General features: G+C 46.7%; 51 protein-coding genes and 1 pseudogene (2 of these 52 cut by a window edge). 34 read left to right on the forward strand and 18 right to left on the reverse strand.

Annotation, left to right across the window (positions count from 1 at the left end):
* The 5 genes from DF182_RS29660 to DF182_RS29680 all read left to right on the forward strand — a co-directional run.
* On the forward strand, positions 1–833 hold the 3' portion of the coding sequence (locus tag DF182_RS29660) for a glycerophosphodiester phosphodiesterase family protein (RefSeq protein ID WP_211327242.1). Its footprint begins 100 nt before the window's first position; the window shows 833 of its 933 coding nt (coding positions 101–933); its start codon lies beyond the left edge, outside the window; it ends in the stop codon at positions 831–833.
* Between the two features lie 36 nt (positions 834–869).
* The gene (locus tag DF182_RS29665; RefSeq protein WP_113619383.1) at positions 870–3941 is read left to right on the forward strand and encodes a SusC/RagA family TonB-linked outer membrane protein; all 3072 of its coding nucleotides are present in this window, start codon (positions 870–872) and stop codon (positions 3939–3941) included.
* A gap of 21 nt (positions 3942–3962) precedes the next feature.
* A complete protein-coding gene (locus DF182_RS29670) occupies positions 3963–5540 on the forward strand; it encodes a RagB/SusD family nutrient uptake outer membrane protein (protein WP_211327243.1) in 1578 nt (525 codons plus the stop codon).
* A 131-nt stretch (positions 5541–5671) separates the two neighbouring features.
* Positions 5672–7300, forward strand: coding sequence for an alkaline phosphatase PafA (gene pafA / locus DF182_RS29675; protein ID WP_113619385.1), 1629 nt, complete (start codon positions 5672–5674; stop codon positions 7298–7300).
* Between the two features lie 108 nt (positions 7301–7408).
* On the forward strand, positions 7409–8035 hold the full coding sequence (locus DF182_RS29680) for a HEAT repeat domain-containing protein (RefSeq protein ID WP_113619386.1): 627 nt from the start codon (positions 7409–7411) through the stop codon (positions 8033–8035).
* Positions 8036–8043: 8 nt separating this feature from the next.
* Here DF182_RS29680 and DF182_RS29685 read toward each other — a convergent pair whose 3' ends face one another.
* Together DF182_RS29685 and DF182_RS29690 are read right to left on the reverse strand one after the other, a co-directional pair.
* Entirely contained in the window at positions 8044–10227 is a 2184-nt protein-coding gene (locus DF182_RS29685) for an ATP-binding response regulator (protein ID WP_113619387.1), read from the reverse strand.
* A gap of 204 nt (positions 10228–10431) precedes the next feature.
* Complete coding sequence (locus DF182_RS29690; RefSeq protein ID WP_113619388.1) at positions 10432–11415, reverse strand: ABC transporter ATP-binding protein; 984 nt, start codon at positions 11413–11415, stop codon at positions 10432–10434.
* Positions 11416–11756: 341 nt separating this feature from the next.
* Between DF182_RS29690 and DF182_RS29695 the strand changes: the two genes are divergently transcribed.
* Positions 11757–12740 (forward strand): GlxA family transcriptional regulator, encoded by a 984-nt coding sequence (locus DF182_RS29695; RefSeq protein WP_113619389.1) that lies wholly within the window; start codon positions 11757–11759, stop codon positions 12738–12740.
* 113 nt (positions 12741–12853) lie between these two features.
* Here DF182_RS29695 and DF182_RS29700 read toward each other — a convergent pair whose 3' ends face one another.
* Together DF182_RS29700 and DF182_RS29705 are read right to left on the reverse strand one after the other, a co-directional pair.
* Positions 12854–13759: an EamA family transporter gene (locus tag DF182_RS29700; protein ID WP_113619390.1), complete on the reverse strand. Its 906-nt coding sequence runs from the start codon at positions 13757–13759 to the stop codon at positions 12854–12856.
* A 315-nt stretch (positions 13760–14074) separates the two neighbouring features.
* The gene (locus DF182_RS29705) at positions 14075–14470 is read right to left on the reverse strand and encodes a VOC family protein (protein ID WP_113619391.1); all 396 of its coding nucleotides are present in this window, start codon (positions 14468–14470) and stop codon (positions 14075–14077) included.
* 505 nt (positions 14471–14975) lie between these two features.
* Between DF182_RS29705 and DF182_RS29710 the strand changes: the two genes are divergently transcribed.
* The 3 genes from DF182_RS29710 to DF182_RS29720 all read left to right on the forward strand — a co-directional run bounded on the left by DF182_RS29710 (position 14976) and on the right by DF182_RS29720 (position 17316).
* Positions 14976–16241 (forward strand): erythromycin esterase family protein, encoded by a 1266-nt coding sequence (locus DF182_RS29710; RefSeq protein WP_161964314.1) that lies wholly within the window; start codon positions 14976–14978, stop codon positions 16239–16241.
* A gap of 217 nt (positions 16242–16458) precedes the next feature.
* On the forward strand, positions 16459–16788 hold the full coding sequence (locus DF182_RS29715) for a hypothetical protein (protein WP_113619393.1): 330 nt from the start codon (positions 16459–16461) through the stop codon (positions 16786–16788).
* A gap of 138 nt (positions 16789–16926) precedes the next feature.
* A complete protein-coding gene (locus DF182_RS29720) occupies positions 16927–17316 on the forward strand; it encodes a DoxX family protein (protein WP_113619394.1) in 390 nt (129 codons plus the stop codon).
* 99 nt (positions 17317–17415) lie between these two features.
* Here the strand turns inward: DF182_RS29720 and DF182_RS29725 are convergent, their stop codons facing one another.
* Entirely contained in the window at positions 17416–17841 is a 426-nt protein-coding gene (locus DF182_RS29725) for a GNAT family N-acetyltransferase (protein ID WP_170148846.1), read from the reverse strand.
* A 69-nt stretch (positions 17842–17910) separates the two neighbouring features.
* Between DF182_RS29725 and DF182_RS29730 the strand changes: the two genes are divergently transcribed.
* Complete coding sequence (locus DF182_RS29730; RefSeq protein ID WP_245957601.1) at positions 17911–19350, forward strand: aminotransferase-like domain-containing protein; 1440 nt, start codon at positions 17911–17913, stop codon at positions 19348–19350.
* 2 nt (positions 19351–19352) lie between these two features.
* On the opposite strand, the gene DF182_RS29735 is transcribed toward DF182_RS29730, so the two are convergent.
* Entirely contained in the window at positions 19353–19997 is a 645-nt protein-coding gene (locus DF182_RS29735; RefSeq protein ID WP_147243589.1) for a hypothetical protein, read from the reverse strand.
* A 93-nt stretch (positions 19998–20090) separates the two neighbouring features.
* On the opposite strand from DF182_RS29735, the gene DF182_RS29740 reads away from it, so the two are divergent.
* The 13 genes from DF182_RS29740 (at position 20091) to DF182_RS29800 (ending at position 32973) form a co-directional block, all read left to right on the forward strand.
* Positions 20091–21770: a hypothetical protein gene (locus DF182_RS29740; protein ID WP_113619396.1), complete on the forward strand. Its 1680-nt coding sequence runs from the start codon at positions 20091–20093 to the stop codon at positions 21768–21770.
* Between the two features lie 20 nt (positions 21771–21790).
* Positions 21791–22381, forward strand: a complete 591-nt coding sequence (locus tag DF182_RS29745) for a Crp/Fnr family transcriptional regulator (protein ID WP_113619771.1) — start codon at positions 21791–21793, stop codon at positions 22379–22381.
* 73 nt (positions 22382–22454) lie between these two features.
* Positions 22455–23249, forward strand: coding sequence for an SDR family NAD(P)-dependent oxidoreductase (locus DF182_RS29750; RefSeq protein WP_113619397.1), 795 nt, complete (start codon positions 22455–22457; stop codon positions 23247–23249).
* A gap of 54 nt (positions 23250–23303) precedes the next feature.
* Positions 23304–23984: an NAD-dependent epimerase/dehydratase family protein gene (locus tag DF182_RS29755; RefSeq protein ID WP_113619398.1), complete on the forward strand. Its 681-nt coding sequence runs from the start codon at positions 23304–23306 to the stop codon at positions 23982–23984.
* Between the two features lie 31 nt (positions 23985–24015).
* The gene (locus DF182_RS29760; protein WP_113619399.1) at positions 24016–24627 is read left to right on the forward strand and encodes a Crp/Fnr family transcriptional regulator; all 612 of its coding nucleotides are present in this window, start codon (positions 24016–24018) and stop codon (positions 24625–24627) included.
* A gap of 48 nt (positions 24628–24675) precedes the next feature.
* Complete coding sequence (locus DF182_RS29765) at positions 24676–25383, forward strand: alpha/beta fold hydrolase (RefSeq protein ID WP_113619400.1); 708 nt, start codon at positions 24676–24678, stop codon at positions 25381–25383.
* A 418-nt stretch (positions 25384–25801) separates the two neighbouring features.
* Positions 25802–26266, forward strand: coding sequence for a GbsR/MarR family transcriptional regulator (locus tag DF182_RS29770; RefSeq protein ID WP_147243590.1), 465 nt, complete (start codon positions 25802–25804; stop codon positions 26264–26266).
* A 61-nt stretch (positions 26267–26327) separates the two neighbouring features.
* Positions 26328–27659 carry a TolC family protein gene (locus DF182_RS29775; RefSeq protein WP_161964315.1) on the forward strand — a complete coding sequence of 444 codons (1332 nt, stop codon included), beginning with the start codon at positions 26328–26330 and terminating at the stop codon, positions 27657–27659.
* Between the two features lie 9 nt (positions 27660–27668).
* Positions 27669–28760 (forward strand): efflux RND transporter periplasmic adaptor subunit, encoded by a 1092-nt coding sequence (locus tag DF182_RS29780; RefSeq protein WP_113619403.1) that lies wholly within the window; start codon positions 27669–27671, stop codon positions 28758–28760.
* A gap of 3 nt (positions 28761–28763) precedes the next feature.
* Positions 28764–30026, forward strand: coding sequence for an ABC transporter permease (locus DF182_RS29785; protein ID WP_211327244.1), 1263 nt, complete (start codon positions 28764–28766; stop codon positions 30024–30026).
* 1 nt (position 30027) lies between these two features.
* Positions 30028–30699, forward strand: coding sequence for an ABC transporter ATP-binding protein (locus DF182_RS29790; RefSeq protein ID WP_113619404.1), 672 nt, complete (start codon positions 30028–30030; stop codon positions 30697–30699).
* A 156-nt stretch (positions 30700–30855) separates the two neighbouring features.
* Positions 30856–31755 carry a LysR family transcriptional regulator gene (locus DF182_RS29795; RefSeq protein ID WP_113619405.1) on the forward strand — a complete coding sequence of 300 codons (900 nt, stop codon included), beginning with the start codon at positions 30856–30858 and terminating at the stop codon, positions 31753–31755.
* 60 nt (positions 31756–31815) lie between these two features.
* Entirely contained in the window at positions 31816–32973 is a 1158-nt protein-coding gene (locus DF182_RS29800; protein ID WP_113619406.1) for a threonine synthase, read from the forward strand.
* 92 nt (positions 32974–33065) lie between these two features.
* Here DF182_RS29800 and DF182_RS29805 read toward each other — a convergent pair whose 3' ends face one another.
* Together DF182_RS29805 and bluB are read right to left on the reverse strand one after the other, a co-directional pair.
* Complete coding sequence (locus DF182_RS29805) at positions 33066–33590, reverse strand: hypothetical protein (protein WP_113619407.1); 525 nt, start codon at positions 33588–33590, stop codon at positions 33066–33068.
* A 39-nt stretch (positions 33591–33629) separates the two neighbouring features.
* A complete protein-coding gene (gene bluB, locus DF182_RS29810; protein WP_113619773.1) occupies positions 33630–34283 on the reverse strand; it encodes a 5,6-dimethylbenzimidazole synthase in 654 nt (217 codons plus the stop codon).
* A gap of 240 nt (positions 34284–34523) precedes the next feature.
* Here bluB and DF182_RS29815 point away from each other — a divergent pair, with 240 nt between their 5' ends.
* On the forward strand, positions 34524–35039 hold the full coding sequence (locus DF182_RS29815; protein ID WP_113619408.1) for a VOC family protein: 516 nt from the start codon (positions 34524–34526) through the stop codon (positions 35037–35039).
* Here DF182_RS29815 and DF182_RS29820 read toward each other — a convergent pair.
* Positions 35018–37309 (reverse strand): ATP-binding cassette domain-containing protein, encoded by a 2292-nt coding sequence (locus tag DF182_RS29820; protein ID WP_113619409.1) that lies wholly within the window; start codon positions 37307–37309, stop codon positions 35018–35020. The two genes, DF182_RS29815 and DF182_RS29820, sit on opposite strands and share 22 nt — an antisense overlap.
* Positions 37310–37406: 97 nt before the next feature.
* Between DF182_RS29820 and DF182_RS29825 the strand changes: the two genes are divergently transcribed.
* Positions 37407–37838, forward strand: a complete 432-nt coding sequence (locus tag DF182_RS29825) for a MarR family winged helix-turn-helix transcriptional regulator (RefSeq protein WP_113619410.1) — start codon at positions 37407–37409, stop codon at positions 37836–37838.
* A 78-nt stretch (positions 37839–37916) separates the two neighbouring features.
* Here DF182_RS29825 and DF182_RS29830 read toward each other — a convergent pair whose 3' ends face one another.
* Positions 37917–38606 carry a GNAT family N-acetyltransferase gene (locus DF182_RS29830; RefSeq protein ID WP_113619411.1) on the reverse strand — a complete coding sequence of 230 codons (690 nt, stop codon included), beginning with the start codon at positions 38604–38606 and terminating at the stop codon, positions 37917–37919.
* A 449-nt stretch (positions 38607–39055) separates the two neighbouring features.
* Here DF182_RS29830 and DF182_RS29835 point away from each other — a divergent pair, with 449 nt between their 5' ends.
* The gene (locus DF182_RS29835; protein WP_113619412.1) at positions 39056–40828 is read left to right on the forward strand and encodes an ATP-binding response regulator; all 1773 of its coding nucleotides are present in this window, start codon (positions 39056–39058) and stop codon (positions 40826–40828) included.
* Between the two features lie 231 nt (positions 40829–41059).
* Positions 41060–42385 (forward strand): PQQ-dependent sugar dehydrogenase, encoded by a 1326-nt coding sequence (locus DF182_RS29840; RefSeq protein ID WP_113619413.1) that lies wholly within the window; start codon positions 41060–41062, stop codon positions 42383–42385.
* Between the two features lie 159 nt (positions 42386–42544).
* On the opposite strand, the gene DF182_RS29845 is transcribed toward DF182_RS29840, so the two are convergent.
* From DF182_RS29845 to DF182_RS29855, 3 genes are all read right to left on the reverse strand, one after another.
* Positions 42545–43525, reverse strand: a complete 981-nt coding sequence (locus DF182_RS29845) for a hypothetical protein (RefSeq protein ID WP_113619414.1) — start codon at positions 43523–43525, stop codon at positions 42545–42547.
* 39 nt (positions 43526–43564) lie between these two features.
* Complete coding sequence (locus DF182_RS29850) at positions 43565–44134, reverse strand: DUF417 family protein (RefSeq protein WP_113619415.1); 570 nt, start codon at positions 44132–44134, stop codon at positions 43565–43567.
* 85 nt (positions 44135–44219) lie between these two features.
* Positions 44220–45077, reverse strand: a complete 858-nt coding sequence (locus DF182_RS29855) for a helix-turn-helix domain-containing protein (RefSeq protein WP_113619416.1) — start codon at positions 45075–45077, stop codon at positions 44220–44222.
* A gap of 174 nt (positions 45078–45251) precedes the next feature.
* On the opposite strand from DF182_RS29855, the gene DF182_RS29860 reads away from it, so the two are divergent.
* Together DF182_RS29860 and DF182_RS29865 are read left to right on the forward strand one after the other, a co-directional pair.
* Positions 45252–45713: a carboxymuconolactone decarboxylase family protein gene (locus DF182_RS29860; protein WP_113619417.1), complete on the forward strand. Its 462-nt coding sequence runs from the start codon at positions 45252–45254 to the stop codon at positions 45711–45713.
* 261 nt (positions 45714–45974) lie between these two features.
* The gene (locus DF182_RS29865; RefSeq protein WP_113619418.1) at positions 45975–47147 is read left to right on the forward strand and encodes a TDP-N-acetylfucosamine:lipid II N-acetylfucosaminyltransferase; all 1173 of its coding nucleotides are present in this window, start codon (positions 45975–45977) and stop codon (positions 47145–47147) included.
* Here the strand turns inward: DF182_RS29865 and DF182_RS29870 are convergent.
* Complete coding sequence (locus DF182_RS29870; RefSeq protein WP_147243591.1) at positions 47139–47504, reverse strand: hypothetical protein; 366 nt, start codon at positions 47502–47504, stop codon at positions 47139–47141. The genes DF182_RS29865 and DF182_RS29870 overlap by 9 nt on opposite strands.
* A 1-nt stretch (position 47505) precedes the next feature.
* The gene (locus DF182_RS29875; RefSeq protein WP_113619420.1) at positions 47506–47709 is read right to left on the reverse strand and encodes a hypothetical protein; all 204 of its coding nucleotides are present in this window, start codon (positions 47707–47709) and stop codon (positions 47506–47508) included.
* A gap of 205 nt (positions 47710–47914) precedes the next feature.
* Between DF182_RS29875 and DF182_RS29880 the strand changes: the two genes are divergently transcribed.
* From DF182_RS29880 to DF182_RS29890, 3 genes are all read left to right on the forward strand, one after another.
* Positions 47915–50293 (forward strand): ABC transporter permease, encoded by a 2379-nt coding sequence (locus tag DF182_RS29880; protein ID WP_113619421.1) that lies wholly within the window; start codon positions 47915–47917, stop codon positions 50291–50293.
* Between the two features lie 183 nt (positions 50294–50476).
* Positions 50477–52210 (forward strand): hypothetical protein, encoded by a 1734-nt coding sequence (locus DF182_RS29885; RefSeq protein ID WP_113619422.1) that lies wholly within the window; start codon positions 50477–50479, stop codon positions 52208–52210.
* A 94-nt stretch (positions 52211–52304) separates the two neighbouring features.
* Positions 52305–53153 carry a metallophosphoesterase family protein gene (locus DF182_RS29890; RefSeq protein ID WP_113619423.1) on the forward strand — a complete coding sequence of 283 codons (849 nt, stop codon included), beginning with the start codon at positions 52305–52307 and terminating at the stop codon, positions 53151–53153.
* Here the strand turns inward: DF182_RS29890 and DF182_RS29895 are convergent, their stop codons facing one another.
* The 3 genes and pseudogenes from DF182_RS29895 to DF182_RS29905 form a co-directional block, all read right to left on the reverse strand.
* Positions 53154–53837, reverse strand: coding sequence for a hypothetical protein (locus DF182_RS29895; RefSeq protein ID WP_147243592.1), 684 nt, complete (start codon positions 53835–53837; stop codon positions 53154–53156).
* A 200-nt stretch (positions 53838–54037) separates the two neighbouring features.
* Positions 54038–54541, reverse strand: a complete 504-nt coding sequence (locus DF182_RS29900) for an SRPBCC family protein (RefSeq protein ID WP_113619425.1) — start codon at positions 54539–54541, stop codon at positions 54038–54040.
* Positions 54538–54846, reverse strand: a pseudogene (locus DF182_RS29905) (ArsR/SmtB family transcription factor); the annotation flags it as partial. The pseudogene DF182_RS29905 and the gene DF182_RS29900, both read right to left, overlap by 4 nt.
* A gap of 316 nt (positions 54847–55162) precedes the next feature.
* Here DF182_RS29905 and DF182_RS29910 point away from each other — a divergent pair.
* Positions 55163–56038 carry a hypothetical protein gene (locus DF182_RS29910; RefSeq protein WP_113619426.1) on the forward strand — a complete coding sequence of 292 codons (876 nt, stop codon included), beginning with the start codon at positions 55163–55165 and terminating at the stop codon, positions 56036–56038.
* On the forward strand, positions 56031–57671 hold the 5' portion of the coding sequence (locus DF182_RS29915; RefSeq protein ID WP_161964316.1) for a DUF4280 domain-containing protein. It continues 873 nt past the right edge of the window; the window shows 1641 of its 2514 coding nt (coding positions 1–1641); the start codon lies at positions 56031–56033; the stop codon falls past the right edge of the window. Before DF182_RS29910 ends, DF182_RS29915 begins: the two co-directional genes overlap by 8 nt.

Consider the following 57671-nt stretch of genomic DNA (forward strand, 5'->3'; position numbering starts at 1 on the left):
ACAGCGATCTCCCTGCCTTCTTTAAGGTGGGCCACCGCGGCACCAGGGGACTGATGCCTGAAAACACCATCCCTGCCATGTACAAAGGGCTGGAAACAGGTTCCAACACTATCGAATTTGATGTACACATCACCAAAGACGGACAGGTAGTGGTTTACCACGATGCCTCCTTCACACCGTCCTACACCACGATGCCGGATGGTAAGGATATTCCGGCAGCAGACCGCAGCAAGTATGTTTTTTACCAGATGAACTATGCCGACATCCGGCCTTTTATTATCGGTGAAAAACCATATCCGGCCTTTCCGGAACAACAGCGGCTTCGCTCCTATGCTCCACTGCTGGGCGAGATGATCGACTCTGTAGAACACTACACCCGCACACATAACCTGCCACCGGTCTACTACCTGCTGGAAGTGAAATCTTCCGAAAAAACAGACGGCGTTGAACAGCCTTCTCCGGAAGAATATATGAAGATCATGATGGCGGTAAAACAGTTGAAACCATTAGGCAACCGGCTGCTGATACAGTCTTTCGACATGCGCCCCCTGCAGGTGCTGCACAAAACACACCCGCATATCAAACTGGGTTTCCTCACCGGCGACAAAAACACCACATTCGAACAGCATCTGCAACAACTCGGCTTTACACCAGCGTTCTACAATCCTTCCTACAACCTGGCGACACCGGAACTTGTAAAAAAATGTCATGATAAAAATATACGAATCGTACCCTGGACCGTACAGGAACAGGCGGAAATGAAAAAACTGAAAGCCATCGGCGTAGACGGTATTATCACCGATTACCCTAACAGGCTCCAGGAAGCACTGTAATTCAATCAACCAAAAACACAGGAAAAAATACAGTTTATGAAATTGCGAACAAGATTCCGGGCATTCCGTCCGGGTGCTATTCTCATGCTATGCCTCGGGATCATTCTATCAACCTCCACAGCCCTGTTTGCTCAGGATCTTGCCCTTACCGGTAAGGTAACCGGCACCGGTGGCATTCCCCTTCCCGGCGTAAACATACAGGTAGCCGGCACCAGCAAGGGGGCCTCCACCAATGCCGACGGTCAGTTTAAACTGAGCGCAGCGGCAGGTTCTACGTTAAAAATCTCCTTTATCGGTTACCTTTCCAAAGAAGTGAAAGTAGTCAATGCACTTCCACTGCACATTACGCTGGAAGAAGATGTACAAAAGCTCAATGATGTGGTGGTAGTGGGCTATGGCACACAGAAAAAAGCCACATTGACAGGATCTATTACTACTGTTTCCATGGCTGAAAAAGAAGGCCGGCCTATTACCAACGCCAGTAATGCATTACAAGGCGTTCCCGGCATATTCACCAACCTCAGCAACAGCCAGCCCGGTGTAGATAGAAGCACCATCCGTATCAGGGGTGTAGGCACACTGAGCAACAATGATCCGCTGGTTCTTGTTGATGGTATCGAATACTCCATGGATGAGCTGAATCCAAATGACATTGAAACCATCACTGTACTAAAAGACGCTGCTGCCTCCATCTACGGTTCCCGTGCAGCCAATGGCGTTATCCTGGTGACTACCAAAAAAGGAAAAGGCGTCTCTAAGATCAACTACAGCTACTATCGTGGCGTGCAGAAAGCCACCTATCTGCCAGATATCATTACCGACCCGATTGCGTATATGAAGCTGAAGAACCAGGCCAACCTGAACGAAGGAACTACCAAGCTTGATTACTCCGATGCACAGATTGCAGAATATGAAAAAGGTATGCTGACCGATCCGATCACTTATCCAGCCAACAACTGGTATAAGATCGCGCTGAAGAATGGTATTATACAGAAACATGATCTGAGTGTATCCGGTAGCACCGACAAGTATCAATACCGTTTGTCACTGGGTTATCTCGACAGGGATGGTATCCTCTTCGGGCCTGGCAACCATGAGAAAAAATACTCTGTGGGTCTGAACAGCTCCATGCAGGTAACCCAAAGGTTAAGAGCCGGTCTCACACTGGATGGCTATTACCGCAACTATACACAGCCTTTCTACAATTCTACCTGGGAGTACCTCGCTAGAGCACTGCCTATCCTCACCGATACGCTGGCTGATGGTCGTTATGGTAACTCCTGGCTGCGTACTACTGGCCGCAACAACTGGGAACATCCCCGTATGCTTTCCTATAATGGTTTGCAGACTAAAGTGGTACAACGTTTTCTGGCTACTATTTTCGCAGAATACAAGCTGCCTTTTGATATCAACTACAATATCAAATTCGGCGTGGATAAATATGATGGTCAGCTGACGCAGTTTACACCGCGCATGCAAACGTTTGACCCGAAAACCAATGCAGCTACCAACTGGAACAATCCCAATACAGCACCCCGTTCCTACAAAACGGACTACAATGACATGAACATTCACTTCTACAATACCCTGGATTGGAAGAAGACGTTTGCATCCAAACATAATGTGAGTGCCATGGTAGGTGCCAGCTACGACAACTTCGAGAAAGACCAGTTTGACGCCAGCATGTACGGTTATCTGGACGGTACGCTGGACGCCCTGAGCGCCGGTGTTTACTGGAACGCTACTTCCGGTACTACCACGCGCGATGTACTGGAATCTTATTTTGGTCGTGTGAACTATGACTTTGATGGTAAGTATCTGTTCGAAGCAGCTTTCCGTTACGATGGTTCTTCCAAGTTTGCTCCCGGCAAACGTTGGGGCTTTTATCCTTCCGCTTCTGCAGGATGGCGTATAGACAAGGAGTCCTTCTTCCAGTCTTCCCTGATAGATGTGCTCAAACTCCGCGCTTCTGCTGGTCAGATGGGAACTCAGGCCGTGCCCCTGTACAGCTATATTCCTTCCGTTAGCATGGGAGAAGACTATAGCTTTGGCGGCGGCGCTTCGTCCGGACTCAGCTCCGGAGCTGCAGTTACCGCTGCAGTAGATCCCAGTATCAAATGGGAAGTAACCTCCACTTATAATGCAGGTGTAGATGTGAATCTGTTTAAAAGCCGTTTAGCCGTTTCCGTAGATGTCTACAAAAAAATCACAGACGGTATTTTACGTACAGTAACACTTGCTTCACAGGTAGGTAATCTGAACGGGCCGAAAAGAAATGTAGGCAGAGTAGATAACACTGGTATTGAGCTGGTAGTACAATACAAAAACAATTTCGGAAACCTGGATTACGGTGTATATGGTAACGCCTCCTATAACAAAAACATGGTAGTAAACCTGAAAGGTGAAAAAATCTATAATGGTAACACCATCACGCAGGAGGGCTACCCTATAGATGCCTATTATGTTTTACTGTCTGACGGTATTTTCCAATCAGATGAAGAAGTGGCCAAGAGTCCATTCCAGAGCAACAAAACCAAAGCAGGTTATATCAAATACAAGGACATCAACGGTGATGGTATTATCAACGGTGATGACCGTGTAGCACTGAACAGCTCTTCTTCTGTTCCCAAATGGACATTTGGTTTTGGCTTTAACCTGGGTTATAAAGGTATCTCCCTCAGCGCTTCCTTCCAGGGTATTGCCGGTGTTAAAGCTTATCCGGTGGGCAACCTGGCCTTACCTTTCGTGAATGGCGCCAATGCTACCAAAGAATGGCTTACAGATGCCTGGACACCTCAAAACACCAATGCCCGTCTGCCGATTGTTACAACCGGTACCAATGGTGTAGACAACTTCCGCGGTTCCGATTTCTGGTTAAGAGACAACTCCTATGTAAGAATGCGTAATCTTCAGCTGGGCTATTCTTTACCTGACAGATGGTTGTCTAAAGTAAAGATCAGCAAGGTGAATGTTTTTGTGAATGGTGAGAACCTGCTGACTTTCTCCCGTTACAAAGATTTCGATCCGGAAGCAGTACTTGATCAGAGCAATCTTTACCGCTATCCTATGCTGAAAACCTTCAACGGCGGTCTGAATGTTACCTTTTAATCGTACCCAACAATGAACCAAATGAAAAAGATATATTATGCGATAATGGTCGCAGGATTTCTGGCCACAGGCTGTAACAAAAGCCTGCTGGACACTGCTCCGCACGATAGATACACAGAAGCAACCTTCTGGAAAACACCGGAAGCCGCTAATGCAGCCCTCACTGGTTGTTATTCCGTATTGCGCAATGACGGTATATTCGGAGGCAAAGGCTCCAACAATGCTACTGCCTTGTGGGATGAGACCCTGTCTCCCAATGCTTACAACAAAACCAATGTCATGAGCTTTAATGCCATTGCGGCGGGCTCACAGATGCCCAGCAGTGGCGGTATTATCAGCTCCAGGTATAGCGATTGTTACGGTGGTATAGGCCGTTGCAATACCTTCCTGAAGAAAGTAGATGAGGTGCCTGGTATGGATGAAAACCAGAAAAAAGTAATGAAAGGGCAAGTCCTCTTTTTACGTGGCCTCTATTATTTCCTGTTACAAAACTACTATGGCGGCGTTCCTTTAATCCTGGACCCTCCCAATATTCTCACACAGAGCTCACTTCCACGTAACAAACGCGAGGAGGTAGTGGCTCAGGTACTCAAAGACCTGGATGATGCAGCAGCTGTTTTACCACTTACCTACGGCGCCAGCGACAAAGGCAGGGCCACCAAAGGTGCAGCCATGGCCCTCAAGGCAAGAGTGTTGTTATATGAAGCCAGCCCCTTACTCAATCCCGGCAATGACCAGAACAAATGGACAGCGGCTGCCGCTGCTGCCAAAGCAGTGATGGATCTGGGTGGTACCGGTTATGGTTTGTTTGCCAACTATCGTAACCTGTTTCAGAAACAGAATGAGAACAACAAGGAAGTGATCTTTGATGTACAGTATATGTTTCCCAATCAAGGCAACTCCTTCGACCTGATCTGTTCTCAGTACAATTCCAATGCGCCATTGCTGGGACTGGCACAGGCCTATTACATGAAGAATGGTTTGCCCATCACAGACCCGGCTTCCGGATATGATGCCAAACGGCCGTATATCAACCGTGATCCACGCTTACAAGGTACTATCACTTTCCCAACAGATATATACCAGGGCAAAACCGTGGATTCCAGCCGCTTTGCGATTACCGGTTACGGAGTAAAAAAATTCAGTGTGTATGATACGCTGGCTCCCGCACAGGCAGACAAAGACCTGAAAGGCGGACAGTCAGAAATCAACTTTATTGTCCTGCGTTATGCAGATATTCTGATGATGTATGCAGAAGCACAGAATGAAGCAGCAGGTCCCGACGCGTCTGTATATGCAGCACTCAACCAGATCCGCGATCGTATAGGTATGCCTCGTTTTGCAGCTAATCTGACCAAAGACGATATGCGTAAGGAAATACGCCATGAAAGACGCGTGGAGTTTGCCTGCGAAGGATTGTACTACAATGATATCCGTCGCTGGAAGACTGCAGAAACTGAGTTGAATACTGAAATTTATGACTTTGCCGGAAAAGTACTGGAGAAACGTACCTTTAATCCTAAAAGGGATTACTGGTGGCCTATCCCTCAAACAGAGAAGGACCTCAATCCCAATCTGGAGCAGAATCCGGGATACTAGTATTCATCCAGCTATTTGTCCGTTCATACATAAAGGCAGACATAATTGCTGAAAACAAAATAAACTTAGCGGTTCTGGCCGGAGGGACCAGAACCGCTAACTATTTACAGCACTATTGAAATCTAAGAATTATGACCAGACTTAAACTCTCCGCCATGCTGATGACGGGAGCCTTTGCCCTTGCGCAAAGCCTGTCAGCGTTGGCACAAACACCCGAAAGGCCCAAGCTTATTGTAGGGATTGTTGTAGACCAGATGCGTTGGGATTACCTGTATCGTTATGCCGACCGCTATGAAGCCGGCGGCTTTAAAAGAATGCTGAATGAAGGTTTCACTTGTGAAAACACTACCATCAGCCATCTTCCGTCCTTTACCGCTGTAGGACACAGCACCGTATATACCGGCTCCGTACCAGCCATCCACGGCATTACCGGCAACGACTGGACTGACCAGCAAACCGGCAGAAAATGGTATTGCACAGAAGACACCATCGCCAAATCAGTAGGCAGTACTTCCACCGCCGGCCAGATGTCGCCACGCAACCTGCTGGCATCCACCATCACCGATGAACTGCGCCTGGCCACCAACTTCCGCTCCAAAGTAGTAGGCGTATCCCTGAAAGACCGCGCCTCCATCCTCCCGGCAGGACATACGCCCAACGGTGCTTTCTGGTTTGATGATGCCAACGGCAACTTCATTACCAGCACCTATTACATGAATGAACTGCCAGAATGGGTAAAGCGCTTCAACGCCAGACAACTGCCTGCCCAGCTCATGTCCAAGCCCTGGGAAACACTCTACCCGATCAATACCTACGTGCAAAGTGCTGCTGACAATGTTTCCTGGGAAGGTACCTTTCGTGGCGAAAAAACACCGGTATTCCCCCACGACATGAAAGAGATCTATAAAAAAGATCCTGGCAGTCTGCGTACCACGCCTTCCGGCAATACCCTCACCCTCGAATTTGCCAGAGCCGCTGTGGAAGGATATGATCTTGGCAATGGCACCGCCACCGACTTCCTCACCATCAACTGTGCCTCTACTGACTATGTAGGCCATCAATACGGTCCTAACTCCATAGAAGTGGAAGATACCTATCTGCGCCTCGACAAAGATCTTTCCGCCTTCTTTACCTACCTGGACCAGAAAGTAGGTAAAGGCAACTACCTCGTATTCCTCACTGCCGACCATGGTGCAGCCCATTCTGTTGGCTTTATGCAGGAACATAATCTGCCAGCAGGTTTCGTGAAAGACAAAGCCATGATGAGCAGCCTTGACAGCCTCCTGGCAGCCCGCTTCGGCGTGAAAGGACTGGTACGTTCCGGTATGAACTATCATGTGAACTATGACGTGGCCAAAATAGAAGCCAGCAAACTGGACTATGACGCCATTAAAAAAGAAACCGTCAAATTCCTTCAGCGACAACCCGGTATCCAGTTCGCCGCCGATATCGACAACCTGGGCAACAGCCCAATACCGGAGCCTATCAAAACCATGATCAGCAACGGATACAACCCAAAACGTACCGGCGCCGTAATGATCATCCCCGAACCAGGATGGTACCAGGGCTTTGAGAAAGGCACTACCCACGGCAACTGGAACCCTTACGATATCCATATTCCGCTCGTATTCATGGGATGGCATGTGAAACACGGCGCCAGCAATGAAACCGTACACATGACAGATATCGCTGCCACCCTGGCCGATATGTTGCGCATCCAGATGCCCAACGGCTGCGTTGGACGCCCCATCAAATTTTAGTTAAAGATGGTGTGTTTTGAAAGAGAAGAATGTTTTGATATCTTCATAAATAATCAACATATCTAAAATAGCCCAGGGCTAAAGCCCTGGGCCTCTTAATTATTTTATATGGGAATTATTGAGCAGTTAGCATCTTCATTGGGCCGTCGGGACGAAGTTCCCAATCAGGAACTGGCCGCTGCGATAGCCGGTGGCAAGGACAGTGGTGCTGTAAAGGAGTTAGTGGCTCTTCTCCAGCATAAGGATAAAAACATTCAGCACGACAGTATCAAAGTGCTATATGAAATTGGGGCTGTACAGCCGGCCATGATTGCGCCGTATGCAAAGGATTTCATTGCACTGCTCGACAGTCGCAACAACCGGATGCAATGGGGTGCTATGACCGCCCTGCAAACCATTACAATGGAACAACCGGCGCAGATCTATGACTCATTGGGTAAGCTGTCTGCCATTGCAGACAAAGGTTCTGTGATTACCAAAGATAATTACATGAGCATACTTGTTAAGCTTTACTCCGTGAAGGCTTATGCAGAAGCCGTATACCCCCTGTTCAACGAACAACTGCTGCAAAGCCCCGTCAACCAGCTGCCGATGTATGCAGAACTCATGCAACCCTGCATTCAGACTCCCCACAAAACATTGTTCCGCCAGACACTGACAACCAGACTTCCGGATATAGAAAAAGAATCCAAAAGAAAAAGAGTGGAGAAGGTCCTTAAAAAAACTGAAAAATAAGAAGCCCGTCAGGGATGCTGGGGCTCCTTACTTTCTATTCGCAGATTTTTCCGGATTACCTGATAAATATCCTTTTCCCTAAAGGGTTTCATCAACCAGTCATTAAATCCTGAACGTCTGAAATCACGAACATCCTGTTCTGTAATATCCGCCGTCAGCGCAATCACAGCCACATTGGCCTTTTCAGGATCATTATCTTTCCTGATTTTTTCTACTACTTCCAGCCCGCTGAATTTAGGCATATGAAGATCCAACAGCACCAGATCATAACGGTTGCGCTTAAAAAGATCCAATGCAATTTCTCCATCACGGGCCATATCAAAACGACATTTCCAGCGGGTAAGTATCATTTTCATTAACAACAGATTCATCTCCTGATCTTCCGCCACCAGCACATAAAGGTCTTCCATAGCGGCGCCTGAAGGGGTTTCTGTTTGCTGTTGGGTAATAATAACCGTCTGCGGCATAGACACTACTTCATATGGTATCCGGCAGATGAACTGTGTTCCTTTGTTGACCTCACTGGTATAGGTGATCTCTCCCCCATGCAGTTCTACCAACCTTTTGGTAATAGCCAGGCCCAGACCGGTGCCTTTTACCGTCACCCTTGCAGGTGCGGCCTGATAGAAGCGTTCAAAGAGGTTGGCCTGTGCTTCTTTGCTGATGCCTTCTCCCGTATCGGTGACAATAAACGTAAACAGTGCACGGCTTTCTGTCTGTTTCTCCAGTTTAGCCGTTACCGTTACACTGCCGCTGGAAGTATATTTGGTGGCATTGCTGATAAGGTTTAACAATATCTGTTTAAGGCGAAACGCATCTCCTCTTACTTCCCAGCGATGATCACCTTCAAAATCGGGGAAGAACCCCAGATTTTTTTGCATGGCCAGTATACGGGTAGTACTGATTACCTCCTCAAAAGCGGTATATAATACAAATGGTTCCTGCAGCAGGGAGATATAATCCTTTTCGAGCTTGGAAAAATCAAGTACATCATTCACCACCTGCATCAGCATATCCGCAGCCACTTCTACGGAACGTAACAGCTCACGCTGACTGGCAGACAGCCCCGAGTAGGAAAGCTGCTCGCTGAAACCTACCACGGCATTCAGCGGTGTACGTATTTCGTGGCTCATATTGGCCAGGAAATCGGTCCGGATACGGGCTTCTTCCCTCGCAGCAGCTGCACTAGCCATAAGTTGCTGGTTCTTTTTCCTCAATTCATATGCTGCTCCTGTTAAAGCAAGCAATAGTAGAGCCAGCAGGCTTCCACCCCATACAGCAATTGTTTTTATTCTACCTGTGTCCTGGTTTATCATACTGCCGGCTTGTTGCCGCTGTTGTACCAGTGCTATAGTGGCCTTATCTCTCAGTGCAAGGATCAGCGTGTCCATTTGCGCCAACATCATAATGTTGGTTCCTGCCAGGGATTGCTCGCTGGTATTGATTTTCATCCGGTTGGCCAACTGCGTACGCAGTATCTTTTTATAGTAACCGTTTACATCGTTGATAATGTCTTTCATACGCTGGGCATCATAATCAGACTTATTGACCACCTTACCACTTTTTGTTTTCACCATCACAGCCATTTGTGCTTTGACAGTATCGCCCTTGTTTTTATTGGAGAAGGCATTGCCCAGACGTTTGAAGAGTCCTTTCTTTTTCTCCGGCGCCGATACAATGTTGCTAACAGTATCCATGGTCACGTTATCTTTTTTTATCTGTGTGACCTTATATACAGGGATGCTATTGAGCAGTTTATCGATCCTGTCATCTGCCAGGGAAGAAGAGAGCATGGAGTCGGTAGCTTTTTTGAGCTGCGAGATGCGCCCTGACATCGCTGTTTTTTGAGCGATCAATTCGTTGAACTGCTGATGATCATTCAGTCCGCTCAGCATGCTGCTGATGGAATCTACGGCCGACAACACCTCTCCCAGTTGTGCAGAAAAGGATTGCAGAAAATGTTTATCATAGGTTACGGTAAACAGGCGAAAGTTACTTTCAGCACGGTTGAGGGTCAGCAATGCATTGTCCATGAGACGTATGCCGGGATTGTCCTGTAGCAAGGTATCTGTTGATTTCAGCAACTTACCTGCACTTTGCTGGTGTACAGAAAATCCATAATAAAAAAGCCAGCCTGTAACCGCTACAGTCAGGGCTATCAGTACTTTAAACAGATTAAGCGATCGAAGCATATTAACGCTTTAGCATTGGTTTGTTTTAATAAACGAGGGAAAGAAGGGTCACCGGAGATTCGACAATCTTTGGGTCATTCAAATGGATACAGTGGTATGGTTAGTATATATCCCGGAACCTGTAAGATATTAAAAAGGAATATAAGGACCGGCCTGCTGGTGCAGATGGCACCAGCAGGCACTTATGCAGAAAGGTTATTCCTGTTAAAGATACCAGACTTCATCGGCATGGGTGGAGATGTACACGGTATCTCCTTTTTTCACCTGGCTTTTGCTTGTCCGGATAGTAATGGTGTCTTTGGATAAGGTCACAACGGTTTCATAGAAGCTACCGAAGAAGTGTACACTTTTTACTTTTCCTTTCAGGGCAGACTGACCTTCTTCCACAATCTGAAAACTTTCGGGACGCAGGAAGAGGTTTTTTCCGTTTTCCACCACTCCTGGCAGGCCGGCAAACTTTTTGGCTTTGGCAGGGCTGATCAGGTTATAGGAACCCAGCAGGCCGGCAGTATATTCATTAACGGGCTGACCATATACCTGCTGTGGCGTGCCTCTTTGTACAATCTCTCCATCTTTCATGATCATCACTTCATCCGCCCAGGAAAGCAGGTCCTGCGGATCGTGGGAGATCAGCATACAGGTGATGTCCAGGTTTTCGGAGATGTCCCGGATCACCTCTTTCAGTTTGTTTTTATGGATCAGATCGAGGTTAGAGTAAGGTTCATCGAGCAAAAGCAGACGGGGAGCTGTTACCAGCAGACGTGCCAGGGCAATCCGTTGTTTCTCTCCTCCCGATAGCTGGTCGGTTTTACGTTTCAGCAGATGCGTGATCTGACAGAGATCATACAGTTCTACTGAAGAGTCTTCCGTCAGTTTGTTGTTATAGGAAAGTATTTCTTCTACCCGGTAGTTATTACGCAGTTCAAAATGCTGGGATAGATAGGCTATACCCGGCTGTCCCGGAATCAGCACTTCCAGCGGGCCTTCCACCCTGACTTCTTCAAAGGACACTTTGCCGGCATCGGGCTGTACAAAACCACCGATCATTTTCAGCAGCGTACTCTTACCGGAACCTGTTTCCCCGGCAATAGCCACTTTCTGAAATTTTTCTACCGTAAAGCTGATATCCTTTACTACCGGTACCCCTAACTGGTTCTTACTGATATTGGAGACTGTTAAAAAGCTCATATTTCCTGTTTATACCTTGTCCAACAGCAACAAAAAAACCTCTTGATGTAAGAGGTTTTATATTCCTGTGATCGTGAGGGCGTTTATTATCAAAAAATCATTCTGTCTGAAATAGTATCCCAGGCAGGTGTTAATAAAATCCACTTAAAAGAACTTTAATCCGACAAATATAACGGAAATCAGGTCAAATGGCAAGCCCTGTGTGATCATCAGAGCCTGTTATACACGCTGGTGGCGGGTGTACGCCCTCACAAAAAACAGGCAGACATCTGGACCCAGGGGGTGTATATACGCCAAATTGAGGGGTTGATCCCGACAATAAGCTGATTTACCTTTAACATATGAAACACATATCAATCCTGGTTCCAAGAGGGGCCGTGCTGGGCAGTATTGAAGGGCCCCGTCAGGTGTTTACCGAGGTAAACAAGATGCTTAAAAACAATGGGGACAACCCCTTGTTTAGGGTACAACTGGTAGGGCTTACCCGGGAAGTACCGGCATGCGGAGGTATGTACACTGTGTTTGCAGATGCCACCATTAAGGAGATCCCCAAAACAGACCTCATTATTATTCCGGCGCTGGATGGTGATATGAACAAGGTGCTGGAACAAAACAAGGACTTTATTCCCTGGATCATACATCAGTACAAGGCAGGAGCCGAAGTTGCCAGCCTCTGCGTAGGTGCTTTCCTGTTAGCCGCCACAGGTCTGATAACCGGGCGTAGATGCGCTACCCACTGGATGGCAGCCAGTGATTTCAGGAAGATGTTTCCGCAGGTAACCCTTGTGGAAGACAGCATTATCACCGATGAATTTGGTATCTATTCCAGCGGTGGTGCGTTTTCCTATCTCAATCTTATCCTTTATCTGATTGAGAAATACAGCAGCAGACAGATTGCTGTGTTCTGCGCCAAAGCATTCCAGATAGACATTCAGCGCGACAGCCAGTCGCCCTTTACTGTTTTCAGAGGCCAGAAAGACCATGAAGATGGGCCTATCCTTAAAGCACAGGAATTCATTGAACAGAATTACACCGAAAAAATAACGGTAGACCAGCTCGCGTGTATGTTTACACTGGGCCGCAGAAACCTGGAACGTAGGTTCAAAAAGGCCACTGCCAATACTGTAGTGGAATATATCCAACGGGTGAAAATAGAAGCCGCTAAAATGAGCCTGGAATCATCCCGTGAGAATGTTAACGAGGTGATGTACAACGTAGGCTATACCGATCCAAAGGCTTTCCGGATCACGTTCAAGAAGATTACCGGGATGTCGCCGATACAGTATAGGAATAAGTATAACAAGGAAACTGAACTGGAACTGTGATGAGGAATGATGACGCTGATGGATGTGATAACGATAGATGATTGATATTTTACTGATTTTTATACCAGGTTAGATAATCGGGTGGCTGTTGATAGCAGCCACCCGATTATATTTTAGTGTAAGGCTTCCCTGGTTCGTCTTGATTTCAGTAGGTTCAGCATGGCTGTGGATACCAGCATGATGATCACGCCCAACCATTGCAGCCCGCTTACTTCTTCTTTCAGGATCAGATGCGAGCAGATCACCGCCACCGGCAGCTCAGCTGTCATAATGATAGCACTGAGGCTGGCGCCGATTTTGGGGATACCGGCCGCAAACAATACCGGCGGTATCACAGTCCCGAACAAAGACAGGAACAGCGCCCATTTCAGCAGTCCCGGGCCGAAGTGAGTACTGGCAATAAGGTCCGGAGCATTAAAGAGAAAAATCCCCAGGGTAGACCCGGCCATGATCACCGCACTTTTGCGTAACGGCTGTATACTCGTTCCTACGCGGCTGTTGGCCACCACATATATAGCGTAGAACAATGCAGAAAGTCCTGCGAAGGCCAGACCGGTGACAGAGAGACTGCCACTCTCCTGTTTGAGCAACCCGCCAGACAATAACGTTCCACCGAGAATAAAAAGGATTGTCATCAGTTCGGGCAATCCCGGCCGTTGTTTGTAAAATATCCAGTCTATCAGCACACCGATCCAGGTAAACTGCATCAGTATTACAATTGCTATAGAAGCGGGGATGTATTGTACAGACACATAATACACAAAGGTGGTGAGTCCTATCGTGGTTCCGGTGAGTAACAACGGCCAGCGGTCCTGCCAGGAAAGACGAACCTGTTGCGCGCCCTCTTTACGATTACCGTATAGCCGTACCAGTAGCCATAAAAACATCATCCCTGAAAATGCCTGTGTAACGGCTATCTCCGCCGCTGTATATCCTTCCCGGTAGGCTAATTTGACAAAAGTGGATAAAATGCCGAAGCTGCATGCGCCGACAAAAACCATCCATATATACCTGTTCATTGATCGCTGATTGTTTGAATTGGTTTAAAAGAGAATGTAATACAGAAACCTGTTGAGCTACAGGCACAACAAAACAACCAGGTCAACGGACACAGTAAATCGTATGAAGGAATAGACTATCGCTTCAGAGAAGAAATGCCGGAACGGCTATATACCGGTTGTTTTGCTTAGCAAACAACTGCGGGGGGAGGTGTATTGGAGAAAATTACCTGGAACATAATTTTTTGAATATGAGGACAAGATAGAAAAAAAAGATGAATTACAAGCCTGAGACGAAGTAGATGTTCATCAGGCTTGTAAAATAATCACTTAGTTTTAAGCTTCCTGTTCCATATACATAAACTCCCAGTGATGACCGTCGATATCCTGGAAACCATGGCCATACATAAATCCATGGTCCTGCGGAGCTTTGTGAGTGGTAGCACCGGCCGCTACCGCTTTGGCCACAATCATGTCTACCTCTTCCCTGCTGGATGCAGATAAACAGTTAATACATTCTGTATGCCGGCTGGTATCACAGATCTCGTTATTGGTGAAGGTCTTAAAAAACCTTTCTACGATAAGCATTGCATAGATGGTATCAGAAATCACCATACAGGCAGCCTTGTCATCAGTAAACTGTTCATTGAAAGTATATCCCAGCATTGTAAAGAAAGCCATGCTTTTATCGAGGTCTTTAACGGGTAGATTAACGAAGATCATCGTTGCCATAAATTATCTGTTTTAGTCTGACACAAACTTACAGTCAATAATCATCCCGGATAGTGTGTTAAAGCGACAATCTCAATGGTAGATTACGACTTCTGCCATTACCACAGAGATGGTAATAAACAGTACAGCTATAAACTGCTTTTGTCGGGCCATTAAAAATAAAAATATAAAACCGGCATCAGCATTATTCAAAGTAGTTACGAGTGCCTATGATGAAGGGATCGGTGGAGAGTTTACCCCAATCCGGGTATTATATCAGTCAACGTGCCCTGCCCATGTTCCATCTGTCAAGGCCGGCAGGCTGGTAATCCGGGCTGCCGAACTCAGTAGGTAGGTTGCCATGACAAACATCCGGTCGCACAACCGGCACAGGAAGCCCCTCTGTTGCCTGCAGCACACATGATAAGACGGGCGTGATTTATTTACCAGGATATCGCTCCTTTATAGTACTTTGATGTCCCAGAAGCGACATCCCTGTATACAATCATTTTATCTACTAACGACTATGCTTATACGCAAATTACTGGGGACTACGGTCCTTGCCCTGATGACGTCCTGTAGTTTCACCTATGCTCAGACATCGAATCTTGAACACGTTTCCGTTCTGCAATCTATTGATCCTGCCAATGATAACTATGCAGACCTGGAAGGGTTACGGCAGGCCATTGGCAAATCCAGGATAGTGCTGCTGGGTGAACAGACTCACGGAGAAGCCTCTACTTTTCTGGCCAAGACGAGGATGATTAAATTCCTCCACGAGAAAATGGGATTTGATGTACTGGCTTTTGAAAGTGGTTTTTATGATTGTGCCCGCATCTGGGAGAATACCCTTCATGGCAGTCCGTTTGCGAAAGAGCTACCAGGCAGCCTGTTCTACATGTATGCTACCAGCAAACAGATGACACCATTGTTTGACTACATTCAGGCCAACGTAAAATCAGCATCTCCGCTGACAGTGGCGGGTTTTGAAAGCCAACACACCGGCCAGTATGCCAAACAACAGCTGTTCCCTGATTTTGAACAGTTCCTAAAGCAGCAGCATCCTGCGCTGCTGGACGACAACTGGGCACTTTTCCGCCGGGTGTCACTGGCGACCTTCCCTTCTAATACCTACCGTCCTACTGCCGAAGAGCAACAAATTTTTTTCAAGGAGTTAGACAAACTTAAAACGGCTTTATCCGGGAGTAAAAACAAGAGCACTCATTTCACCACATCACCGGGTTTCTGGTATCAGGTAACCTGCAGTATTGAGTCGCAGGCAAAACGTTACTGGGGGCTGACTACCGGCAATGAGCTCAGTGTACGCGACAAACAAATGGCTGATAACCTGATATGGCTGGCAGAAAAAGCATTTCCCGGCAAAAAGATCATTGTGTGGGCACACAACATCCACATCGCTAAAAATACCAGCGAACTGGAATTCCACACTGGTGGCCCTGTTCCTTTCCTTCAAACACTGGTACCTATGGGCGCCACTGTAAGCCGGCATTTCGGTAAAGATGCCTATGCCATTGGTTTCTCCGGCGCAGCGGGCAACTATATAGATTATACGAACGATAAGTTAACCGCTGTACCAGCTCCACAGCCAGCCAGCGTGGAAGCACAGTTTACAGGTTATCAGCATGCTTTTATAGATTATCGTACGGCCAAAGGCTGGCTGCAACAGCCCCAGCAAGCTACGTTGTTTGATTTTACGCCGTTGAAAGGTACCTGGCCTCACGTGTTCGACGGACTTGTTTTTATTCGTACGTCCGTACCGGTAGACCGCTGATAATTACTTTTTTATAAAATATATAATAACTGCGTACAGGGATTATTCTTTAACCATCAATTCCTGTACGCAGCTGTATTTTAGAGTGTCATGTTCCAGTTACCCGAAAGTTTTTCTGCGTTGAATAAAAAATAAAACCCGCTCTACCATAAAAGCAATTCAACTATTTGTTATCTTAGTAGGATCCTCGTCGCAGCAACCAATTTATTTTAACCATATGACCGCGTCATTACAGTTCGAGAATGTATCCGCCATGTTCGCGGAAAATCCGGGAATATTTGGTAAACCAGCAGCAGCAGCGTTATCGGGTCTCTCTCATGGAGACATAGTTTGTTTGTTTTTTGTTGTAGGCTTTAGCAGCACCCGTGGCCACAAATCAGAAAGAATACTGGTAAAGATCACCGATATGCAGCATGACTGCTATCGAGGCGCTTTGCTTACTCCATCGAAGTACCGGCATGACCTGCAACCCGGTGATGAAATCACTTTCCATAGCGAGCACATAGCCGCTGTGCTGGCGGAAAACTTCGCCGCAATTACCCCCTAAGAATGTCGTATTTACACAACGTTGATTATCATAATTGACAGTAAGTTTGTACCAGCAAATCACGCAACAATTTCCGGAAGCGTTGCGGGGTCTGCAGAGAATCACTATCGATTAAATCCTAAACAAACTACTGCTATTATGACAACGTCAATAACACCTTCGAAATCTGCACGCTTAACAGGTAGAATCATCAGCATCCTTGTAATTTTATTTGCGCTGGTAGATGCTGTCATGAAAGTATTCAAAGCAGGACCTTCGATGGAAGGATCCACCGCACTGGGTTGGCCTGCCGACCAGGTGCAGTTTATAGGTATCCTTTTACTCATCGGAACTATTCTGTATGCTATCCCGCGTACTGCCATACTGGGCGCCATTATCATTACCGCTTACCTGGGCGGAGCGGTAGCCATTATGGTAAGGGTAGCACAACCTTACTGGTTCCCCGTGCTTTTCGGGATATTAACCTGGGCTGCCCTCTATCTTCAGGACACCGGCTTAAGGAACATGATACCCATGCGCAAAGATTAATTACGGCAACCATGAACAATATGAGCCGGGAAGCAGGATAGTCCAGCTTCCCGGCTTTTTATCAGCATACAATATACTTCTCTCCAAAAAGAGATGACGTCACTGGTGAACATCCGGCCGATACACCTCCATGAGCATAGTAGGATTACTCAGCTGCTTAAAGCCATAACTGCCGTAAAGTGTGTGCGCATCTTTTGTATTCAGCATCAGCCTCCGCAATTTAGCCACCCATGGCTCATCAGTCATATGCTGCATCATCTTTTTGGAAATGCCCTTTCCGCGATATTCCGGTAATACAAACACATCTGCCAGCCAGCCAAAAGTGTGATAGTCTGTAATCAACCGGGCAAAGCCAATCTGCCGGTCTCCCACAAATGCCCCGATACAATAGGAGTGCTCCAGCGATGCTTTCACCAGGTCGTAAGATATCCCCTGCGCCCAGTAAGAATCGTGGCTCAGGTAATGGTGGATAGCTGGAATATCCATCTGTGTTACTCCTGTCTTAATTTCTATCTGATTAATCATTCCTGGAAAATTTTCAGCAAAAATGACTAATAAGACAATATGGACACAGTCACAATTTTATTATTTTTGATGGACACAGTTAAAACTGTTGAGATGATGACCAAAGACTACAAATACCAGCATATAGCGCAGAACATTACCAGGCTGATAAAAACCGGAGTATTAAAGCCCGGAGACAAACTTCCATCCATCCGCACCATCTGCCAGGAACAGGGAATTAGTATGAATACAGCCAAACGTGTATATCTGGAACTGGAGAGCAAGGCGCTGATCATATCACGGCCGCAATCCGGATATTTTGTAGCACAGGTACCACTGAGGCAGCTGCCACTGCCGGCAACCAGCCATCCATCCGGCAAAGACAGTCGCCCTCTGCCGGTACAGCTGGTCAGCCATGTTTACAAAGACATGGGCAAAAAGAACCTGACCCTTTTCTCCGTTGGTATACCAGCACCGGAACTGCTGCCAGTGGCCAAACTCAACAAATGCCTGCTCAAGGCTTCACGCGAGCTGAAAGAAAGCAGCGTTGGCTATGAGTCGTTACAGGGCAACGAAAAACTACGGCGGGCTATTGCACGTCGTTCTTTCATGTGGGGCGGCAGCCTCGGCCCGGATGATATTATTACCACCAGTGGAGGCATGAATGCCATTAGTTTGTGTATGATGGCCCTTACCAAAAGTGGTGACACCATCGCTACCGAGAGCCCGCTGTATCCCGGCATACTGCAGTTAGCGCAGAGTCTGGGCCTGCGGGTATTAGAGCTGCCCACCCATCCGCAAACCGGTATAGACCTGCAGGCGCTGAAGGCGGTTGTAAAAGAAATTGATCTCTGTTTGCTGGTGACCAATTTCAGCACACCACTAGGCTGTTGTATGCCCGATGAAAATAAAAAGGCAGTAGTGAAATTGCTGGAGAAACATCACGTTCCCCTGATAGAAGATGACATTTACGGCGATCTTTACTTTGGGCCATCCCGGCCCATTTCCTGTAAATCGTTTGATAAAACCGGTAATGTATTATGGTGTAGTTCCGTTTCCAAAACACTGGCTCCTGGTTATCGCGTGGGCTGGGTTTCTCCAGGCAGGTATAAAGAACAGATACTCCGATTAAAACATCTCCATGTGCTTTCCAACACCGCCATCACACAGGAAGCTGTAGCCGGTTTTCTGGAAAGCGGCGGCTATGACCATCACCTGCGCAGATTAAGAGATATTCTGCAAACTAACTGTATACACTATACGAATACTATTGCCTCCGGTTTTCCGGCAGGCACCCGCATATCGCGGCCGCAGGGCGGTCTTTCGCTGTGGGTGGAGCTGCAGAAAGGAACAGATGCAGCCGTACTTTACGAGGCCGCTATCAGACAAAAGATCAGTATTGCACCCGGGCGTATGTTTACCCTGCAAAAACAGTTTGATAACTGTATGCGCCTGTCACTTGGGTTACCCTGGACGGAGCAGCTGCAGCGGAGATTACAACAGCTGGGCAGGATTGCAGGACAACTATAGATTTATAATTCTCCGAAATCATAACGGTCTATCATTAACTCCATTTCAGTTTCTGTTCTGCAGGAAAGAAAAAGGCTTTCTCCTACTCCGCCCTGCGGGTCAGGGAAATACCATACCAGCTTGTCGGTACTCCAGTAGATGATTAGATTGTTGGATTGATCTACCACTTTCTCCCAATGAGTGGCAAGGTCCTGCAACATTACGGTTATCATTTCGTCATCTATACCACTGTACAGTGAAGCCATGTAGTTGTAACCACCCTGGGCAAACTGATAATATAAACACATCTCCAGAAAAGCCTGCAGGTCTGCATCTTCGGCGTACCATTCCTTGTCTGGCACAGGACATTGATATACTTTTTCCGGTGCAGCAGGAGACACACCCCATACACAAACACCCTGGTTTTCTTCCAGAAAAACAAGTTTATCATCTTCTACATACAACTTATCCAGTGGAGCAAAATGCTGGAAAACATCCATCACTTGCTCATTACGACCAGCACACAAATAAAATGTTTGCAGTAACTCCGGTATTTTTACAGACAGCCGCGCTTCTGTATCCTGTATCATTGTAATACTCACTCCATCATCCGCGCTGAGATTTCTCCCCAACAATCTTTCAACAATAAATCTTATGCTGTTTTCCATATTCACAAAAATGCGATAAAATAATTTACCAATTTAAAACTGCAGAGGCGGCATAGAAATTGTTATTAAACAGTTACCAAAATTTTCATTCCTATGTCCGCCAAAACAATGTTAGCCAGTCTGTGCATAATAGCCACCAATGTATTTGCACAACCATCTTCTCCAAGCGTTCAACGCAGCGAGCCTTTCCCAGAACCCACTTCCGGTGCCAACCGACTCCTATTCATGCCGGATGGGAATACGCTTTTCTTCAACTTCACACCCAGAAAGGGTATTGAGGTCACGGTTTACAATCCGAACCATCAGGTCAGTGCAACAACGCGTTCTTCTATCCGCTCCTGGAGCAACTGGCGGATGTACACGTCACAACTGCGCGGGCTATACGCCATCAATGGGCAGGCCGTGGTATTCCTGGAGCAGCAGATCCATCTGAAGCCCGCTTTGTACCGGCTTGTATTTGACGCCCATAGCGGCGCCCTGTTATCGGATACACTGGTGGCCCGTCTTTCCAGACCCAACCTACTTAATCACCATGTCGTCTCCTCTAATCCGGAAGAGATACCTTCGTTCGTGATTAAAAAGGATCCGGACAGTGATTTTTACGGTATAGCCATGACCAATATGGGCACCCGTAATGCAGCGAAGCGTATACGAGTACTACATTTCAGCCCGCATCACACCTTACTTAACGATGCATTTTTTGAGGTCCCTGACAACCACCTTAAATACATCGATGTTGCTGACATGCATGTAAACGCTGATTCAGCCGTATTCCTGGCCACATTTGCCTATAACAACGGAGTGTTTTACACCCGGAATTCGCGTATTATCATCGGCAAACTACAACCCGGACACCGGTCTTTCCAAACATCAGTACTGGAACACACGGCCAACATGCAGGTGCAGAATGCAGCACTGCAATACAACCGTCAGGATGGCCATATCTATCTGCTCACTACGGTCCAATCGCGTACCACGGAAGAAAAGCCCATCATGCGCACCAATCTGATCAATCGGTTTGCGTTGCTGATGAATGTAATCAATCCGGACAACCTAACTGTTAAGAACCATTATTTTGTTCGCCACAACCTGCTGGATACATACGCGCAGCAACATCTCCAGTACAAGTATCCCTATTATGGTGAGATACAGGATTTCAGGCTCAATCCCGATGGCTCGGTACAACTGCTCATGGAAGAAACCGATGTGACTACCCGGACTATTTATGACAGCACTCTCCTTCACTTTAAAACGCCTACCACCAATACAATCACTCATCTGGGTGGAATAGGCCTTGTAAAGCTGGGAGCTGATGGCAAAGAGCTGGATGGTTATGCCATTGCAAAAGACCAGAGAGCAGAGGCTTTCATCAATACTTTTGCGCTCAACAAACGGAATCAGTCCGGCTGGACTTTCCGTGCAGCCGACAACTGGATGAACCTTTCCGGATTCTGTTCCTACGATTTTTTCAGCGCTGATGGCAGGGATTATGTGATATACAATGATTATCCTTCCAACAAGGAAAATACCAGTGAGCGCTACCGTTCGCAGAAAACAGTATACCAGATGTCCCGTACCAACACTGTATGTGCGGTGTATGACGGTCATCAGATCAACAAAACCTGGCTTTATGGAGAGCCTGCTGCCGGCGAATCCCGCTTCACCCAGATGGAGATGATCGCCCGGAAGCCGGATGGGAAATCATTTGCCACAATGATGATTGAAAGAAAAGAAGGACACAAACAGGCCTATATCGTTTGGGTAACGCTGTAATACCCTACCTTTGGGGTAATATGCCGCACGATCCTTATCATAAAATCATAGCGCAATTAAATGCACTGGTTCATCTGGATGAAGAAGAACAGACACAGGTTCGTTCCTCGTTTGAACCAGTGCATTTTGCCAAGCGCACTGTTCTTGTTAAAGAAGGCAGTATTTGCCGTTATATGTATTTTATCAATTCCGGCTACCTCCGCACATATTATGTAAAAGAAGGGCTGGAAGTAACTAATCATATCAACTGTCCCACAGGCTTTATCACCGCTTTCAGCAGTTATATTACCGGCGCACCTTCGTATGAATATCTCGAATGTATTACTGCCTGTGAACTGCTGCGTATCCCCAAAGAGAAGCTGGACACATTGTTTGTCAACAATCATAAATGGGCGGAAGCAGGCCGTATCATTAATGAAAACGTTGTGCTGTATAATGAACAACGGACCCGCGATATCATCAGTAAAACTGCGGAAGAAAGATATCTCCAGCTGCTGGAAGAACATCCGGATTATGTTCATCATGTTCCACTACAATATATAGCCTCCTTTATAGGTGTGAAGCCTGAGTCGCTCAGCCGTATCCGGCGAACCTTACAGACACAAGGCTAAAATAAATTCCTAACATAGGTCAAGTAGTCCTGTCTCCTGCCCCCTTAATTTTGCCTTATCAAGCTGATAAATTATGAAATCACTTAAAGGTAAAACTGTATTGGTCACCGGAGCCTCATCCGGTATAGGAGAAGCATTTGCAAAACAATTTGCGGCATACGGCTGCCATCTGGTGCTCACCGCCCGCTCCGGCGACAAGCTTCATCAGACGGCCCGGGAATTGAGCAGCACCTACGATATACAAGCGACAGTCATCACAGCAGACCTGAGCAGACAGGGCGCAGGCAGGGAGCTGGCCGCAGCTATCTGGCAGCAGCAGCTGAATATCGATATCCTCATCAACAATGCCGGTTTCGGTAAATGGGCCGGTTTCCTGCAAGAGACACCGGATACCTATCAGGACATGATACAACTCAATACCACCGCTCTCGTGGAACTCTCTCACCTGTTTCTGCCACATATGCTGGAGAAAAAAAGCGGTGGCATTATCAACATAGGCTCTACCGGCTCTTTCCAGCCTGCACCTTATATCGCAGTGTATTGTGCCACCAAAGCCTTTGTGCTTAGTTTTTCCGAAGCCCTGTACGGCGAATACCGGGACAGAGGCGTTACGGTTACCGCAGTCTGTCCGGGTAATACAGAGACGGCTTTTTTCCGGGTGGCAAATGCGGATACCAAAGGGATGCCGGCAGCAACCCCGGAACAGGTAGCCAGCGAAGGTATCAGTGCTTTCCTGAAAGGTAAAAACTATATTGTCACCGGTGGATGGAGCAATTACCTGCAGTCGCTTTCCTCCCGCTTCCTCCCCCGCAAAGCTGTTATTGGTATTGTAGCCGGCATGTTCAGAAACAGGGTAAGCCATGGCTGATATTTTTGGGTAGTAAGGTAAAAGCGATTATCTTTCTACATATAAAAAATCCTTATGAGCAATACCCGGCAACTCAAAGTAATTGTTACCGGTGCGAGCGGCATGGTAGGTGAAGGTGTGATGCATGAATGTCTACAGCATCCGCAGGTGGAAGAAGTACTGGTCATCAACCGCAGGCCCTCCGGCATCGTACACCCTAAGTTAAAAGAGATCGTCCATCAGGACTTTTTTAACCTTACTCCCATTGCAGATCAGCTGCGGGATTATGATGCCTGCTATTTCTGTCTGGGCGTATCTTCTGTAGGTATGGCCCAACAACAATACTACCGGCTTACCTATACGCTCACCATGCATGTAGCGGAAACCCTGAGCCGCAGAAACAGCAATATGATATTCTGTTATATTTCCGGCGCCGGTACAGACAGCTCGGAACAAGGTCGCAGTGCCTGGGCCAGGGTAAAAGGCAAAACCGAAAACGACCTGCTGAAACTACCATTCAAAAAAGTGTATGCCTTCCGGCCCGGTTTTATCAAACCCACCAAAGGCTTAAAACATGCACATACTTTTTACAGATACATCAACTGGCTCTTCCCGATAGGAAGAGCCCTTTTCCCCAGCGGTTTTTGTACACTGGCAGAACTGGGACGTGCTATGATCAATATAACCCTGTACGGCTACGGACGACAGATCATCGAAGGAAAAGATATCATAGCCCTGGCAGGAACACCCCTCTGAAGTATCGGTAATTTTTATTTATTTTACACCCATGACAACATCCTATCTACCTTCCTACTATAACGGATTGATGAAAAAATATCCGGTGGTGACCCAAGAAGAATGGCAGTTACTGGATAGCATCGTGGTAATTAAACACATCCGTAAAGGAGAGTCCTTCCTCCGTTATGGTAAAGTAGCACGTTATTCCGCCTTCGTGATTTCCGGCCTGTTCAAATTTTCCATCCTGGATGAAGAAGGAACCGAAAAGATCATCCGTTTTGGCTTCCCCGACGACTTCCTTGCCAACTGTGAGAGTTATAATAAAAAAGCGCCTTCCGCAATCAGTATTACTGCCATGGAAGATTCCGTGATATTGCGGATCAATATCAAAAGGCTGGAACCGTTGTATCATCTGCATATGAACCTGTTGCATGTCAACCTCCAGCTGTTTCAGGAAATGTCAGAACAACAAACAGAACATCAGCAGATCCTGTCTTTAAAAAGTCCGCTGCAGCGATATCGCTTTCTACTCGAAAGACGCCCAGCCATTGTTCAGAAAATATCACTTACCAACATCGCCCGGTATCTGTATATCAGCCGCGAAGCCTTGAGCAGAGCACGTCTATACCTGCTGGACCAGAACAGGAACTTTTGTGATTGAAGTCACGGACACAGATATACTGAATGGATAGTTTTGCTTTAAAAAAATATGAAGCAAAGCATGATCTTGTTGCATGGTCTTTTTGGCGGGCTTAGTAACTGGCACGGAGTAGTTCAGAATTTTGAATCACGCTATGACATTCACATTCCGCCATTACCTATTTATGACCAACATAATCAGGACAATCTCGATTACCTGGTCAACTACCTGGAGAACTATATACAGCAACATCACCTGGAAAAGTTAATACTGATAGGCAATTCCCTCGGAGGACATGTCGCCATCCTCTATACCCACCGGCACCCGGAAATGGTCGATAAACTGATCCTGACCGGCAGCTCCGGCCTCTACGAAAACAATAGCCTGGGTAGCTTCCCCAAACGAGGCAACTATAACTATATCCGGGAACGCGTAGCCTACACATTCTATGATCCGGCCACCGCAACAGATGAACTGGTAGATGAGGTATTCAAAACTACCACCAATGCCGCCAAATGTATGCGTATCGTCCGTATGGCCAAATCAGCCCAACGCAATTATGTCGGGCCTATATTACCAGAGATACCCACCAACACTTTACTGATATGGGGAGAAGAAGACAAAATCTCGCCCCCCGATGTAGCACACGAATTTTTACAGTTCCTGCCTAATGCTTCACTGGTGATGCTGCCCAAATGCGGCCACGCCCCTATGATGGAGCTTCCTGAATTATTTAATGAATCGCTGGAGCGTTTTCTTCTCGAGTCCCAGGGCTAAAGCCCTGGGCTATGTTTGTTTTTTTCCGGAGCGGGGGAATTGGGAATAATTTAGCCATTAGGCTTAATGGTTTGCAGGAATGATGTAAGCAAATGATGATTTGTGCTGAGGTTTTGATGATTTGCAGGGATCATATAAGCGGATGATTAGCGCTGAGACATGAATGATTTTCAGGAATGATGTAAGCGGATGATTAGCGGCGGGTTTTAATGATTGCCAGGATGACAATCCAGCCCGAAATTCTTTTATTCATAGCAGCTGCTGCGAATAAAAGAATTTCGGGCTGGCCTTTATAATTTCCCAGGGGGCTAGCGCGAACTGCCAACAATTTTAGCCCAGGGCTTCAGCCCTGGGATTGGTTCTTTTTTTGGAAAACCAATTTTATTTCGTCAATTTTGGTGTTACATAAATAACCGATTTGGAAAAGTACAGAGACAGGATAGAAAAGATAAGTATAACGATGGAGAGCCTGGGGCTGACCCCGGTAGCTGCGCGTGTGTATATCTATCTGTTGCTCAGTGAAGAACATCAGGCGACTTTTGAACAGATCGTTGATTATTTTAAAGTGAGCAAAAGTGCTGTTTCGAATGCCCTCAAGATGCTGGAGTCTGTAAAGATGATAGAGTCTAAAACCATTGGTGGGCAAAGAAAACGCTACTTTTCCGCCAACCTGCGTAATATCTTCCGGGAAGAATATCTGACAGCCAGAATTAAAGTGTTTTTTGATATCATGGACGATGTCAGATCTATCCGGGAGATAGATGATGATTTCAGCAAAGAATTGGAAGATGTGTCGATACTGTATAAGATGATGCTGGTGGAAATTCCGATGATGCTGGAAAGGTGGAGAAGAACCGTTGCTTTGAATAGAAAAGACAAATAGTTTCTTTTTGCCGGCCTTTTAGTTCTCAAAGTTCAGAACTAAAAGAATAACAATGACTCAGATGAAAAAAAGTATCATTTTACTTTTGCTGGTTACCTATGCCACAGGATCAGCAGGGCAATCCATGCCCTTAAAGGATACAGCCGCACCTGCCACCACCTGGGATCTGCAGCAATGCCTGGACTATGCCAACAGCCACAACAACGAACTCCTTGCCAAAGCCCATTCCGTTAATGCCGCCATCCTGGACAGCAAAGCAGCCTTATTAAAACTAGCTCCAGACATCACCATCAGAGCGGAGGTAGACAACTACTGGAAGATACCAGTACAGGTATTTCCAGGTGAACTGGTTGGCCAGCCTTCCGGCACCTTTGTACCCATAAGGATGGGAACCCCGTGGATGGGCAACTATGGCGCAGATGCAGACCTTCCGCTGGCAGACCTGCAGACATGGCAGAATATCAAACTGGCCAGACTGCAACAGCAATCCGGCCAGAGCGAATACCACGCTCTCCAACGCAGCCTGCTGAAAAACGTACGAATGGCCTACTACAACGTACAGCAACAAATGGAATACCTGGACGTATGTAACCGCCTCTATGGAAACTACCACCAGATCCACGACCTGATTTCCCTTCAGCTCAATAAAGGATTTACGGATAAAATCACTTTTAATCAATCAGCCACCTTGCTGAAAACCAGACAGGAAGCTGTAGACAAAGCACAGGTAGGCCTCGAGGAAGCCTATCTGGATCTCAGATTCTGGATGGGCTATCCACTGAATGGTAAATTAACCATCACAGCTGCAACAACTTTGCCCCCTCTGGAAATCAGTGACTACAATACAACACAGCTCCCCGATTACGAAACAGAGCAACTGAAAGTGCAAGTAGCTAAACAACAATATCGTAATGCCTATACAGCCCTATACCCCACCCTGCATTTCAAAGGTTCCTACCAACAGCTGGGCTTTGGTGATCACCTCAATTTTATAACCCATTCGCCCTGGTTTACCGTAGGCTATGCAGGTGTAGCATTACGCCTCCCACTGTCAGCAGCCAATTTCTCCAACAGGCCCCGCAACCAGAAAGCCTTATGGCTGGCCGCCGCCACACGGTTCAAACATTATACATCCGAGCAGGAAAAAAAATATCTGGAAGAAAAATTATTACTGGAAAAAGCTTCACGAGATATACAACGGCAAAAGGAAAACATACGCCTGTCAGAAGAAAACGAAACACTCAGCAGCCAGAAAATCAACAAAGGTATCATCGATATGATACAGTTGAGGGAAGTACAGCAGGACCTGTACGATGCGCAAGCCAAGCTGAATGAGGCCCGGATGGACTTTTACAAACACTTCACCGAACTTAACTACTTACAAAATCAATAAAGGACCTGCATGAAAAAGTTTTTGATCATAGCACCCGCTGTTTTCATGGCTGTTGCCTGCAAACAAAAAACTGCTACCTATACCGTACAGTCACGCACCCTGAACGAAGCTGTATATGCTTCGGGAGAGATCATGCCTGAAGCATATTATTTCCTGAAATCCAATGTAGCCGACCTGCTGATGAAAGTGATGGTAAAAGAAGGTGATGCGGTTCATAAAAATGAAGTGATGGCTGTATTAGGCACGCCCAGCCAGTTAACACAGGAAGACATTCTTCATAGCCAGGTAGCCCTGGCTGGTAAAAATGCACAACCAGGTTCCTCATCACTTAGTGAGTTGCAAAAACGTATCGCCTTGGCCAAAGTCCAGCAGGAACAAGACGCCCTGAATGCCGACCGTTATACTGAACTGGCCAAAAGCCAGGCTGTTTCCGAAAAAGATGCAGAACAGGCCAGGATGCAGGCTGCCAGCAGCGCTACAACTTACAAGACATTACAGGAACAATATCTTACCCAGCAACATGAACTGACCGAAAAACTGCTGCAGGCACGTCAGCAGCTGGCTGCCACCAGCCAGGGCAGGGAAGGCAAAATATTAAAAAGCCCGGTTGACGGATATGTATACAAGGTTTATCTCAAAGAAGGAGAACTGGCACAGCTGAATGATCCCGTACTGATGGTGGGTTTGCCTGGGCAGTTCAAACTGGAGCTGCTGGTAGACGAACGCGATATCAGCAAAGTAAAGATTGGCCAGAAAGTATATTTTGAAACAGACGTATATAAAGGCAGGCAGTTTGCAGCCAGCGTCAATAAGATCATTCCGCTGCTGCAAAAAGAAAGCCGCAGCTTTCAGGTAGAAGCGGCCGTACAGGACACTGCACAGTTTTATCCTCAATCGTCTGTAGAAGCCAACATCCTTGTTCGGGAGCATATCACTGCCTTGGTGGTGCCTGCAGACTATCTGCTGAAAGGCGACAGCGTATACCTGCAACAAGGCAGCAAACTTCATAAAACAGCCGTCCTTACCGGCATCCGCAACGGCAGCTGGGTGGAAGTTAAATCAGGCCTCAAAGCCGGTGATGTGATCGCTATAAAAGAATGACACATGAAACTACTTACCAACATAAAACTGGCCGCCTCCATTGCCCTCACCCATATGCGTGCGAGGTTGAAACAAACCATCATTGCCACGGTGGGCGTCACCTTTGGCATTACCGTGTTTATATTCATGGTCAGCTTTATACAGGGCTCCAATGATTTTGTTAAAGCAGTAGCCTTCGAACAGTCACCACATCTGCGGCTGTACAACGAAGTACAGACTTCTCCCCAAAGTGTATTGGACAAGGCAGATCCACATGTGATTAATATCGTGGCCCATGAAAAACCCAAAGATATTTTACTTAACCTGAAAGATGGCCGGCAGATTGTACAACAACTGCAGCAGGACCCTCGTGTGGCCGCCATCTCCGGGTCTGTGAACACCCAGGTGTTTTACCGCCTTGGCTCCAGCACGATCAATGGCACGATCAACGGCATCCGTTTTGAAGAGGAAAATCCCCTTTTTCATCTACAGGCTAAACTGCTGGAAGGCAGCTTCCAGGAGCTGTCTACGTTGCCCAACAGCCTGGTATTAGGCGTAGGACTAGCCAAACGGCTTAATGTAAAAACCGGCGACCGGATAGAACTCACCACCGAAAAAGGCAACAATTTTTCCGTAAAAGTGGTGGGCATCTTCAAAACAGGAATGACAGACATTGACAAACAACAAAGTTACGCCAGCCTCAATACCGTACAGCGTTTTCTGGAAGTGCCGGCCTCCTATATCACCGACATAAAAATAAAACTACATGATATGGAACTGGCCCCGGAGATGAGCCGGGAGCTGCAGGATAAATACGGCTTTCATGGCTCTGACTGGAAACAGGACAACGCCGCGCTACTGGAAGGAGACTCACTCCGTAAGATGATCGTTTACGGTGTAGCCATCACTATTTTGCTGGTAGCTGGTTTTGGCATCTTCAACATCCTCACCATGATGATCTATGAAAAGATGAAAGACATCGCCATTCTGAAAGCCATGGGCTTCTCCGATTCAGATATCCGCTGGATCTTTCTGGTACAGGCCCTGATCATAGGCATCGCCGGCGCATTGATGGGACTGGTATTTGGTTTTCTGGTGGCCTATGGCATCTCCAAAATGCCTTATCATAGCGATGTGATGATCACACTGGACCATCTGCCGGTGAGTTTCAGCATGGTGTATTACGTTACCGGCTTTACTTTCGGTATTCTCACTACTACCCTGGCGGGCTACCTGCCTTCCCGCAAAGCCGCTAATGTAGACCCTATCACTATTTTAAGAGGATAACATGAACCTGATAGAAGTAAGGAACATCAACAAGTATTTTTTTCAGCCGGCCCGTTTACAGGTGCTGACAGATGTGAATTTTGATATAGAGCAGGGAAAGTTTATCTCCATTACTGGTAAATCCGGCAGTGGCAAGTCTACCCTGTTATATCTGTTATCCACTATGGACACCGATTTTGATGGCAGTATCCGGATCAACAATGAAGAGATGCGTGGCAAGAAAAACGGATGGCTGGCCGATTTCAGGAACCACCATATTGGTTTTGTGTTTCAGTTTCACTATCTGCTGCCAGAGTTCAGTGTACTCCGGAATGTGATGCTGCCTGCGCTCAAGCTGGCTAGGTACAGTCCAGCAGAAATAGAGCACCGGGCTATGGACATACTGCAACTACTAGACGTTTCCGAGCAGGCCACCAAACGGGCATCTCTCCTTTCCGGCGGCCAGCAGCAGCGGGTAGCCATTGCCCGCGCGCTGATCAACGAGCCACTGATTATCATGGGTGATGAGCCTACCGGTAATCTGGACAGTCATAATGCCGCTATCGTATTTGATCTTTTCAGGCAGCTGTCTGCCGAAAAAGGCCAAACCATCCTCACGGTTACCCATGATGAAGATTTCGCCCGGCGTTCAGACCATATTATTCACCTGGTAGATGGCAGAATTGCAGATTGAAAAAGCAACTCACGTTAAAGACTATACGATCCACTAATACTAAATAGCCAGCATTAATTCTGCTTTCCCCAAGCCAATAATAAGCTGATTTCAATTTTAGCCCAGGGCTTCAGCCCTGGGAAATTGTTGTAAATTGTTGATACAAATACAGCTGTTATGCTCTCTACGCACCATCAGGTTTTTATTGAAGTAGCCAGAGAGAAAAGTTTCTCCAGGGCCAGTCAGACGTTGTTTATATCGCAGCCAGCCATCAGCAAACATGTAAAGTACCTGGAGGAGTATTACAAGACCAGGCTTTTTGAGCGCAAAGGCATACAGATTTCACTGACAGATGCCGGCAGTTATTTACTGAAGCGTTTGTTACAGGTAGAAAACATACAGGCGGAAACGGAATTTGAGATGGCGGCCTTTAGCGACAAGCATCAGGCCAAGGGTGTACTGAAACTGGGTGCCAGTACTACGGTGGCGCTGTATATCCTGCCTAAAGTACTTTCTGTATTTCAACAGGAGTATCCGCAGGTAGAGATCAATCTGCTGAATCGCAATGCGGAAATTGTGCTGGAGGCGTTGCTTAATCAGGATATCAACCTGGGTATTATTGAAGGCCGGGGAAAACTGACGAATGTGGTGTACCATCCGTTTATCAACGACCAGGTGATTGCAGTTTGTGGCCGGAAAAGTGATTTTTCCAAAACGCGGCACTATCCTTTGAAAGCGGTGTTACAAATGCCGGTAGCCCTGCGGGAAAGAGGCAGTGGTACGCTGGAAGCGCTGAAGTATGCATTGCAGAAAAACAAGACCGGCATCAACGATCTGCAGGTAAAAGCGCGGCTGGGTGGCACCGAGGCATTAAAGAACTTCCTGATAGAATCGGGCTGTATTGGTTTTCTGCCCAAACGTTCGGTGCTGAAGGAATTAAAGCAGGGAGATCTTACGGAAATTTCCTTTGAAGGGTTGCATATAGAAAGAAGTTTTTACTTCATTCAGCGGAAAGGAGAAACGAATGAACTGAATAAAAAACTAATTCGCTTCGCCAGAAGCATTTATAACCAATAGTTATAGGTTATAACCAAAACGACATCTGTTTGTTATAGGTCATTCCTACATTTACAGGGAATGACGATTACACGAAAAAACATATCATTGGCGACTGCATTGCAGTGTCCCCGTTGCGGAAGATTATACGACGCAGGGATATTGCAATCTTATGCCACCTGTTGTCAGCAACCACTGATAACGATTTATAGTGGTGATTTACCAGACCCATCCTTCCTGAACGGGCGGGAGCATACTATATGGCGGTACCGGGAGATGCTGCCAGTGATGGACCCATGGTATATTGTAAGCCTGGGCGAAGGTGGAACACCTTTGCACCGGTTATCTGCCGTGAGTCAGAAACTGGGGGTACGGGTGCTGTTAAAGGATGAAAGTATGAATCCCACCGGTTCTTTCAAGGCAAGGGGCATCAGTGTGGCCGTATCCAAAGCGCTGGAACTGGGCGTCAACCACTGTATCATGCCCTCTGCCGGCAATGCCGGTGGCGCCCTGAGTGCCTATTGTGCCAAAGCTGGTATCAAAGCCACCGTAATAATGCCTCGGCATACACCTGCCACCTTACTGGAAGAATGTCGTTTGCACGGTGCAGAACTGATACTGGCAGATGGCCTGATAGACCGCTGCGGCCAGATAGCCCGTCAGCTGGTGAAAGAAACCGGCGCCTTCGATATGTCCACGCTGAAAGAACCCTACCGCCTGGAAGGGAAAAAAACCATGGGTTACGAAATAGCGGAGCAGCTGCACTGGCAGCTGCCCGATGTCATCATATATCCTACCGGCGGCGGTACTGGCCTGATAGGCATGTGGAAAGCCTTCAGGGAAATGCAGCAGCTGGGCTGGATTGGTAGCAAACTACCCAGAATGATCATTATTCAATCTCAAAATTGTGCACCTATGGTTCAGTACATTAAAAACGGAAACCTGCCTGAAGATTTTCAGGCCTATCCTTCGAAAGCCTATGGTCTGGCTGTTCCACAGCCTTTTGCAAAAGACATGATGCGGGAAGTAATTCAGCAAAGTGATGGTAAGGCGCTTACCATAACAGAAGATGAAATGGAAGAAGGCATCCGGGAAATGGCCACCACCGAAGGTATATTACTATCACCGGAGGGTAGCGCCACCTATATGGGCCTCAAAAAACTCATTGAAAAAGACTGGGTTCAGGAAGATGAGGAAGTGCTGTTGTTTAACACCGGCTCATGGTACAAATACCGTTAACGATCACCTGTTCTATCAACAATATCAAGCCGCGCGACGCTCATGTTTGCGCGGCTTTTCATACTTATACACTTTCCCCACACTATTAAGCTTTATTTTCCTTCTTCCCTGCCTTCAAATAATGCTGCCAGGAATTTTTTGGACTTCATGCTCTCATACTTAAAAGCCCCTAGTGTGACAGCATACATCAACAAGCACAACAATGCCTGTGACAGAAAAGGTATATTCCCGAATATACCCAACGGAATGATATCCGCTCCGGTGCTTGATTTAACACTAAACAAAATCATGGACATCAGCAGCAGCCAGATCACCAAAAAAACGCAGACAAATACCGACATCCTCATCTTTATTTTTATCGCGGTATGCACTACTTCATGTGTCACCACACCAGTGATCTCCGGCAGGAAAGAATTACGATAGTTGATAATCCGCTTGATCACAAATTTATTTCCCCGGAAAGCTCCTTCATAAGGCCTGTCAGTGTCCAACTGTGGTCTGAAACTAATAAAAGCTGTGCGGCGTTTCAAATTCAGTTTTTCCTCCAGCCTTTTCTTCACTTCCTCCGGAGACAAATTGCTTATAAGGGTATAATCTTCAAATGGAACAAGTTTCACAGGTATCTATTTGGGTTATATAAGATCAGCAGATTGCTGTTAATAGGTATTATAAAAAACGGCAGTATCCTTCATTTTTCTCTTTTCCCATTGCAGGAGTTCCAGCTCCGGGGAAGTATAAAATCCATCTGTATGTCCCAGGCACAAATAGGCTACCAGCTTGTTTTCTGCCGGCGCCTTTAATATATTCTTTACCTGCTCCGGATCCAGAATACTCACCCATCCTACCCCTATATTCAGCGCTCTGGCCATCAGCCAGATGTTTTGTACCGCGCATACCACGCTGTACAAACCTACCTCTTCCATCGAAGTTTGCCCTAACACCGGTTTGCCAGCCGGCTTATAAAAGACGGCTATATTCACCGGTGCTTCCAGAATACCTTCCAGCTTCAGCCGGATATATTCCGGTTGTTTATCTGTGTCAAACAACGAAATGGCTTTTTCATTCTCTGCCGCAAAGCTGTCTTTTATCTGTTGCTTTACCTGATTATCTTCAATCAGCACAAACTCCCAGGGCTGGGAGAACCCTACTGAAGGCGCGTGCAATGCGGCATCCAGTATTTTATTGAGTGTTTCAGGTTCAATAGGTTTATCAAGAAAACGGTTGCCCCGAACATCCCGTCTGTTTACAATCACATCTTCCAGAACAGTAGCTTCTGCTGCTGTGAACAATTTACCATTTAGTATATCCATGTGGTCGCCAATGATCATCGAAGATATCGACTTCAATTTAATTTATCCAATTTCGAATAAAACAGCCTGAGGTTGGCTGATAACATTTCCGGTAGAAAACTGTTTCATAGACGGGAGACAGGCACTGAGAATGTCGCAAATCACCTCTTTAAAGTCGTCCTATCCCCCCAGGGGACAATATGAACCGTTTTATCTTTGAATAACCCCTACTATTATTCAATAGCTATTAAAATAAAAATTATGGCAAAGAAAATCACTTCCCAAAGAATTACACCATGTCTGTGGTTTGACAAAGAGGTGGAAGAAGCCGTGAAATTTTATACCGGTATCTTCCCCAACTCATCCATAGGCCGTATTTCCTATTACACCAAAGAAGGGTTTGAGATCCATCACATGCCGGAAGGTACTGTTCTCACTGTAGAGTTCACCCTTGACGGGCAGGAGTTCATGGCTCTCAATGGCGGGCCTTTATTTCGATTCAACGAAGCGGTTTCTTTTGTGGTTAACTGTGAAAACCAGGAAGAGATCGATTATTACTGGGAGAAATTGCGGGTAGGCGGCGACCCTAAGTCAGAGCAATGTGGATGGCTAAAAGATCAATTCGGCCTCTCCTGGCAGGTGGTACCCGTACAACTGGGAGATATGATGACAGACAAGGATATCAACCGGGTGAACCGGGTGATGGCTGCTATTTTCAAAATGAAAAAAATGGACCTCCGTGCACTGGAAGAAGCTTACGCCTCTGTCCCTGCCTGATAACGGTCATGGATATACTTTTTCAGAAAGACACCTGTCAGGGACCTATCCCCCTCAAGTATCCCTGCAGGTGTCCCTTCAAACAGGATGCTCCCTCCTTCCTTCCCGGCTCCCGGCCCCATATCAATGATCCAGTCGGCCTGACAGACTACATCCAGGTTATGTTCTATAACGATCACAGTACTACCGCTGTCTACCAGCCGGTTCAGCAAACCAATCAAATGGTGCACATCCGACAAGTGAAGACCAGTGGTAGGTTCATCCATCACGTAGATATTACCGCTCTTTTCCAGTTCTGTAGCCAGTTTAATACGTTGCCGCTCTCCGCCGGAAAGGGAATTTAATGGCTGTCCCAGTGAAAGATAATTCAGTCCTACTGCGCTAAGCTGGTTCAATACTTTCAGCACTGCTGCTTCAGTAAAAAATGTCTGCGCTTCTGCCACGTTCATCTGTAACACTTCATCGATGCTCCGGCCACGCAGCGTGTACCCCAGCACTTCGGGTGTAAAACGGCGCCCCTGACATACTTCGCAGGTGGTGGCCACCGTATCCATAAAAGCCAGATCAGTGTAGGTAACGCCCAATCCTTTGCAAGCCGGACAGGCGCCAGCGGAATTAAAACTGAACAGGCCGGCGCTCACCTGATTCGCACGGGCAAACAGATCCCTTACCATATCTGCTATTCCCGTATAGGTGGCAGGGTTAGAACGTATCGACCCGGGCAGGGCATGCTGATTGATACTGATGATATCGGGAAACTGCTGTGCCAGCACTCCATTGATCAGGCTACTTTTGCCGGAGCCGGCCACACCGGTAACGACCGTCATCACGCCAAGCGGAATATCCGTACTGACATCTTTGAGGTTATGCAGTTTTGCATGTCTGATGGGCAGCACATCCGTAAAAGGCCTCAGTGCTTTTTTGAGTTGCGGTTTCTTCCGCAGATATTGTCCGGTAAGGGTATTAGCGGACAACAGGCCCTGAAAACTTCCCTGGTATACGATGGCGCCGCCTTCTTTTCCGGCGCCGGGCCCCATGTCTATGATATGATCGGCCACTTTGATCACATCGGGGTCGTGTTCTACTACCAGTACGGTGTTGCCTTTGTCACGCAGACTTTGCATGAGTGCATTCAGCTGGTGTACATCACGGGGATGCAGGCCGGTACTGGGTTCATCAAAAATATAAGCCATATCACTCAGACTGCTGCCGAGATGTTTCACCATCTTTACCCGTTGTGATTCTCCACCGGAGAGCGTAGCCGTTTCCCGGTCCAGGCTAAGGTATCCCAGCCCGATACCGGCCAGGTGTTCCAGTCGTTCTATAATGGCGGCCGTAACGGTATGAGCCTGTGATGTATTGATAGTCCGGACTTCTTCCACCAGATCACTTACCTCCATAGCTGCATATGCAGCAATATTTTTCCCCTTGATTTTACAGGCCAGCACCTGCTGATTGAGCCTCGCTCCCTGACATTCAGGACAAACACCTTTGGTCACTACCCGCCGCAGGGCCTGCTGATCTACCCTTTTGGTTTCTTCTTCGTCCTTGCCCAGAAAACGTTTGGTGAACCGGGGGATTACCCCTTCGTATTTGGCCGAAGGCCACCACCCCGGCGCCGGATGGGTGGGCCTGATCTCTTCCTGATACAGTAGCAGGTCCCATTCCTGCGGTGTATAATCTTTTAGTTTTTTATTATTGTCGAAATACCCGGATAAAACAAACCGCTTCCACAGCGCAGTGCCTACGCCAAACAATGGGAACAGGATCGCGCCTTCGTTGAGCGATTTGTTTTTATCAAACAGGCGGTCGATGTTGATGGTATCTATCGTTCCCAGGCCCTCGCAGCGGGGACACATTCCTTCGGGGTGATTAAAGGAGAAGATATTGGAATACCCGGTAAATGGTTTTCCTATGCGGGAAAATAGTAAACGAAGCAGGGAATAGATATCTGTCACAGTACCGACCGTAGACCTGGCATTACCTCGGATCTGTTTCTGGTCTATGATGATTGCCGGACTAAGGTTTTCGATCATGTCTACCTCCGGCTGGCCATAATGTGGCAGACGGTGACGGACAAAACTGCTGAACATTTCATTCAGCTGCCGCTGTGCTTCTGCTGCGATAGTATCAAATACCAATGAAGATTTACCGGAGCCTGAAACGCCTGTCAATACTGTAATCTGTTGTTTGGGTATGTTTACGCAGATGTTTTTCAGGTTGTTTTCCCGTGCTCCCCTGATCTTTATTTCATCCCTGATGACAGCCATTTTATATTGATTTATGGGTAAACAAGATGATGGGTTATTTTTTTATTTACTTAACAAAGTTAATGATTAACTTTGTTAAGTAAATATTTTTTTACTGATGAGCACAGAAGCGGAACAATTTGAACAGGCTTACACTGACCTGCAATGCCTGATCATTGCACAGGTCAATAAATTCAGCACGGAGAAACTGACGGCCACCCAGTTTCTGATACTGGATGTTATCATAAAGCAAGGAGACCGGACCACCAGCCAGCTGGCTGATTATTTCCGTATCACAGCCCCGGCCATCTCCCGGCAGATCAGGAAACTAATGAGTGATGGGTTAGTCATACAGAAGCGGGATGATACAGACCGCAGAAGTTATTTTAACAGTATCACGCCTAAAGGCAGGAAACTGGTGAATGAGGCTGGTAAACTCAGGAAGACCATGACCACGGAAATAAGCAGGATACTGACGGCAGAAGACCGGAAAACATTTATAAGACTCTGTCATCATATCACTTCCCGGATATCTATCGGGAAGTCTTAACAGATCAGTGAAGGCAATAAACATACAGGCCTTACCCTGGCGGGTAAGCGCATGGCTGTTCCGTCATCTGAAAATGGACTAAACCTCCCCTTTGGTGATCTTTCTGAACACGATTATTCTTCGTGTCACAAAGCCCATATGTTCATACAATCGAATAGCCCGTTCATTTGCAACTGACACATGCAACATGGAGGTCACTCCTTCTTCTGCATGTTGATGGCATAGCCGTGTGATAAGCTGCTGCGCATATCCTCTACCGGTATATGCAGGATCTGTAACAATGGCACTTAGTTCAGTAAAGCCGCTCATACGCATCCGTTCTCCTGCCATGGCCACCAGCCGTCCTTCCTGCCAAATACCATAATAGGTGCCCAACAAACGGGTGTCTGGATTATAATAACCCGGCTGCACCTTATTTACCAGCTCATACATAGCAGTGGCATCATCGGCTGTCAGCATGGTAATATTTACAGGTTCCTTTACAGGAAGCACCACCTGTGACCGCAGTATCATTTGCGCACAGGGCAACTCATTTACCACCTGCCAGCCAGCCGGCAGTACGGGCAGCTCCCCGACCAGGTAAAAAGATTCTCCTTCGTTTATCCATGGCTGTAAGTCTTCCAAAACATTTTGTTCTGCATCTTCACAGGCAATAAAGGAAAGAATCTCCCTCCGGTATCTTTTCACCCGATCCGTTCCCATCGACAAAGGTGCCTGGCTAGTTGCCAGTGCGTTCCACACCGGATTATCCAATAATATCTCACTCATAATTATTCAATATAAAGTTTACAAGCTATAAAAAATTTAATAAAACCAACAATAACCTGTAAGGTTGATGCTATACATTTTCGTGTTGTCAGCAGCTATCATCACCTTCTTCAGGTAAGATCTTCATTCTAACTTTTCATGATATCACCTATCTCCAGACCTAATGCCTGCAAAGTAATTGCAGGAATTTTATCTTTCTGTTAAATGTACATGACAAGCATCTGCTATAAAATGTTTTTTAGTGAATGACACAACACTTTTAATCTTATTTTTTTATTATATTTACTGTGAGCTTCGCCAACTAGACAAAAACAACAGTTACAATCCTTGAACGGAGCGACCATTGAACACAAGACCAAACCCGTAAAAGACATGCTTACCTGCGCCCTTTAGACACATTTGAAACGAACAATGCGACCCTCAAAAAAAACTATTGAAAATCTTATTTAATGCTAGACATGTACATTCACAACAAAATCCTATCCGGCTTTATCAATTTTTTAGGAAGACCACTATTTGCCGGCACCAAAGACTTCACTTACAAGGAAGACAAGAGACCTGTCATTCTGGTAAATGCATTAGGACTGCTGATGACCATTTTGGTATTGGGCATCGGATCTTTTTTTTATTCCCTGCATCCCAGCATGGTAATTCTACTGCCTATTTTGATTGAGGCGGCTGCTTTTATTTATGTGATCGTTTTAAACCATTTAAAGAAATATTTCAAGGCCAGTCTGGTGATGCTCATCGCCAACAGTGTTTTTGCGGTGTACTGGAGCACTGTTTTCGGAACGGCCATTCCTATAGATCTGGTGATGGCATTTCTGGCCACGATTGTTTTCCACCTGTGCAACACCTTTTTCCTGAGCAAAGAGCGGAAAGTACTGGTATCCTGCCTGATCATCACTGTGACAGCCCTGATACTGGTACAGGTCAATCAGCGGCAGCGTTTTATTGCTCCACTGGAATTAGCTCCGGACACAGCCTATATCATACATCTAATCACCTCCTCTGCTTTTCTGGCATTGATCATTCTGGTAATGTCTTCCTATATCGGCAAGATTCATGCGCTGTTGTATTCTGAAAGAAAACTAAAAGATGCCTCTGTTGCCAAAAGTACCTTCCTGCGTGAAACGTACCATGAGCTCAGAACGCCGCTGAACGCCATTTACGGCATCGCACAACTGCTGCAGCTCAGACGGAATGGCTATAGTGCAGAGGAAAAACGGGAAATCGACGACCTGTATTCTGCCTGTTATATTGCCCGGAACATCATCAACAATGTGCTGGACATGTCGCGTATTGATGCAGGCAGATTTAATACTGTTACCAAAGAATCCCTTAACCTGAAGGAATGTGTAGGACATTGCACTGCCATCAATCAGTATATCGCACTTTCCAGGGGTATTACCATCCGGGAAAGTTTTGATGAACAATTACCGGCTATCATCAGCAGTGATAAGATCATCCTCACCAAGATCATCAACAACCTGCTGTCTAATGCAGTGAAGTTTGCTACAGGCAATAGCTGCGTAGAAATCCGATGTCAGCGCGAGCAGCATCAGGTAATATTCAGAGTGATCAACCAGGGCAGCATTAACTATGAAAAAGCCGCTCAGATTTTTGAGGCTTTTGTATCTGAGCGTAACCAGATTACCGAAGGCACAGGGCTGGGGCTCTCCATCACCAAACACCTTGTAGAGTTGCTGGGCGGACAGATATTTATTGAGCCGGATGAAAAAAATACCCACACCATCATTGCTTTCACGCTACCCCTGGAAGCCGCCAGAGGCAAAAGCAGCACAGCCAGCAAACAGCACTATCGCAGAAATGTATTTCCTGGCGCCACTGCGCTGGTGATTGAAGATGACCCCATCAGCAGTTCGCTGCTCACCAAGATACTCTCGCATATGGGCCTTACCGCTACCCTGTGCCATACAGGTGAGGAAGCTATGGAGCTGATACAAATAGAAAGACCCGATGTGATCATCTCAGATCTGCATATGTCCAATATGAGCGGGAAGGAACTGCTCCAGCATTTACGCAGTCACCCTCTCTTCAAAGATATTCCGGTGCTGATCGTATCCGGAGATGCATTTACTTCCGTAAAGGAAGACATTCTAAGAGCAGGTGCCAATGCCTATATTTCCAAGCCGGTACATTTTAATGAGTTGTATCTGGCCTTGTCCAGGCACCTGCCTCAGTTTCAGGCGCAGGCGTAATATCTGCTGTTATTGTTTGTTTGCACCCTGTTAGTTGTTAATCTCCGGATTTATTTGCGGCGCCATCCTGTGCACCGCGCACGTGTATTTATTTCATCGGGCAGGTCCTGACTCATGGATATTATCGCCTGATCAAAAATTTGCAAATTCTTTCCATTAATTTCGTATTTTCTTGCGCCCTAATATGGGCTATGGATACGAGCATATATTTGTTGTACTAAATACATTACTATGAAAACAGGATTAGCGCTGACATTGTCAGACAGCAAGCCTTTAAAGAAGTTAGGCCTGTTCCTTTTGCTTCCGTCTGTCGTGCTGGCTCTTCACAGTTGCCATAACAACGCTCAGCAGCCATCAGCCGGACTGACAGCAGACAGCGGCAACGTAGGACTGCAACTCCCCGAAGGCTTTGGCGCCCTGCGGTTTGCCGACAGTACCGGTAACGCCAGACATCTGGCCGTCAACAAAAACGGGGTGGTATTTGTGAAACTGGAATCACCGGTGAGAGGAAACGGCATCGTAGTGCTGACTGATAAAAACGGAGATGGCCGTGCAGACGAGCATAGCGGCTTCGCTACATATGGTGGTACCGGCATAGCCATTAAAGATGGCTATCTATATGCCTCTTCCAACACCAGCGTATTTCGCTACAAACTCAACGACAAGCTGGAAGTAGCAGACCCTCAGCATCCTGACACACTGGTGAGTGGCCTGATAGACCGCGGTCAGCACAATTCCAAATCCATTGCGCTGGATAATAACGGTAACCTCTATGTGAATATCGGTGCACCCTCCAATGTATGCCAGGAAAAAGACCGTACCAAAGGCTCTCCCGGTATGCAGCCCTGTCCTTTACTGGACTCCGCTGGCGGCATCTGGGTTTTTAAAGCCAACGAGCTGCATCAAGGTTATCATAACGGCAAACGCTATGCTACCGGCCTTAGAAACGTGGTGGGCCTTGACTGGAACCAGGCTACCAACGCGCTGTACGTGATGCAGCATGGCCGCGACAACCTGCATGATTTCTTCCCGGAACTGTATGATGCCAAAACATCAGCAGAGCTGCCTGCAGAAACCATGTACAAACTGCATGAAGGTTCCAACTGCGGATGGCCTTATATCTACTACGATCAGTTCCAGCAGAAAAAAATCATTTCTCCGGAATATGGCGGCGACGGCAAAAAAGCCGTTACCGATAAATACGATGACCCTGTCGTAACTTTCCCTGGCCACCTGGCTCCTAACGGGCTGTTGTTCTACACTGGCAACATGTTCCCTGAAAGATACAAGAACGGCGCGTTCATCGCCTTCCATGGCTCCTGGAACAGAGCTCCTGAACCACAACAGGGATTCTTCGTTGCTTTTGTGCCTTTCCAGAATGGTGTTCCTTCCGGTAAATGGGAAGTTTTCGCTAAAGGATTTGCCGGCAAAGAAAATATTGCAGCTCCTGGCGATGCTGCACACCGCCCCTGCGGCCTTGCCCAAGGTCCTGATGGCTCCCTCTACGTGTCTGACGACAAGATAGGTACCATCTATCGTATTATCTACAAAAAATAATTACCGGTATAAATGAAGAAGCCCCCAAAAGACGCAATGCTTTTGGGGGCTTCTTCATTTATATATGTCAGTATCATCCGTTATCGTTTCATTGTTGCCTTCCGGCCGGGGAACTGATTTTATCGTTTATTCACTATACGTTATACCTATATTTTGCGCCTAGCGGGTAAATAAGCTTATTTTATGCTCTTTAGTGAGCACGGCCACTGTATCCAGCTCTTTGCTGTAGGCAATCTGCTGCGATTCAATATGATGGATGATGGATGAAGCCTGTTCGCTGGTAGGAACTCCTTCTAACTGGTCAGTGATTTCGCCGGTCCTGTAGTTAATGACTTTAGGAAAACGGAAAAGGTCCCAGGCATAGGTTTCATCGATTGGGAATAGGTTACCGAAAGGCCCATTCACCCTCACTATTGCTGACAAACTGCCGGTAGTGAGGTTCCATATAGCCAGCTGGCCTGGCAGCAACAGCGCAGATTCTTCATCATCATACAGGTCTGCACCATCAGTAGCGCCAATCAGCACTTCATGGTTGCTGATGAACCCGGCGGTATTGATTTCTACAGTCACATCCGGACGCAGGGAACAGGAGTCCAGCAGCAATGGATTTTCTATACAGGAAGGAATATGATAGGCCACCACCATATCCATTGGCTGCCATACCCAGCCCTTGCTGATGAGCCATTTATTGTCGGGGCTGACTTCCAGGCGGGAGTGAAAAAAATCGGCGGGCGTACGGCCGGCGATGCTGGTAATAACCTCCCCTGTTTCCACATCTTCAAAATCCAGCTGACAATATACTTGCGGGCAATGTGCCAGGTAAGTTCTTCCGTTCTCTGCTATCAGAAAAACAGCCGGATACTCGTATGTTTCCGCATGATAATAAGAACGGTTGATCTCTCTCAGCAATTCACCGTTTTTGAGTAACAGTCCTTTGGTGCCGAGTTTGGTATACAGCAAAGCATATTGTCCGTCTGCCGAAGTGATAGCTGCATCAAAGTTGTAGGCATAGTGGAGGCTGACGCCTGGTTGTTTCTTTTCCGAAGAATAGATCTGTCCTCCCAGGGCCCAGTCTACCAGGTCGTGCTTACGCCAGGAAATTGTTTGCGTATAGGCTTGTTCGATAGTCTGCTGTTGCATATGCTATGGCTGTTTTACCAACGTCAAAGATACCTAAAACTAAGCAGCCTTCCTGCGTTGCAGATAAATAGCGGCAGACTCACTCATGGTGATCAGCGCACCACCCAGGATAACAATATCTTTCACTACCAGCCTGCCACGACCTGAGAGGTAAGGGAATCCCCACTGATGATCTGTAAGATGCGGCACCCAGGATTCAGGTGTAGTAATCAGAAACGATAATGTGCCCAGTGTCATCACAAATACAAGACCGCTACCCACCATACTGGCCAGTGGCGCCACTTTATACAGGGCTACCAATACGCCGAGTATGATCAGAAAGATACCGAGACCATAGGAAAAACCGTAAGTATTATTAGCCTCATGCCATTGATGGTTAGCCGTTATCAGTTCTCCTTCCTTGTTCATATGGCTTTTGTACTCTTCCGGGTGATCATAGAAAAAGGACATAAAGGGGCTGTTGGCCACAAAGGGCACGATACCATCTGCTTCATAAGTAAAAAATTTCAGGCCGCCGATCCAGAGGAAGACCAGCACAATACCGTATCGGATAGCTTTTTTACCCAGCAGGTCAAGATTTGCGATGGCGTTCAGTAGCTTGTTTTTCATGTTCTTTCATTTGTGTGTGACCGTCAATATTGACTACACAAATGTAGATCAGCCGCATAGGGCAGACCATGGAAGGAACAGGCTATTACATGGACAAATCTGCCACCACCGAAATACCTGTCCTGCGGCGGAAAGTGCGGGGTGATACTTTGGTCATCTTCTTAAAAAAACGGCTGAAATAAAACTCATCTTCAAACTGAAGTTCATAGGCAATTTCCTTGATGCTCTTACGGGTAAGGTGCAGTTGTTTTTTAGCTTCCAGCACCAGCCTGTCCTGAATCAGTTGTGACGGGGATTTGCCAAAATATCCTTTACAACGTTTGGAGAGATGATTAGGCGAGATGGCCAGCATAGAAGCGTAGTCGGCGGGCTTGTGCAAAGACCGGTAGTGCTGGTCCAGCAGCTGGCGGAACGCTTCCATCTGTTTATCCTGCGGCTGTTCATCCGGCCGGGCTGTTTGTGTTTGCAGCCGGATGGTGCTCGATTTTGCCAGTAGTAGTTGTAGATATGCTTTTAATACAATGCCGGAAGGTGGTTCCTGATGCAGCTCATTGCCCAGCTGGGTTAATAGTTGTGTAAAATCCGCTGCCTGGGCGGCAGACAGACTAATATAAGGCCATAGATAAATATTATTAAACAACAGTCCGTTGCAGGCGACTTCGCTGTGATGCTGCTCTATACAATAAAAATCGCCATGGAACTGCAGCAGCAAAACCTCCATGTCTTTATCTGCCTGCAGGCGCAGGGCTTGAAAAGGTGTTGCAAACAATAATACCGGGCCATTGAAGGAAAACGTGCTGAAATCGGCCTGGTAGGTACCACTGCCGGAAGGTATAAATATAACTGTGTATTCCGAAAACTGTGAGGGCCGCGCCAGCGAAGATGCCATTGCCGGCTTTAGTCCGAATAAATATTCTCCTGTATCTGCATGTACCGCTTTCATGATAGTTGGTTTAAATAGGCTATAAGACTACGAAAATATAGCACAATCACCACTTTATAAATTCAATTTACATTATAAAAATAAAAATATAAAATTCTTGTCCCAAATGAAAAAAACGAGTTGTCATAATTACAAACACGATCAAACATCATTCACGCTATAAAATCAATACAAATGGAAACAAGAATAACTTTTGCTGACACCAATAAGGGCTTTATGGACGGACTGTTCAAAACTGGTATCTACCTTCGTCACTCAGGACTTGACCGCAAACTGATGGAGCTGGTACACTACCGTATTTCCCAGATCAATGGTTGCGCCTATTGTCTGGATATGCATCACAAGGATGCTATTCATCTGGGAGAAACAGAGCAGCGTCTGCATTCACTGCCAGCATGGCCGGAGTGTCCGTATTATACTGAAGAAGAAAGGGCCGTACTTTCATATGCTGAAGCAGTAAATAGCGGTCATGTGAACGATGAGGTGTTCAACAACCTGGCTGCTTTTTATTCCAAGGCAAAGATTGCAGACCTTACATTGCTAGTAGCTAGCATTGGCACCTGGAACAAGCTGAACAAGGCTTTCCGGACGAAGCCCGGCACTTACGAGATTGGACAACATGATTCCCAGGACTAAAGTCCTGGGCTATATTTGATGCTAAAGCCCGGGCTATTAAATTCCGGGCTTTAGTTTTAGATAATGATTGGGGAGCTAAAGTCCACCTTAGTTATTGAATTTAGAAAAAACCGATCAATCCTATCCGTCGGCAACTGATTTGTTACAATCCCACCCCCGCCTCGAACTTAGCCCAGGACTTTAGTCCTGGGAAAATTGATTATATTTGCTGCTTCCCTATGCCAGTCAAGCTTTACAGGGACCATCAATATAATCCGTAGTATGAATTACCACCTGATGATAGACGATAAGTTTATCAATGACTTTATTATCGACGCAGAAAAAGCCGCACCGGGCAACAATACTTACATCATTGACCAGCAACCCGAACAGGTAGTCCATGTAAAGTCGCCACTGGCCAGGTTTGCGCCTTATGATAGTCCTGCCTTTAAGGAACTGGTAAAAGGCATCGGCACCAACGATAAAATTTTCATACACTGGTTATCTGAAGCTGCGGTGGCTTTTGTTCTTTCTTTATCGGAAGCTGTTCCGGTAGGTGTATGTTTTTGGGGTGGTGACATTGTGGAGATTCCTTTCTCCCGTTTCAAACGTGCTATCTACGGCCCTAAAACACTTAAATATTTTGAGCGGGAAGAAGAGCGGACTAAGGTGGAGTGGAACTTTTTTAAACCGAAGCAGCTGTTTAAAACCTTCAAGAGCCGTTATATAAAATATCCGAAATCACAGCGTTACATCGCTGCTCAACGGGACCGGTTTTTCAGAAGGCTCAACTTTTTTCTGAACTGGAATGAGATTGATCACCAGTGGATCCATCAACACTATACCACCAACGTAGCGCTGAAGTATTTCTTTTATAATGTGAATCCACAGCCTGACAATAACGGGGTGGCGTATACGAAAAAAGAACCGGGAGTAACCACTATCCTGCTGGGTAATTCTGCCACCTCCACCAACAACCATCTGGAAGCTATGGAGGCGTTAGCGAAGTTTAAAGACGAGCCTATCAGGCTGGTGATTCCGCTGAACTATGGTAGCCGGCAATATGGTGATTTTGTAGAACAGAAGGCAGTGGCCATGTTCGGCCGGGAGAAGGTGAACGCCCTGCGTGACTTTATGAACCGGGACGACTATTACCGTTTGCTGGACGAGGTAGATATTGCCTTTATGCCACATTACCGTTCACAGGCCGTAGGCAATACATTGGCGATGCTCTACAGGGGTAAAAAACTTTTCCTGCATCACAAGAGTTCTGTTTACCAGCTGTTCAAACGATATGATGTGAATGTTTATGATGTGGCGAATATCCCCAACATGACCTTTGATGCGTTTAAAACCGCAACCACTCCGGAGGAAACAGCCAAAGACATTGCCCGTATGGAAACTATCTTTGACACCGGGAAAAAAATGCAGGTGTTGAAAGAAATGTTATCGTGATGCTGGTACAACCTTCTTAAGCTGTGTAAGATAATAACACAGTCCGCCGGAGAAATATGCCGCCACATCCAGCCAGTCGCCCACATAACGGGGAGAATAACGCGGCATGATCCACTCAAAGACAACAGACACATAAACTGCAATAAACAGTATGTATACCAGCGGAAGCTGGTAGCTGCTGTCTTTTGCTATCCAGCGCTGTACCACTACCTGGCAGATCTGCGCCATGAGCGGTACGGCTATAAAGTCGGTCAAATGCCCATTGACATACGGCAAAGGCTGACCATACCAGCGTAGCACATGTACAAGCAGCCACAGTAAAGCACAGGCCACTCCCATGTAAAGCAACTTCTTCATATTATAGCGCAAATGATACGGCTATTGCCAGCAGCGTAGTCACCACACCGGCCACCGCCAGGAAGGCCGCAAATCCTATCTGTTTCACCACTTTTACAGGAGCGGAGTCGTCCGGTTTAATCGGTATTACGCTGTCTCTCAGCCGTTGGATAAAGGATTTTTTGTCTTCTTTTTCCTCTTCGTTGTTCACGGTGTATTCGTTCATTGTTTTCTATTTTAGGCCAAATGTACTAATTTTTATTCGAATATATGCAATAACTTTTAAATGACAATTGCTAAGACGGCCGGAAATGAACAAAGTTGTACAAAAGCGGACGTAAAACACCACATAGTAATTCATAAAAAACTGGTTATCAATAACAATCCAAAGGGTATTGTCTTTGCGGCACACTCATCAAAACCACCCCAACATGCTACCTAACCACATCCGGCTGATATGGCGTGCTTTATTAAAAGACCGTCAGTTTACCCTGCTCAACCTGCTGGGATTGTCTACAGGCCTGGCCTGTACCCTGCTATTACTGTTATGGATAAACGATGAGTTGCAGGTAGATAAATACAATGTCCATGACAGGCAGTTATACCAGGTAATGCTGAATACTAAAAGTGATGAAGGAATACGGACGATGCCCAATACTCCCGGATTACTGGCCAGGTCGCTCAAAGAGGAAATACCGGAGATAACAGCTGCCGTATCGGTATTGCCTGCTTCCTGGTTCCCTTACAAGGGCGTAATATCCAGGGGTGAGCAACGTCTCAAGGCAGCCGGCCAGTATGCAGACAGCAGCTATTTCGATGTTTTCACCTGCCCGCTGATAGCGGGTCATCCCAGCCAGGTATTACGGGACAAGTCGTCCGTCGTAATTTCGGAGGAGATGGCCCGCCGGCTTTTTCATACAACCGATAACGTTATCGGACAAACGCTGAAATGGGACCAGCAGGAACTTGGCGGGCTGTTTACCATTACCGGCATCTTCAAAAACAATCCTCCTTCCGCTACACAACAGTTTGATCTTATCTTTCCTTATGCCTTAGTCCTGGAAAGAAGGCCAGGGCTGACCCAATGGGGCAACAACGATCCTAATACCTATGTGCTGCTGAAAAACGATGCTGATATTACGCAGGTAGATAATAAGATCAGCCGCTTTATTCAGGGCAAAACCAGACGTTCGGATGCGCAGCTCTTTCTGTCCCGGTTTTCCGACAACTATTTATATGGAAAATATGAAAATGGTGTACAGGCAGGTGGCCGTATAGCCTATGTAAAAATGTTTTCTGTGATAGCTGTACTGATACTGCTGATTGCGTGCATCAATTTTATGAACCTGTCTACTGCCATGGCATCCAGGCGAATGAAGGAAATAGGTGTAAAAAAAGTGCTGGGCGCCAGTCGTATGGCCCTGGTATGGCAATGTATCGGAGAAGCCATCATGATGTCAGCTATAGCTTCGTTGCTGGCGTTGTTGATGGTATGGTTGTTATTGCCGGTGTTTAATCAGCTTACCGCCAAACAACTACAGTTGCACCCCGGTGTTCCGCTCATCCTGCTGATGACAGGCATTACTGTGATTACCGGTCTGATTGCAGGCAGCTATCCTGCGCTTTATCTTTCCGGTTTCCGCCCTGTGCAGGCATTGAAAGGAAGGTTTAGTACCTCCTTCGGGGAACTGATGGTCCGCAAAGGCCTTGTAGTGGTGCAGTTTACCCTCTCTGTAGCATTTATCGCTGCCGTACTCGTGATCTATAAACAACTTGAATATATCCAGTCCAGAAACCTGGGCTACAACCGCCATCAGGTTATTCATTTTGAAATACCACTGGGCATGGACTCCATTCAGGAGCACCGCGCCATCGCTTTTATCAATGAGCTGAGGAACATCCCCGGTATTGTCAATGCCTCCAGCTACTATCACAATCTGACTGGTGAGCATGGCGCGATCTCTGATTTCCAATGGCCGGGGAAAGATCCGCATACCAGCATCGATTTTTCCAATCTTGAAGTAGGTGACCGGTTCCTGGAAACAGCCGGCATACAGCTTAAAGAAGGACGTCATTTCTCTGATGGCCCTAATGCCCGCCATGAAATCATCTTCAATGAAACAGCCATCAAAAGTATGGGGCTCAAAGATCCCGTGGGTAAAACCATTACTTTCTGGGGACAGTCCAAACAGATTGTTGGCATCGCTGCCGATTTTAATTTTGAATCGCTCTACCAAAGTATACAGCCCTGTTTCTTCCAGATATATCCGGCCATGCCTAATGTAATGGTGCGGCTGGGCAACGAGGATGAAAAACAAACGCTCGCTAAAGTACAACAGGCCTTTGAACGGTTTTATCCAGGTATGGTATTCGAGCACCGCTATCTGGATGAAGACTACCAGGCTTTGTATACCGCAGAACAAAGAACAGGCACCCTCTCCCGCTATTTTGCCGGTATGGCCATCATCATTTCATGTCTGGGCCTGTTTGGGCTTACTGCCTTTACAGCGCAAAGAAGACAAAAAGAAATCAGCATACGGAAAGTGGTAGGTGCTTCTGTCTGCAGTGTGGCACTCCTGCTATCCAAAGACTTCCTGAAACTGGTACTGCTGGCATTGGTGCTGGCATTTCTGCTGGTATCATGGGGCATGTCTCACTGGCTGAATAACTTTGCGTATCATGTCCACCTCGGAGTAGATGTATATCTGATCACCATGCTGACTATTAGCATCATCACGCTGGCAACAGTGAGTTATCAGGCGATAAAAGCGGCTGTTGCCAATCCGGTTAAAAATCTGAGAGCAGAATAGATTAAAACAATCAGTATATAGGATAAAGATTCTACCCAAGATGCTGACTGCAGGCTGATTGCAGTCAGCATCCTTGGTAACATAAGAAGTTTTAAATTTCACTTGACTATTATCAAAAAAAAGTTATTTTGCGCCCCATTCCCGTAACTGTTCACATGCATCTATCAACCTATAACCCGTTGCATGAAAAGAATCACTATCACGATTACACTAACCCTGTTATCCTTTTATCTATTCGCCTACAACTACGGAGAGCACAAGCTCATCGGAGACGCCGCCTTTCTGCGGTTTATGCAATCCATATCCAGCAATAAAACCCTGCTACTACGCTATCTTGACATACAAGATGACGGAGAAGGTAATTATTATTTCGGGGGACTGTCCGGCAAAGACAGATGTCGTATATCCTATGGCGTTTTAAACGGGCTTAGCGGCGACCACGAACGTAACCCGCTAATGCTGGAAGAACAGCTTCGGTACAAGAGCTCCGTTATGGAACGGATCATTTTGTTACATGAACAATATATCAAAATGGGCTATACCGCTGCACCGGATGGTAAGTTATCCAAACTGGACTTCAGTTATGCATTGAAAGCAGCGGTCAACATGTCTCACTTTTATGAATATCGCAAAGGCTTCAAGGAGCAGCTGCGTCATTTTGATAAAGCCGTTATCAAAAAATGTGAGAACCCGTCCCTGGTAGACAGCATCTTTAACAAACTGGGCAAGACCAATGCGATTAATATGTATGTTACCCTGCATGTGCTGGCTATTGACCTGGCTGAACAGAGCGGGCTGATAAGCAAACAGGACCCGGCAGCTGCACAGGAACTATTTTTTTACGCCATCCTGTTCAATGGTTTTGCGGACCACTTTCTGGAAGATGCGTTTTCTGCAGGCCACCTGGTAGTTAACAGGACTATATTCCAATCTGTTACCAACAACAAATCCCTGCATGATTTTTATTCTGCCAACGGTACAACGGTCGTGAATCGGGAAGGCGAAATATGGCATTCCTATGGAGATGGTCAGTTCAACAATCCTCACGACAGCTGGAAAAAGGATACTAAGTTGCTGGACATACATTATGCAACGTATACCCCCGAGGCCAACCGGATCATAGAAGCGGTAAACATTTCGCTGCAGGACCTGTCTGCCGCATTTGAACGCGGCGCCGGAGATGTGGCCTTTACTCCTTTTCTGGCCAATATTCCGGATGATCGCACCAAACAGCCGCTGTATCTGATTTACCATATTCCCAGTCTGCAATGGGTGCCTATCCCCTACCAGTCCAACATGAATGAGCTTTTTGAAGATCCTACCACCATTACCGCTGCCATGCGGAAAGCCAATGAGCCATTACGCTACCGCGATTTTATCCGTAGCCGCGTAGGTAATTCACTGGTAGTAGGCGTTTTAGGTGGATTCTTCAGCGAGCATTACCTCAGAGGGCCTGAAATAAGGATCAACGCCGGCAATTTCAGTAAACGTTTTGATTATAACAGTGATGGCGGTAAAAAGGGTAAGCTGGACCGCTGGCTCGGCTATACGGTATGCGGCAGTTTTGCCAACCTCAAAGATGATAACTCAGAAAGGCTGACCACCTCAGCACAACAATTGAGAGCCGGTATCAAAGGAAATTTTGACTACTGGGTGAGTAATAAACGGTTTATCGGCATTTACAGCTATATGGAAGCCGGCGCCCAGTTCACTTCTGGAGGCACCGCCTTTATTTTTGTCCCGTCTGTAGGACTGCAATGGTCATCGCTGGTAAATATTAATATACAATCCATGAAGAGCTGGATACGTATACCACTACAATATCTCATTCCACTCAAACTGCGCTATGGCGTGGTGGTTTCTCCCCATGAACTGCCAAGATATTTTTCTTCCGTAGACATTGACATTTTGTTGTAAATAATTGCCGGGAGCTGGTTGGCCAGTTTCCGGCGATCACTTTTTGTCCGTTCGTTATGCTCAAATAAATGGAAGCATTTCTTAATTTGCAGCCATGAGACTAGCTATTTTTTCGGACATCCATGGAAAGATTTTATTGCCTTTTAAACTCGCAGACCTATATCAACAGCAGACTGGCAGGAAAATAGATTTTATATTACAGTGCGGCGATATCGGCGCCTACCCCAGTATGGACAACCTCGATAAAGCTACCCTTAAACATGCGAAGCAGGATCGCGACGAACTTGGGTTTCATGACGATTTCACCCATATAAACCCTGTTATACAAACCTATCTCAACAAACTGAATATAGACATGATCTGTGTGCGGGGCAATCATGAAGACCACGATTACCTCGATCAGCTTGAAAAAGAAAATGGACAGCTGTCCCGTTTTCCCATTGATGTTTATAAACGGGTATTTGTATGCCGGTCAGGTGTAAGGCAGGAACTGCGGAAAGATGATGAAGTACTGCATCTTGTGGGAATCGGACGTATCGGTGACCAGAAAGGAAGAACAGACAAACGTTTTATACAGGAATATGAAAAGAAGGAAATCAGGAAGTTGCTGAAAACCAATCAGCATTTTGATATACTGATTACCCACGACAAAGATGACAGCAATGAGCGGGGATACGGCATGGCGGCTATCCGGGAGGTACTGGACAATGTGATCTTCCGTTATCACTTCTACGGACATACGGGAGAACCATTCAAGCAGGAAACAGACTACAACGGCATTACCCAGTCCGTTAAAATAAGTGAGCTGGAATACAGCCATAGTGGCATCCTGCCTGAAGGGTCTATGATTATCCTTGAAAAAAAAGGAGAAAACGACTTTCAACTGGAAGTAGTGTCACAACAATTCACTAACCAGCTGACCCGGTTCAACTGGAAAGACTGATCAGATATCCAGTCGAAGCCCCAATGCAAAGCTCAGGTGCGACAGATCTTCTTTATGTTCCCCCTCCAGGTTTACTCGCACCCTGCTGTTGCCGTCTTCACGGGTATAGCTTTTCAGTCCGCCGGTGATAAGATCCACCTGGCCGCCGGCAAACAGTTTTCGGGTCAAGCGGATATCGTAGCCCATGCCCAAGCCCACACCAACAGTTGCACCATTCAATGTCACTTTATTGCGGTATACCCAGCCATCGTCATGAAACCCCAGATACCCAACAGAGAAATTGATGTATACGTACTGTGTTCTGGAGGCGTTAAATGACTGTACACTAAAGGTTGGCGCGATGTAGTTAATGGAGATATTATCCATCACATTGGTCCTCATATTACTGCCCTCCACGACCACCGGAATTACAGCGCTCCGGGAAGATTGAAAACGGTCATACTTAATACCTAAGCCGAATGAATAATTAAAATAATAGGTTGCATCCGCTCCAATATTAAAACCCGATTTAAGCTGCTTCATGTAATTTCTGGCTTCGCCGTTAATGTCGGAAGCTACTTTACCCATGCGGTAGCTATAACCGCCATTGATGGCAATCCTGAAGTAAGGCACATAATTTTTTTTTTGCGCATAGCTACCCATGGCTATTACGCTCATCATAAGCATAAGGGACAATTTCTTCATGGAATGATAGATTAAATGTATTAGTTGACAATTTGCTCTTGTACAGCCTTACTTTACGCTACCAGGCTAAAGCACAGATGATACAGGGATACCGTTTTGAACAACAATTATAGTAATAATAGCTGAGATATGCACGCATTTAACGATCAGGATAACCAGCAGATTGGATGGGAAAAGAAGAGATATGAGGGGTCGCCATTTTATTTACGGAGATAAGTGGCCAGCTTACTAAAGGTAGCACTGAAGCCCTGTTGCATGCTACGGTTGATATTCAGGAAAGAGGCCATTTCTTCCGGTTCAGGGTCTACTGGTTGTCCGGTGAGCGTCAGCACGGTATTGCCGTTTTCTTCCCTGAATTCCAGTCTGTAAAAAATCTCCAGCGGAAAAGGTATTTCAAAAGGAGGCTTCACCACCCTGGCCTGTTCATCGGCAAAGGCATTGGTAAATTCCAGCAGATCGTATGGCTGGATGGTGCGGTACAGGAAGCGGCCATAGGCTACTTCGGTGTTACTGAATTCCATTCTAAAATGGAAGATGCCGCCGGGCCTGAAGTCCAGGCTCACCACACTGTTTTTGCTCTCTGCAGGTCCCCACCATTGATTCAGGGCATCTGCATTACTGAAGGCATCAAACACCAGCTCTTTCGGAGCTTTAAACGTGTATACCAGGCTGAAGTGGGCCGGTATGTCTGCTGTATGGCTCATTGTGTTGTTTTTTTATCCTTTTGTACTTTTTGAAGATAGTTGTCCAGGGAGGAAAACTGTGTGGACCAGAACTGACGGCAATAATCGATCCAGGTGGCTACTTCATTGAGTTTATCCAGCCGGGCTTCACAATACCGCTCCCGCCCTTTTTTTCTGATCACTATCAATCCGCATTCCGAGAGGATTTTTACATGGAGGGATACCGCCTGACGGCTCATTTCAAAATTCTCTGCGATAGCATTAAGATGAAGTGGTTGCTGCACCACCATTTCAATGATCTGCCTGCGTGTTGGGTCTGCAATGGCCTGAAATACATCTCGTCAGACTTCCATCAATATGCAATCATTTACTTGTAAATATAAATGCAAGTATTTGCTTGCGCAAATTTATTTTGTAAAAAAAGCTGTATTTTCATCTCACTAAACCAATGGTTCGCCATCCTGCTAAAGTGGAGCAATGGCAACCCCGTTAACCTGGAAATTAAAGTAACATGGCATTAACCAATCTGAAAAGCCGCACTGCCACCCTATTAATTACCGGCAGCGCACCTGATTCTACCCAAAGTGCATTTCATGCATTTATGTATGGCAATTCTATCTGTAAAAAACAACGCTGCAGGTGATGTCATCTTTACTATTAACCAATACTGACCTTCGCCTGAAAGAGGAATTCCGGCGCAGCTACCGTTTTACGATGGCCGGCTATACGAGAATACAGGAACAGACCACTGAAAATGAATTTACCCGTGAGCTGGATATGGAATATATCCCTGCGGCGGATCCTTCCGGATTATCTTTCTGTTCGTTTAGTGTTCACCGTGAGAAAATGTTGCTGGACCACCGCTCCTCTCATCTGGAATACATCATCCAGGCAGTGAGCAGTGTTACGCAGGAAGTACACTTTCACCTCCAGGAAACTACGGGCACGGTTACACTCGCCAACTGGAATGATATCCGGAATAAATGGACTGCCGTAAAGGAGAAACTGTGGAACGACTACAAAGGCACAGAGATACAGCGGTTTACTGAAGGTTATGAAAACAGGATGCAGAACAAACAGGCCCTCACCGCCTCGCTGCTGCAATACAATCTGTATGGTCTGTTCATGAACCGTATTCATATCCGGTACGGCTATACGGGGCAACAAACGGAAAACAGGGACATCATCCCTCTTTTTGGCAATACCGCCCTGCCGGTACAGGAACTGAGGACTGTCAAAAATACCGCAGAAGGTATCAAGGTGGACATCAGCGGCAGCATCGACGAAAACAGGCTGGACACCACGGCCCTCGGACATTTCGCCTACCACGACCTGTCACTGGCCGAAAATGAGGATACAGACCTGTTACTGCAACGGTATTCCGGCCATTACAACCTGGAGCAAGATACCTGCATCTTACAAAAGGCCCTCCTGCAATACAATATTGCCATAGGAGATGCCTATCAGCGCAAATGCAGATTCCATATTAACACCATTGAACCATCATACAATGCCTAAACATCCCCAACAAAAAGGTAAAAAGCAGGACCCGCCAAAAGGCAAAGACAAAAAAGAAGAGAAAAAGCCCGCCACTACGGGCAATAAATATGTGTGCGACCTTGCTGAAGTGAAATGTACCTGCGGTAGCAATCCCGGCAAACTGAAAGTAACGTCCAACCCCGGTGTATATTTGCAGGATACCCTCAAAGCCACGGCCAAAGACAAAACCATCACGCCTAATTTCGGCAGCTGTTCTTCTCAGAAGAACAATCCCTGCAAGCCAGCGCTGATGGAATGGCAGGACCTGGCGGCTGATGTCAGCCTCGGCGATCAGGCTCATTTTCTCCTGGAACGGTCTACCAATCAGTGTTCTGCCGGCGGCGGCAAAATCACCATCACCAGCGGCAAACAGAAATCCACTGTTCAGAACATCGAACCACCTGCACAGGACCTCCCTATCGTAGCGCCGCTGGAAGTAAAAAACAAAGAGGTGGTATGGCTTGCCAGCAACGAAGTATACAACGATGTGCCGGAAGCTGACCTGTGGTACAAACTGGAAGGCAAAACCTTTAAGAAGGCCACCCTGACAGACGCCATCATCCAACAACTACAGGCCGACTCTGACAACGATACGATCGCCTATCATACCAATGATAAAGGCGTAAAAACCACCTATAAAAAAGGGGTGTCCCAAACTGCGGATTACGGCAACAAGCTTGCTTCGAACGACGAGAAGCTGCATTCTGCTTACCCGCTTTATCTCCGCAATGGCGTTTTTACCAACGCCTACCCTACCTACAAACTCTATGTATACAAAGGAGAGAATGCAGGCGATGCCAAAAAGAAGGTAGAACAGGATATCGCGGGTAACAGCCATGGAAGCGCAGCGCTCATGCTGGAAACAGCACGGCATACCCGGGATAACAATACCGACTATATGAAACAGGGCGGTCCGGTACCTCCTACCGGCATCAACGGTCAACCTGAATACTATAGCCTGATTTATACCGTTACCAGTACGCCCCGTTTCAGGGTGGTACTGGACAAGGAAGACACCAGCGGGCTGGTCATCGTAAAAGCCAAAACCCGCCAGGATGTTTCCAGGGCCGGCGTTTCCATCGACCCGTTTGTTTCTGCCGACCTTGAAGGCTGTCTGGGTATCCGCGATGGCAAAGGCGGTTATTTCCAGGCGCTCACCGGTGGCAAAAGCGCCTATTTCACACAGCTGAACAACAAACTGATAGAGAAAATTCCTGAACTGGCTTATATCTATCGTGTTCAGACAGGTAGCGGTAAAATAGCGGAGAAAAAGTTTGATGCAAAAGAAGAAGCGTTGTTTTTTGTGAAAGTAGACCCACTTCCGGAAATAAAACCCAAAGAGATATACGAACCATGGCAACAGGCTACCCAACAGAAACGGGCCAACGCAGCTGCACAGCCTGCACCGGCTCAGCAACCGCCTGCCCAACAACCGCCGTCACAACAGCTTCCAGCGCAACAACATCCGGGGCAACCCGGCTCGCTGCCACCTGGTATGCAGGAAATACAACTACAGAAGACTAATCGACTGCGGCCGGGAGCGGTACAATCCATACTGTTACTGATACTGTTACAACTCAGCTTTAGCTCCTTCACACCTGTATGGGCCGCG

It is taken from the genome of Chitinophaga flava (assembly GCF_003308995.1).
In the GTDB taxonomy this organism is placed as follows: Bacteria; Bacteroidota; Bacteroidia; order Chitinophagales; family Chitinophagaceae; genus Chitinophaga; species Chitinophaga flava.

Excerpts from the sequence above, each read along its gene's own strand:
- DF182_RS29665 (WP_113619383.1), top strand. The coding sequence starts at position 870 with ATGAAATTGCGAACAAGATTCCGGGCATTCCGTCCGGGTGCTATTCTC.
- DF182_RS29670 (WP_211327243.1), top strand. The coding sequence starts at position 3,963 with ATGAAAAAGATATATTATGCGATAATGGTCGCAGGATTTCTGGCCACA.
- pafA (WP_113619385.1), top strand. The coding sequence starts at position 5,672 with ATGACCAGACTTAAACTCTCCGCCATGCTGATGACGGGAGCCTTTGCC.
- DF182_RS29680 (WP_113619386.1), top strand. The coding sequence starts at position 7,409 with ATGGGAATTATTGAGCAGTTAGCATCTTCATTGGGCCGTCGGGACGAA.
- DF182_RS29685 (WP_113619387.1), bottom strand. The coding sequence starts at position 10,227 with ATGCTTCGATCGCTTAATCTGTTTAAAGTACTGATAGCCCTGACTGTA.
- DF182_RS29690 (WP_113619388.1), bottom strand. The coding sequence starts at position 11,415 with ATGAGCTTTTTAACAGTCTCCAATATCAGTAAGAACCAGTTAGGGGTA.
- DF182_RS29695 (WP_113619389.1), top strand. The coding sequence starts at position 11,757 with ATGAAACACATATCAATCCTGGTTCCAAGAGGGGCCGTGCTGGGCAGT.
- DF182_RS29700 (WP_113619390.1), bottom strand. The coding sequence starts at position 13,759 with ATGAACAGGTATATATGGATGGTTTTTGTCGGCGCATGCAGCTTCGGC.
- DF182_RS29705 (WP_113619391.1), bottom strand. The coding sequence starts at position 14,470 with ATGGCAACGATGATCTTCGTTAATCTACCCGTTAAAGACCTCGATAAA.
- DF182_RS29710 (WP_161964314.1), top strand. The coding sequence starts at position 14,976 with ATGCTTATACGCAAATTACTGGGGACTACGGTCCTTGCCCTGATGACG.
- DF182_RS29715 (WP_113619393.1), top strand. The coding sequence starts at position 16,459 with ATGACCGCGTCATTACAGTTCGAGAATGTATCCGCCATGTTCGCGGAA.
- DF182_RS29720 (WP_113619394.1), top strand. The coding sequence starts at position 16,927 with ATGACAACGTCAATAACACCTTCGAAATCTGCACGCTTAACAGGTAGA.
- DF182_RS29725 (WP_170148846.1), bottom strand. The coding sequence starts at position 17,841 with ATGATTAATCAGATAGAAATTAAGACAGGAGTAACACAGATGGATATT.
- DF182_RS29730 (WP_245957601.1), top strand. The coding sequence starts at position 17,911 with ATGGACACAGTTAAAACTGTTGAGATGATGACCAAAGACTACAAATAC.
- DF182_RS29735 (WP_147243589.1), bottom strand. The coding sequence starts at position 19,997 with ATGGAAAACAGCATAAGATTTATTGTTGAAAGATTGTTGGGGAGAAAT.
- DF182_RS29740 (WP_113619396.1), top strand. The coding sequence starts at position 20,091 with ATGTCCGCCAAAACAATGTTAGCCAGTCTGTGCATAATAGCCACCAAT.
- DF182_RS29745 (WP_113619771.1), top strand. The coding sequence starts at position 21,791 with ATGCCGCACGATCCTTATCATAAAATCATAGCGCAATTAAATGCACTG.
- DF182_RS29750 (WP_113619397.1), top strand. The coding sequence starts at position 22,455 with ATGAAATCACTTAAAGGTAAAACTGTATTGGTCACCGGAGCCTCATCC.
- DF182_RS29755 (WP_113619398.1), top strand. The coding sequence starts at position 23,304 with ATGAGCAATACCCGGCAACTCAAAGTAATTGTTACCGGTGCGAGCGGC.
- DF182_RS29760 (WP_113619399.1), top strand. The coding sequence starts at position 24,016 with ATGACAACATCCTATCTACCTTCCTACTATAACGGATTGATGAAAAAA.
- DF182_RS29765 (WP_113619400.1), top strand. The coding sequence starts at position 24,676 with ATGAAGCAAAGCATGATCTTGTTGCATGGTCTTTTTGGCGGGCTTAGT.
- DF182_RS29775 (WP_161964315.1), top strand. The coding sequence starts at position 26,328 with ATGAAAAAAAGTATCATTTTACTTTTGCTGGTTACCTATGCCACAGGA.
- DF182_RS29780 (WP_113619403.1), top strand. The coding sequence starts at position 27,669 with ATGAAAAAGTTTTTGATCATAGCACCCGCTGTTTTCATGGCTGTTGCC.
- DF182_RS29785 (WP_211327244.1), top strand. The coding sequence starts at position 28,764 with ATGAAACTACTTACCAACATAAAACTGGCCGCCTCCATTGCCCTCACC.
- DF182_RS29790 (WP_113619404.1), top strand. The coding sequence starts at position 30,028 with ATGAACCTGATAGAAGTAAGGAACATCAACAAGTATTTTTTTCAGCCG.
- DF182_RS29795 (WP_113619405.1), top strand. The coding sequence starts at position 30,856 with ATGCTCTCTACGCACCATCAGGTTTTTATTGAAGTAGCCAGAGAGAAA.
- DF182_RS29800 (WP_113619406.1), top strand. The coding sequence starts at position 31,816 with ATGACGATTACACGAAAAAACATATCATTGGCGACTGCATTGCAGTGT.
- bluB (WP_113619773.1), bottom strand. The coding sequence starts at position 34,283 with ATGGATATACTAAATGGTAAATTGTTCACAGCAGCAGAAGCTACTGTT.
- DF182_RS29815 (WP_113619408.1), top strand. The coding sequence starts at position 34,524 with ATGGCAAAGAAAATCACTTCCCAAAGAATTACACCATGTCTGTGGTTT.
- DF182_RS29820 (WP_113619409.1), bottom strand. The coding sequence starts at position 37,309 with ATGGCTGTCATCAGGGATGAAATAAAGATCAGGGGAGCACGGGAAAAC.
- DF182_RS29825 (WP_113619410.1), top strand. The coding sequence starts at position 37,407 with ATGAGCACAGAAGCGGAACAATTTGAACAGGCTTACACTGACCTGCAA.
- DF182_RS29830 (WP_113619411.1), bottom strand. The coding sequence starts at position 38,606 with ATGAGTGAGATATTATTGGATAATCCGGTGTGGAACGCACTGGCAACT.
- DF182_RS29835 (WP_113619412.1), top strand. The coding sequence starts at position 39,056 with ATGCTAGACATGTACATTCACAACAAAATCCTATCCGGCTTTATCAAT.
- DF182_RS29840 (WP_113619413.1), top strand. The coding sequence starts at position 41,060 with ATGAAAACAGGATTAGCGCTGACATTGTCAGACAGCAAGCCTTTAAAG.
- DF182_RS29845 (WP_113619414.1), bottom strand. The coding sequence starts at position 43,525 with ATGCAACAGCAGACTATCGAACAAGCCTATACGCAAACAATTTCCTGG.
- DF182_RS29850 (WP_113619415.1), bottom strand. The coding sequence starts at position 44,134 with ATGAAAAACAAGCTACTGAACGCCATCGCAAATCTTGACCTGCTGGGT.
- DF182_RS29855 (WP_113619416.1), bottom strand. The coding sequence starts at position 45,077 with ATGAAAGCGGTACATGCAGATACAGGAGAATATTTATTCGGACTAAAG.
- DF182_RS29860 (WP_113619417.1), top strand. The coding sequence starts at position 45,252 with ATGGAAACAAGAATAACTTTTGCTGACACCAATAAGGGCTTTATGGAC.
- DF182_RS29865 (WP_113619418.1), top strand. The coding sequence starts at position 45,975 with ATGAATTACCACCTGATGATAGACGATAAGTTTATCAATGACTTTATT.
- DF182_RS29870 (WP_147243591.1), bottom strand. The coding sequence starts at position 47,504 with ATGAAGAAGTTGCTTTACATGGGAGTGGCCTGTGCTTTACTGTGGCTG.
- DF182_RS29875 (WP_113619420.1), bottom strand. The coding sequence starts at position 47,709 with ATGAACGAATACACCGTGAACAACGAAGAGGAAAAAGAAGACAAAAAA.
- DF182_RS29880 (WP_113619421.1), top strand. The coding sequence starts at position 47,915 with ATGCTACCTAACCACATCCGGCTGATATGGCGTGCTTTATTAAAAGAC.
- DF182_RS29885 (WP_113619422.1), top strand. The coding sequence starts at position 50,477 with ATGAAAAGAATCACTATCACGATTACACTAACCCTGTTATCCTTTTAT.
- DF182_RS29890 (WP_113619423.1), top strand. The coding sequence starts at position 52,305 with ATGAGACTAGCTATTTTTTCGGACATCCATGGAAAGATTTTATTGCCT.
- DF182_RS29895 (WP_147243592.1), bottom strand. The coding sequence starts at position 53,837 with ATGAAGAAATTGTCCCTTATGCTTATGATGAGCGTAATAGCCATGGGT.
- DF182_RS29900 (WP_113619425.1), bottom strand. The coding sequence starts at position 54,541 with ATGAGCCATACAGCAGACATACCGGCCCACTTCAGCCTGGTATACACG.
- DF182_RS29910 (WP_113619426.1), top strand. The coding sequence starts at position 55,163 with ATGTCATCTTTACTATTAACCAATACTGACCTTCGCCTGAAAGAGGAA.